The organism is Waltera sp., assembly GCF_046969025.1.
In the GTDB taxonomy this organism is placed as follows: Bacteria; Bacillota; Clostridia; order Lachnospirales; family Lachnospiraceae; genus Acetatifactor; species Acetatifactor acetigignens.
The window spans coordinates 1-57,671 of sequence record NZ_JBKVQF010000004.1; the positions used below are offsets into that span (position 1 = coordinate 1).

At 44.1% G+C, this 57,671-nt stretch carries 48 protein-coding genes (1 of these 48 running past the window's edge); 46 read left to right on the top strand and 2 right to left on the bottom strand.

The genetic code is table 11. From position 1 onward, the window contains the following. Positions 1-56 precede the first annotated feature (56 nt). Both ACLTOH_RS02750 and ACLTOH_RS02755 read right to left on the bottom strand, forming a co-directional pair. Positions 57-1,232, bottom strand: coding sequence for a DUF3048 domain-containing protein (locus ACLTOH_RS02750; protein ID WP_022311934.1), 1,176 nt, complete (start codon positions 1,230-1,232; stop codon positions 57-59). Positions 1,233-1,254: 22 nt separating this feature from the next. Beyond that, entirely contained in the window at positions 1,255-1,719 is a 465-nt protein-coding gene (locus tag ACLTOH_RS02755) for a divergent PAP2 family protein (RefSeq protein ID WP_412223281.1), read from the bottom strand. A gap of 195 nt (positions 1,720-1,914) precedes the next feature. Between ACLTOH_RS02755 and ACLTOH_RS02760 the strand changes: the two genes are divergently transcribed. The 46 genes from ACLTOH_RS02760 to ACLTOH_RS02985 all read left to right on the top strand — a co-directional run. Beyond that, the gene (locus tag ACLTOH_RS02760) at positions 1,915-2,844 is read left to right on the top strand and encodes a glycosyltransferase family 2 protein (RefSeq protein WP_022311936.1); all 930 of its coding nucleotides are present in this window, start codon (positions 1,915-1,917) and stop codon (positions 2,842-2,844) included. A 192-nt stretch (positions 2,845-3,036) separates the two neighbouring features. Beyond that, entirely contained in the window at positions 3,037-3,414 is a 378-nt protein-coding gene (locus tag ACLTOH_RS02765; RefSeq protein ID WP_022311937.1) for a sporulation initiation factor Spo0A C-terminal domain-containing protein, read from the top strand. Positions 3,415-3,541: 127 nt separating this feature from the next. Further along, entirely contained in the window at positions 3,542-4,600 is a 1,059-nt protein-coding gene (locus ACLTOH_RS02770; protein ID WP_412123196.1) for a DUF6077 domain-containing protein, read from the top strand. Beyond that, entirely contained in the window at positions 4,597-5,526 is a 930-nt protein-coding gene (locus ACLTOH_RS02775) for a hypothetical protein (protein ID WP_412223282.1), read from the top strand. The genes ACLTOH_RS02770 and ACLTOH_RS02775 overlap by 4 nt, the downstream gene beginning before the upstream one ends. 67 nt (positions 5,527-5,593) lie before the next feature. After that, complete coding sequence (locus tag ACLTOH_RS02780) at positions 5,594-6,355, top strand: glycosyltransferase family 2 protein (protein ID WP_412223283.1); 762 nt, start codon at positions 5,594-5,596, stop codon at positions 6,353-6,355. Between the two features lie 12 nt (positions 6,356-6,367). Next, complete coding sequence (locus tag ACLTOH_RS02785) at positions 6,368-7,819, top strand: exopolysaccharide biosynthesis polyprenyl glycosylphosphotransferase (RefSeq protein ID WP_412223284.1); 1,452 nt, start codon at positions 6,368-6,370, stop codon at positions 7,817-7,819. A 19-nt stretch (positions 7,820-7,838) separates the two neighbouring features. Then, a complete protein-coding gene (locus tag ACLTOH_RS02790; RefSeq protein WP_412223286.1) occupies positions 7,839-9,011 on the top strand; it encodes a hypothetical protein in 1,173 nt (390 codons plus the stop codon). Next, positions 9,008-9,796, top strand: a complete 789-nt coding sequence (locus ACLTOH_RS02795; protein ID WP_412194504.1) for a glycosyltransferase — start codon at positions 9,008-9,010, stop codon at positions 9,794-9,796. The genes ACLTOH_RS02790 and ACLTOH_RS02795 overlap by 4 nt, the downstream gene beginning before the upstream one ends. A 42-nt stretch (positions 9,797-9,838) precedes the next feature. Next, positions 9,839-10,993 carry an EpsG family protein gene (locus ACLTOH_RS02800; protein ID WP_412223288.1) on the top strand — a complete coding sequence of 385 codons (1,155 nt, stop codon included), beginning with the start codon at positions 9,839-9,841 and terminating at the stop codon, positions 10,991-10,993. Positions 10,994-11,008: 15 nt separating this feature from the next. Next, positions 11,009-12,454, top strand: a complete 1,446-nt coding sequence (locus tag ACLTOH_RS02805; RefSeq protein ID WP_412223290.1) for a glycosyltransferase family 4 protein — start codon at positions 11,009-11,011, stop codon at positions 12,452-12,454. Continuing rightward, positions 12,451-13,770: a glycosyltransferase family 4 protein gene (locus ACLTOH_RS02810; RefSeq protein ID WP_412223291.1), complete on the top strand. Its 1,320-nt coding sequence runs from the start codon at positions 12,451-12,453 to the stop codon at positions 13,768-13,770. Before ACLTOH_RS02805 ends, ACLTOH_RS02810 begins: the two co-directional genes overlap by 4 nt. Continuing rightward, on the top strand, positions 13,760-14,770 hold the full coding sequence (locus ACLTOH_RS02815; RefSeq protein ID WP_118539949.1) for a glycosyltransferase family 2 protein: 1,011 nt from the start codon (positions 13,760-13,762) through the stop codon (positions 14,768-14,770). The genes ACLTOH_RS02810 and ACLTOH_RS02815 overlap by 11 nt, the downstream gene beginning before the upstream one ends. Positions 14,771-14,838: 68 nt before the next feature. Continuing rightward, positions 14,839-16,944, top strand: a complete 2,106-nt coding sequence (locus tag ACLTOH_RS02820; protein WP_412223292.1) for a hypothetical protein — start codon at positions 14,839-14,841, stop codon at positions 16,942-16,944. Between the two features lie 30 nt (positions 16,945-16,974). Continuing rightward, positions 16,975-18,867 (top strand): hypothetical protein, encoded by a 1,893-nt coding sequence (locus ACLTOH_RS02825; RefSeq protein WP_412223293.1) that lies wholly within the window; start codon positions 16,975-16,977, stop codon positions 18,865-18,867. A 19-nt stretch (positions 18,868-18,886) separates the two neighbouring features. Then, on the top strand, positions 18,887-20,383 hold the full coding sequence (locus ACLTOH_RS02830) for a DUF6056 family protein (protein ID WP_412223294.1): 1,497 nt from the start codon (positions 18,887-18,889) through the stop codon (positions 20,381-20,383). Between the two features lie 12 nt (positions 20,384-20,395). Then, entirely contained in the window at positions 20,396-20,977 is a 582-nt protein-coding gene (locus ACLTOH_RS02835; RefSeq protein WP_227733360.1) for a hypothetical protein, read from the top strand. Between the two features lie 158 nt (positions 20,978-21,135). Beyond that, positions 21,136-22,722 (top strand): O-antigen ligase family protein, encoded by a 1,587-nt coding sequence (locus tag ACLTOH_RS02840; protein ID WP_227733361.1) that lies wholly within the window; start codon positions 21,136-21,138, stop codon positions 22,720-22,722. Then, positions 22,712-24,577: a polysaccharide biosynthesis protein gene (locus ACLTOH_RS02845; RefSeq protein ID WP_118731180.1), complete on the top strand. Its 1,866-nt coding sequence runs from the start codon at positions 22,712-22,714 to the stop codon at positions 24,575-24,577. Before ACLTOH_RS02840 ends, ACLTOH_RS02845 begins: the two co-directional genes overlap by 11 nt. Before the next feature lie 84 nt (positions 24,578-24,661). Further along, positions 24,662-25,315 carry a sugar transferase gene (locus ACLTOH_RS02850; protein WP_227733362.1) on the top strand — a complete coding sequence of 218 codons (654 nt, stop codon included), beginning with the start codon at positions 24,662-24,664 and terminating at the stop codon, positions 25,313-25,315. Continuing rightward, positions 25,312-26,904: a glycosyltransferase gene (locus tag ACLTOH_RS02855; protein WP_227733363.1), complete on the top strand. Its 1,593-nt coding sequence runs from the start codon at positions 25,312-25,314 to the stop codon at positions 26,902-26,904. Before ACLTOH_RS02850 ends, ACLTOH_RS02855 begins: the two co-directional genes overlap by 4 nt. Before the next feature lie 85 nt (positions 26,905-26,989). Further along, positions 26,990-28,087: a glycosyltransferase family 4 protein gene (locus ACLTOH_RS02860; protein WP_412223296.1), complete on the top strand. Its 1,098-nt coding sequence runs from the start codon at positions 26,990-26,992 to the stop codon at positions 28,085-28,087. Between the two features lie 3 nt (positions 28,088-28,090). After that, entirely contained in the window at positions 28,091-29,608 is a 1,518-nt protein-coding gene (locus ACLTOH_RS02865) for a lipopolysaccharide biosynthesis protein (RefSeq protein ID WP_412223297.1), read from the top strand. 21 nt (positions 29,609-29,629) lie between these two features. Continuing rightward, positions 29,630-33,043: an SIR2 family protein gene (locus ACLTOH_RS02870; protein ID WP_412223298.1), complete on the top strand. Its 3,414-nt coding sequence runs from the start codon at positions 29,630-29,632 to the stop codon at positions 33,041-33,043. A gap of 14 nt (positions 33,044-33,057) precedes the next feature. Beyond that, positions 33,058-34,158: a hypothetical protein gene (locus tag ACLTOH_RS02875; RefSeq protein WP_412223299.1), complete on the top strand. Its 1,101-nt coding sequence runs from the start codon at positions 33,058-33,060 to the stop codon at positions 34,156-34,158. Continuing rightward, the gene (locus tag ACLTOH_RS02880; RefSeq protein ID WP_412223300.1) at positions 34,151-35,572 is read left to right on the top strand and encodes a sugar transferase; all 1,422 of its coding nucleotides are present in this window, start codon (positions 34,151-34,153) and stop codon (positions 35,570-35,572) included. Before ACLTOH_RS02875 ends, ACLTOH_RS02880 begins: the two co-directional genes overlap by 8 nt. Beyond that, positions 35,553-36,332, top strand: coding sequence for a WecB/TagA/CpsF family glycosyltransferase (locus ACLTOH_RS02885; protein ID WP_412223301.1), 780 nt, complete (start codon positions 35,553-35,555; stop codon positions 36,330-36,332). The genes ACLTOH_RS02880 and ACLTOH_RS02885 overlap by 20 nt, the downstream gene beginning before the upstream one ends. Continuing rightward, positions 36,326-37,450, top strand: coding sequence for a glycosyltransferase family 4 protein (locus ACLTOH_RS02890; protein ID WP_412223302.1), 1,125 nt, complete (start codon positions 36,326-36,328; stop codon positions 37,448-37,450). The genes ACLTOH_RS02885 and ACLTOH_RS02890 overlap by 7 nt, the downstream gene beginning before the upstream one ends. Further along, positions 37,416-38,615 (top strand): O-antigen ligase family protein, encoded by a 1,200-nt coding sequence (locus ACLTOH_RS02895; protein WP_412223303.1) that lies wholly within the window; start codon positions 37,416-37,418, stop codon positions 38,613-38,615. Before ACLTOH_RS02890 ends, ACLTOH_RS02895 begins: the two co-directional genes overlap by 35 nt. Positions 38,616-38,644: 29 nt before the next feature. Beyond that, entirely contained in the window at positions 38,645-39,661 is a 1,017-nt protein-coding gene (locus tag ACLTOH_RS02900) for a glycosyltransferase family 10 domain-containing protein (protein WP_412223304.1), read from the top strand. Between the two features lie 6 nt (positions 39,662-39,667). Beyond that, complete coding sequence (locus tag ACLTOH_RS02905) at positions 39,668-41,098, top strand: flippase (protein ID WP_412223305.1); 1,431 nt, start codon at positions 39,668-39,670, stop codon at positions 41,096-41,098. Continuing rightward, complete coding sequence (locus ACLTOH_RS02910) at positions 41,085-42,071, top strand: hypothetical protein (RefSeq protein ID WP_412223306.1); 987 nt, start codon at positions 41,085-41,087, stop codon at positions 42,069-42,071. Before ACLTOH_RS02905 ends, ACLTOH_RS02910 begins: the two co-directional genes overlap by 14 nt. 31 nt (positions 42,072-42,102) lie before the next feature. Beyond that, a complete protein-coding gene (locus ACLTOH_RS02915) occupies positions 42,103-43,068 on the top strand; it encodes a glycosyltransferase family 2 protein (RefSeq protein WP_412223307.1) in 966 nt (321 codons plus the stop codon). Between the two features lie 38 nt (positions 43,069-43,106). Continuing rightward, positions 43,107-43,889, top strand: coding sequence for a glucose-1-phosphate cytidylyltransferase (gene rfbF, locus ACLTOH_RS02920; RefSeq protein WP_412223308.1), 783 nt, complete (start codon positions 43,107-43,109; stop codon positions 43,887-43,889). Positions 43,890-43,891: 2 nt separating this feature from the next. Beyond that, on the top strand, positions 43,892-44,956 hold the full coding sequence (rfbG, locus tag ACLTOH_RS02925) for a CDP-glucose 4,6-dehydratase (RefSeq protein ID WP_412223310.1): 1,065 nt from the start codon (positions 43,892-43,894) through the stop codon (positions 44,954-44,956). A 13-nt stretch (positions 44,957-44,969) separates the two neighbouring features. Beyond that, positions 44,970-46,319, top strand: a complete 1,350-nt coding sequence (gene rfbH / locus ACLTOH_RS02930) for a lipopolysaccharide biosynthesis protein RfbH (RefSeq protein WP_412223311.1) — start codon at positions 44,970-44,972, stop codon at positions 46,317-46,319. A gap of 33 nt (positions 46,320-46,352) precedes the next feature. Next, a complete protein-coding gene (locus ACLTOH_RS02935; RefSeq protein ID WP_412223312.1) occupies positions 46,353-48,194 on the top strand; it encodes a thiamine pyrophosphate-binding protein in 1,842 nt (613 codons plus the stop codon). A 37-nt stretch (positions 48,195-48,231) separates the two neighbouring features. Next, a complete protein-coding gene (locus ACLTOH_RS02940; RefSeq protein WP_412223313.1) occupies positions 48,232-49,386 on the top strand; it encodes a methyltransferase domain-containing protein in 1,155 nt (384 codons plus the stop codon). Beyond that, positions 49,377-50,297: an NAD-dependent epimerase/dehydratase family protein gene (locus tag ACLTOH_RS02945; protein WP_412223314.1), complete on the top strand. Its 921-nt coding sequence runs from the start codon at positions 49,377-49,379 to the stop codon at positions 50,295-50,297. Before ACLTOH_RS02940 ends, ACLTOH_RS02945 begins: the two co-directional genes overlap by 10 nt. Beyond that, the gene (locus tag ACLTOH_RS02950; protein WP_412223315.1) at positions 50,294-51,355 is read left to right on the top strand and encodes a zinc-binding dehydrogenase; all 1,062 of its coding nucleotides are present in this window, start codon (positions 50,294-50,296) and stop codon (positions 51,353-51,355) included. The genes ACLTOH_RS02945 and ACLTOH_RS02950 overlap by 4 nt, the downstream gene beginning before the upstream one ends. Before the next feature lie 180 nt (positions 51,356-51,535). Further along, entirely contained in the window at positions 51,536-51,715 is a 180-nt protein-coding gene (locus tag ACLTOH_RS02955) for a hypothetical protein (protein WP_412223317.1), read from the top strand. Between the two features lie 114 nt (positions 51,716-51,829). Beyond that, entirely contained in the window at positions 51,830-53,143 is a 1,314-nt protein-coding gene (locus ACLTOH_RS02960) for an IS30 family transposase (protein ID WP_262595219.1), read from the top strand. 495 nt (positions 53,144-53,638) lie between these two features. Then, complete coding sequence (locus ACLTOH_RS02965) at positions 53,639-54,307, top strand: acyltransferase family protein (RefSeq protein WP_412223320.1); 669 nt, start codon at positions 53,639-53,641, stop codon at positions 54,305-54,307. 80 nt (positions 54,308-54,387) lie between these two features. Further along, positions 54,388-55,248, top strand: coding sequence for a helix-turn-helix domain-containing protein (locus ACLTOH_RS02970; protein ID WP_412223393.1), 861 nt, complete (start codon positions 54,388-54,390; stop codon positions 55,246-55,248). 116 nt (positions 55,249-55,364) lie between these two features. After that, entirely contained in the window at positions 55,365-56,453 is a 1,089-nt protein-coding gene (gene gmd, locus ACLTOH_RS02975) for a GDP-mannose 4,6-dehydratase (RefSeq protein ID WP_412223321.1), read from the top strand. Between the two features lie 23 nt (positions 56,454-56,476). Then, the gene (locus tag ACLTOH_RS02980) at positions 56,477-57,418 is read left to right on the top strand and encodes a GDP-L-fucose synthase family protein (RefSeq protein WP_412223394.1); all 942 of its coding nucleotides are present in this window, start codon (positions 56,477-56,479) and stop codon (positions 57,416-57,418) included. Positions 57,419-57,420: 2 nt separating this feature from the next. Beyond that, positions 57,421-57,671: the 5' portion of a sugar phosphate nucleotidyltransferase gene (locus ACLTOH_RS02985; RefSeq protein WP_412223322.1), read on the top strand. It continues 1,060 nt past the right edge of the window; 251 of the gene's 1,311 nt are visible here — the first part of the coding sequence; it begins with the start codon at positions 57,421-57,423; the stop codon falls past the right edge of the window.

Consider the following 57,671-nt stretch of genomic DNA (forward strand, 5'->3'; position numbering starts at 1 on the left):
CCTTGCCAAGGGCTACGGGGATTTGATAGCATTTCTTTACTAACTTTCCATTTACATTAATGGAACGTAAAGGAATCTCCATCTTCGATAATACAGATCATGGTCTTGCCGGTATTGAGGATGATCTCGTCCCCGTTGTCATCGTAATATCTGGTGGCACTGTAATCGGAAGTCTTCTCCCAATTCACATGTATTCCTCTGCCATTGGTGAAGAACCAGCCGTCCCGGGTGGTGTCATGACACTGAAAAGCCAGATACCCCTCGCCCAGTTCCTCGTGAAACGTATTCTGTACCAGAATATTTTTGAAAGTCAGCTGCTCTCCGGTGGCGGCATCTATATGAGGGCCGTCTGTGCTGCCGGACAGATGCTGGGAACGGTAATAGAGGCCGTCATCCTCGTTAAATTCAAAATAACACCTTGTCAGCGGATAACACCCGGACATATCGATATAGGTGGCATCCTTTGCTTTGGCACCGTACTGCCCAAGGGTGTTCGGTTCCGCCTTGGTGGCAAACCTGAAATGATTCTCATCGCTGAGTCCGCGGTATCCCAGGCTGTAGCCCTTTTTCTCGATCACCTTCTGCAGACCTTCACCGGAAGCATAAGCATTGTGGGGCTTGTTACGGTCGGTAGTACGGAAAAAGGCAGCCTCATCACTGCCGGAGGTACCGTCTACATCCTGAGTATCCGGCTGCGCCAGCAGCTCATTGATGAAAAACGGACCGCCGAAATGTACGATAAAAGCATCCCATTCGAATGCCCAGTAAGCATAATAATCACGAAGACTGCGTATATTGCCGATCTTGTCCAGATTCTGCCAGTCTTCGTAGATTGCCATCATCCGGGTCATACGGTTCTCTACATTCGCCTCATAAATAATAGAAGCATCGGACAGACTGTATTGTGGGATCGCAGAGGCCTCATTAGGAATCATTACGGCAATGGGGCGTGTGGCAGCCACATCGGCATCCACCCATTCGTTCGTAAGACGGCTGCGGACCATGCCCTCAGCGGGAGGAGTGGAATCATCCTCTACAACGATCGTTACGGGATCCGGAAGCTTTTCCCCGGAAGAAACCGTGGAGGAATCCGGGCTGTTATCCGGGAGGATCGGACGGACCGGGGAATCGGAGTTACCCGTCTGTCCACATCCGGTAAGCATCATGGAGACAGTCAGCAGAAGAGGCACCGCAGTCTGCAGAAACTGCCGTCGAAATTTATATTTACACATATAATCACACCTCGATCGGTTATCAGAGTAAGAAGCTGTAAATGACCACGCCGCATAAAATGCCTAACAGCGCACCCATCAACACCTGCAGGGGAGTATGTCCCACGAATTCCTTTAATTTATCATGGGCGGAAATCTCACTGCGGCCCATATCTTCGAAGACCCTCAGCATTTCGTTCAATACCTGTGCCTGAATACCGGTCTCTCTGCGTACTCCCATAGCATCATACATTACAATGATCGCCAGGATCAGGGAAATGGCAAATTCAAAGCTTCCCGCACCGTATTCGTAGCAGACCGCTGTTACCAGGGCACATACGGTAGCAGAGTGAGAACTGGGCATACCGCCGCTGCCGACCAGACGCTCCGCAACGAATTTCTTGGAGACGATCAAATGGATCAGCGTCTTCAGAACCTGTGCCACCAGCCAGCCGAAGGCTGCAGTCAGGAAAATGGTATTGCTGAAAAACTGTTCAAAAAAAGTCATAAATAACCTCGTTTCCTATATGCTGTAGTTTGCAGAACAGACATATATAAATCCAGTATAATCCAAAAAGCGGAAAAAGTACAGTGTTGACCTTGAAATGATGCATCGAAGGATAGTATAATATAGCTGTTACCTGTCGCACAGTGGCGCAGATAAGCCTGAAAAAGCGACAGGAAAACATAAGGAGATTACAAAATGAGCTTATTGAGCGTGATCGTTCCCTGCTATAATGAAGAAGAAAGCGTTGCCCTGTTTTATCAGGAATTGACGAAAAATGATCCCTTTTTCAAGGAAAAGGAAATAGAACTGGAGCTTCTCTATATTGATGACGGTTCCAAAGACGGCACTGTGAGAGAAGTGAAAAAGCTGATCGAACAGGATTCCCGTGTGCATATTGTCTCTTTCTCCAGAAATTTCGGGAAGGAAGCGGCGATGTTTGCCGGACTGGAAAAGTCGAAGGGCGATTACGTGGTTATGATGGATGTGGATCTGCAGGATCCGCCTTCCTTGCTGCCGGAGATGTTTGAATGGATCTGGCAGGGGTATGATTCTGTAGCGACCCGCCGCGTGACCCGCAAGGGCGAACCGCCGATCCGCAGCTTTTTTGCCAGAAGATTTTACCATCTGATGAAGAAGATTTCCCAGACGGAAATGATGGACGGAGCGAGAGATTATCGCCTGATGACCAGACAGATGGTGGATGCCATCCTGTCCATGCGGGAATATAATCGTTTTACCAAAGGAATCTTCGGCTGGGTCGGCTTTAAGACCAAATGGCTGGAATATGAGAATGTAGAGCGCGCCAAGGGCGAGACCAAGTGGAATTTCTGGAAGCTCCTGGTATATTCCCTTGACGGTATCACCGCATTTTCCACGGCACCGCTTCTGATCGCTTCCTTTGTGGGCGTGCTGTTCTGCATCATTGCCTTTTTGATGATCATATTTATCATCGTGCGGAAGCTGATCTTCGGAGATCCGGTGTCCGGCTGGCCTTCTCTGGTGTGCATCATCCTGATGACCAGCGGCGTACAGTTTTTCTGTACGGGTATTCTGGGGCAGTATCTGGCAAAGGCATACATGGAAGTAAAACGCCGTCCGATTTACCTGGTAAAAGAGGAAATTTAAGAAAAACCGCATAAATATCCGTTTTTTATGTACGTAAAAATGTTACAAAATAGGGGTAAAATGTAACATTTTTAGTTTCTTAACTATATTTTAACGGAAAAATGTCTTTTCAAATATCGACAGCTATGATATGATTTCTCTATCAGTCACTGCAGAGGAGCAATACTCGACAAGTAAAAAGGGGGACTTGTTTTGGATATTGTTGCAGTAAAAGATTCAGAGTTAGAGAGATATGTAACCAAAATCATGTTGGAGATAGGGGTGCCGGCGCATTTGAAGGGTTATCACTATTTGCGTGATGCAATCATTTTGTCAGGGAAAGACATGGAGGTAGTAAGCAGCGTTACCAAGCTGTTATATCCCACCATCGCGAAACATTTCAAGACCACAGATCAGAAAGTGGAACGCGCGATCAGGAACGCCATTGAAGTGTCCTGGTCCAGAGGAAATGTGGAGACATTCGAAAAGATTTTTGGCTATTCTGTAGCCTCCGGAAGGACAAGACCTACGAACAGCGAGTACATCGCACGTATCGCCGACAACATCCGACTGGATTATAAGGCTATGTAACATATTAATTTTAATTATTTGGAACAGGGAGAGTTTGTTAATTAAGCAGATGCAGTATTCTCCTCTGCAGACTGAGAAAGACCGCGTATCGGAATGGGGAAGTTTCCGGTACGCGGTTTTTTGTTGTATGGAAATGCTGTTATATTTGTCAAGTCCATATAAATATGGTAAGATGTACAAAAGCCCGTGTAAGAAAAAGGCGGGTATGGGAGATGAAATGACTTTTCGCACATCGGATATTTTGATCGGGGGGAGCCTGATCATTATCGGGCTGACAGAGATCGCCCATTTGGCAGGCTGCCTGTTAGGGTGGTCTTTTTTGACTGTAACGGATCTACTGCTGGCAGAGGTGGGAATCGTTCTTCTGGCGGCAATATTATTGTCTGTAATATCCAGACAGACACGAAAACGGGCCACAGCCGGTAAAAATGATCCGGTTGCGGATCAAAACAGCGGGACAGACACGGCAAAGGAAAAAAGCACACAGATTCTCACAGGCATCCTGGCATTTCTGATCCTGCTGCAGATTCTGCGGATACTGACGGGGAACCGCATGTGGCTGACCGGAGATATGACGGTGGAGACCGTGAACACATTTCTCAGGGAAAATGCTGTTTATACCGTGAATCCTCTCACGGGGACGGCATATTCGATGGGGATGTCCTTACGGTTGAAAATATTGTGCCTGCCCACTCTGTACGGGGCCATCAGCCGTTTTACGGGTATGGCACCCGTAGACGTGGTGTATCGTCTGATCCCCTGCATTACGCTGCTGTTGTCTTATGTAGCTTACGGAAGCCTGGGGAAAGCACTTTTTCCGGAAAATTCTGTGAAAAGACGGACGTTTTTGCTGATCGTGGGAATACTGTTCAGTACAGGGGCCTATATGCCCGGAGTGGATGGATTTGATGTGTTTTACGGAGGATTCCGCGGTGTGACGATCCGGGCGGCGGTGTTGCTTCCGTATCTGCTGTCCTGTCTGATGGACAGAAAATATACGGGCGTGATCCTTTGTATCCTGGCGGAGGCCTGCATAGTCTGGACCCTGTATGGCGCGGGAGTCTGCCTGCTTGTTACTGTGGCATGGCTGATACTTGGAGCGTTGGTTTCCCAGTTCCGGAAACGATGGGAAAAACGGAAAATGACTGATGCACATGGCAGGTCAGGAGAGGAGGCTACAGAATGATGACACTTCTGCAGTCCGCCCTGACAGGCTGGACCGACTATACACAACATGGAAAATTTGCGGCACTTTTGCTGCTGGCGATCCTGTATCTGGGATTTGTCCTCTATGGTTCCGGAAAGGAAGCCAATGCATCCGGGGCGGAAAAAGCACGGAAACGGCTGTATCTTTACGGAGCGCTGGTGACATTTGGCTGTATCTGTCCCGTAACGGCACTGATCCTGTTAAAATACCAGACCGCCTTTTACTCTTATGTATGGATCTGGGCGGCGGTACCCCAGACAGCATTGATCGCATGGGCAGCAACGGACTTTCTGTGTAACCTATTAAAAGAGAAAAGCCTGCGAAACGGGATGGCTGTGCTGATCCTGCTGGGCATCCTGTTCCTGGGTGGAAACCCGGTGTCGGAATGGACCGTGGCACAGACAACGCAGATACCGGCACTGACGGGAATGCCCGGACAGCAACAGGGAACTCCCACCAGGGAAATTCTGGAGCAGCTTTCTGTATACAATGCGGAAAAAGGAAACTCACGGGAATACAGTCTGTGGGCGCCGAAGGAGGTCATGGAGGCTGCCAGAGCCTACAGCGCTGAGATCCACCCGGTATACGGCAGAAGCATCTGGGATGCATCGCTGGGCAGCTACTCCTATGATACCTATGAGACCTGGCAGGAAGATATGTATCTGTGGATGAGCCACCTGGAGACTACCGGGGAGACGGAATATCTGCGGACAGATGAAAATACCACGACAGAAGCCGGTGGCAGGAAAATAGATTTTGCTGCGTGCCTTGACAGCGCCGGGAAGGCCGGTATAGACTACATTTTATTGCCGGAGGACTTGTCGGAGGATGTACAGAAGGAATTGCAAGAGGCTGCGGACGGCAGACTGCGGTCCTTTGGCGGATATTTCCTGATCGTGATGTAAGTAAGCATCTTGCGGAAAGATAGGGAAAATTATAACGATTTGTAAGAATTAGGAACAGGAAAGCAAAATGGAACAGGAACTGATCAGTATTGTGGTGCCGGTGTACCGGGCAGAACGTTATATAGAAGAAACGATGGACTGCGTCCGGGCACAGACGTATCCACACTGGGAACTGCTGCTGGTGGAGGATTGCGGCCCGGATCGCAGCAGGGAGATCATAGAACAATATATTCAGAGAACCGGAGACACGAGAATCCGTCTGCTGACTCACTCTACGAATCTGGGGGCGGCGAGAGCACGTAATCTGGGAGTCAACGAAGCAAAAGGCCGGTATCTGGCCTATCTGGATGCAGATGACCTGTGGACACCGGACAAGCTGGAAAAAGAGCTGGCTTTTCTGAAAGAGAAACAGGCAGCCTTTGTGTTTACCGGCTATGAATTCGCCGATGAGAATGGCAAGGGTATCGGAAAGATTGTCCGTGTGCCGGCCACGATTACTTATAAAGAAGCTTTGAAAAATACCACAATCTTTACCAGTACCGTGATGTTCGATATGGAACAGCTGTCGAAAGAACAACTGCAGATGCCCCAGATCAAGAGTGAGGACACTGCCCTGTGGTGGAGAATACTGCGGGAGGGTTATGTAGCTTGTGGTTTGGACCAAAATTTGGTAAAATATCGGAGAGCAGGGAAATCCCTGTCATCGAATAAGCTGGAAGCTTTGCGGAGGATCTGGAATCTGTACCGTAAGGCGGAAGGCATGTCAGTGCCGAACAGTGCCTGGCATTTCTGCTTCTGGGCGGTACGCGCCGTAAAACGCAGAGTATAGGAGGAGTTTGTTTTGAATACAAACGGTAATTATTATGAAAACCGACTGCGGAAAAGGGAATCCTTTAAGCGTCTGATCAATATAGGGTTGTCGATGATCTGTCTGTTGCTGGAGATCAGCCTGTTTGCCTACATGTGGCAGTTCCATTTCCAGTTCCAGCTGGTAGATCCCCTGCAGAAGATCTGGTATCGTGGCTTTCTGCTGGAAAACGGTATCTACAGTGCAATCCTGATATTTTTCTCCGTGACCTACGGCGGCATGCGTCTGGGATACATGAAAAACACGGAGATTATTTTCTCCCAGGTGTTTGCAACCCTGATGGCGGATGTGCTGATCTATGCGGAACTGTGTATGATGGCCCGTAGCATTTTTCCGGCGGATATGTTCCTGTTGATGGTATTTTTACAGATCATAGCGGTGACCATCTATGCCAATATTGCCAACAAGATCTATCGTACAGCATTCCCGCCCAGAGAGCTTCTGCTGATCCACGGCGATCGTCCCATCGAAGACATTGTCAACAAATTTGAAAGCCGTAAGGACAAATATAAGATCACAAAATGCGAGCACATCAAAAAGGGTACAACAGAGCTGTGTCGTGAGATTCTGGATAATTACCGGAACGGTGAGATCAATGCGGTAGTAATCTGGGATATTAATGAAAAGGATCGTAATATTATTCTGAAATTCTGCTATGCTCATTCCATCCGTGTCTATGTCATGCCTAAAATATCAGATGTTATTTTAGTTGGCTCCGAGGAACTGCATGTATTTGACACGCCTATCCTGCTGACCAGAGAGTACTCCCTGAGCATGGAGCAGCGGTTCATCAAGCGATCTATCGATGTGATCTGCTCGTTGATCCTGTTGGTGGTGACTTCACCGCTGATGCTTCTGACAGCGCTTGCCATCAAGCTTTATGACGGCGGACCTGTATTGTACAAGCAGGTGCGCTGCACCACAGGACAGAGGGAATTCTATATTATGAAGTTCCGCAGTATGCGCACTGATGCCGAGAAGGACGGCGTGGCACGTCTGGCACAGAAAGGGGATAAGCGTATCACTCCCGTGGGTAAGGTGATCCGCAAATGCCGACTGGATGAACTGCCCCAGCTGATCAATATTCTGCGGGGAGATATGTCTTTCATCGGCCCCAGACCGGAGCGCCCGGAGATTATTGCACAGTACATGGAAGTCATGCCGGAGTTCGCATTCCGTATGAAGGTGAAAGCGGGACTGGCCGGTTTCGCACAGGTATACGGAAAGTACAATACTTCTCCGTATGATAAATTAAAACTGGATTTAACATATATCGAGAATTATTCTGTGTGGCTGGATCTTAAATTGATGCTTCTGACACTGAAGGTATTGTTCTGGCCGGACAGTACCGAGGGTGTGGAGAGCGAACAGGTAACGGCTTTCAAGGCAACCTACGATGGTCGTGCCGAGAAGGATGACGACTGAGAAGGCAGGAGGTAGACGCATGGAAGTAAGCTACGGAAAAGAGCCCTTCGACCTGAGACTTATGTGTCTGCGGCTATGCCGCAATCTGTGGAAAATACTGGCTGTGACAGTAGTGGGAACATTACTGTTCGGTGGCGGTTATTATGTAAAAAATGTGGTGCTGCAGCCCGATCCAGGGTATGCGGCTTCTTCCACTTATAAGGTAGAATATAAAGAGAACCCCAATGCGGCGGGTGCGTACTACATTAACGAGGCTACATGGAACACCATGATCCATACGGGAGAATTCCTGGATGGTGTGGAGAAGCATCTGCAGGAGGCTGTGGAACGGGGAGACAATGGAGCTTCGGAAGCACTGTCTCTGGGCAGAGATCAGTGGATCGCAGACCTCTCGGCAACACTTCCCTCGGATTTCAGTGTTCCGGTGACACAGGCGGCAACTCAGGATCCGGAGATGAGTATTGCTCTGGCCCATGCAGTGGAGGATACCATGTGTGACGAATTTGCAGAGAGTATCGTGGAGATCGACCGGATCAAAGTGCTGGATCACGGAGATTTTGCAGAAGTCGTGGTACCGGATGTGCGCCCGGTGCGGGCAGTCATTCTGGCGGCGGTATTGTCTCTGTTTTTTGCAGTAGTCCTCTTTTTGCTGGTGGAGATCTCGCAGGACAGCATCTGGCTGCCGGCAACACTTCGCAGACGCTACGGACTGAACAGTCTGGGAACGGTGCGCAGTGTGGGATTTGCGGAAAATCTGATGTATACGCTGGAGAAAGTGTACGATAAAAAGCAGGCAAAGGAGTCCGAAAATGCGGAAATCTGCCGTGTGGCAGTATGTGTGGCACTGCCGGAAGCGGATCCGAAGGAAGTCGTGGAGGATTTGCAGAAGCTGGCTAAGACAGGTAAGATCCGGAAGGGAATACCGGTGGAATATGTAGCGGTTCCCAGTCCGTTGTTATGCCCGGAGAGTGGAGAGACACTTCGTAAGGCAGATGCATTTCTGCTGGCGGTGCCGGCCGGAGAACGGGTAGGAAAGAGACTGGAAGCGGTATTAGAGTATCTGCATACCCAGGACTGCTCTGTGGACGGAGCCTTCCTGTGGAATGCGGATGAACAGCTGATTCGCAGCTATTATTTTCTGCCGGGAGCCATACAGACACAGAATACAGAACACGGAGGAGAGCAGGCATGAAGGTAGAAGTTCTGGCATCGGTAATGAATGCTTCTCTTCCGGAGACCGTACAACATATGAACCTGCAATCGGACGCGGTGATCATCAATCAGTGCGACCGGCTGGGGCAGGAGGAAATGCAGATATCTCCGGGGAACGGAAGAATCCGTTTCTGCAGTTTTCCCGACCGTGGCATCGGCAGAAGCCGCAATGAGGCCATTCTTCGGGCGGAAGGGGACATCTGCCTTTTTTCGGATGCAGATATTGTGTATGAAGATGGTTATGAGGCGGCTGTTCTTGCGGAGTTTGAACGGAATCCCCGGGCCGATATGATCATTTTCAATATCGAGGTGGAGGAAGAACGCCGCACCTACCATATTACGGAACGGAAACCGGTACGCTGGTATAATTGCGGGCGGTATGGAGCAGTCAGCTTTGCTGTACGCAGAGAAAGCTTGCTGCAATCTGGTATTACGTTCTCCCTGCTGTTTGGCGGTGGAGCAAAATACAGCAATGGAGAAGACAGCCTGTTTTTAACGGAGTTTATTAAAAAAGGCTGCCGGGTATATACTGCACCGGTGACCATCGGCAGAGAGGAAGCCGGGGAATCCACCTGGTTTCATGGCTATAATGAAAAATTTTTCCATGACAGAGGAGTATTGTATCATTATCTGTATGGATGGTTGGAATGGCCGCTGGCGCTGAGGTTTTTATATGCGCATAAGGGCATGTTGTGCACAGAGGTAAGCCTGCAGCAGGCCAGACAGTGGATGCGTGACGGCATCCGGGAGGCAGGAGGACGATAGCTTGCTTTTTGGAAAAAAGGCCATAAAGAAAGGAGGTTCCACATGGAGAAGAGCGCACTGGTGTATATCATATTGACAGCTGTTACCGTAGCATTCGGTTTTCTGGTAAAAAATCGTGACTATACGATAGAATATCTGTCCGGCAGACGCTCCTTTCGTGGGAATACCTCCGGGGATCTGATGGCGGCCGGGCCGGACAGACAGCAGGCGTGCAATGCTGTGGCGGAATTCGCCATCTTCTGTCTCCTGGCCGGGGTTTCTGCCTGCCGCATTGCTGTGGGCGGTGATTACTGGGTCTACTGGCTGAAATTTCAGCTGATCGATCAAGGAAGGCATGTCTCCTACGAAACCGGTTTTGTGTATCTGGTGAAATTTTTCCATCTGATTTTCGGAGAGGGATCTTATCTTCCGATCTTTGGCTTCTTTTCCCTGATTACGGTCTTCTTTTTCCTGAAGGCACTGCATGATCAGGCGGACTGGTATGTATTTTCCCTGTTCCTGTTATTGACACAGGGTTTTTACTTTAATAGTATGAATTCGGTACGTTACTATTTCGCACTGGCACTGGCCATGTATGCGCAGAAATATGTGCTGCGGGGAGAATATGGGAAGTTTCTTCTCTGGGTGCTGATGGGCTGTACGATCCACAAATCGGTACTGCTGGTCATCCCGGCATATATTGTGATAGATCTCTTGTCCCGGATCCGGCTGAAAAAGTGGCACTATGCGGTTGGCGTATTACTGATCTTATCTCTGATCTTCGGACAGGATGTGTACCGGAATATTATCTTCCGGTTCTATCCCTATTACAAGGATTCCATGTTCGACAACGGACAGTTATCCTATGTCAACATCGCCAAATGCCTGGCAGTGCTGATACTGTGCCTGATCTATTGGAAGGACAGCGCTCAGGAAAATCGCAGAAACCGTTATTACTTCTACCTGAATCTGGCGGGACTGGTGCTCTATTCCTGCGGCTCCTTTATCCCGGAAGTATCCCGAGTGGCATATTACCTGATCCAAAGCCAGATTTTCCTGATTCCGGGTGTGCTGAAGGATGCCAGAAAAGGATGGTTCCGAACCCTGTGTATTATTGGTGTTGTTGCAGCATATCTATTGTATTTCGTAATGCTGCTGCGGGGAATGTATGATGTGGAGATACGGCTGCTTCCGTATCTAAACTGGATCTTTAATTAAAAGAGGATTTAATTTATGAAAGTGCTGTGGGTCTGCAATATCATGCTTCCGGTCATAGCCGAAGCATTGCATAAAGAAGCTTCGAATAAAGAGGGCTGGCTGTCCGGTCTGTTGGAGCAGGTAGCCGCGGAGAATTCCAGTGACCTGGAGCTGGCTGTGGCATTCCCGGTGCCGGCAGATACGGAGGTGCCCTGGAGACTGCAGATAGCAATGCCATGGGAAAAAGAAGACCGGGAGCATTTACAGACAAATACAGATGCTGAAATATATAATATCACATGTTATGGATTCCACGAAGACACCGTACACCCCGACAGATATCAGCCGTTGCTGGAAGAAGAACTGCATCGGATCACGGAAGACTTTTCACCGGATGTGATCCACTGTTTCGGCACGGAATATCCACACACACTGGCAGTATGCCGGGTGTTTCCCCACAAGGAGAAGATACTGGTGGGAATTCAGGGAATCTGTACGTTGTGTGCGGAGGCATATTTTGCCGATATGCCGGAATCGGAGATCCACAAGACCACTTTCCGGGATCTGGTGAAGAAGGATACCCTGCGCAGCCAGCAGGAAAAATTTGCCCGCAGAGGTGTAATGGAGAGGGAAGCAATAGGACTTGCCGGCAATATCACCGGAAGAACCGCCTGGGACAGGGCAGTGACTACCGCGTGGAATCCCAAGGCACATTATTATACGATGAATGAGACCCTGCGGGCTTCCTTTTATGAAGGACAATGGCAGCCGGAGCACTGTGAACCCTATTCCATTTTCGTCAGTCAGGCGGATTATCCTCTGAAAGGACTGCACTATCTGCTGCAGGCCTTGCCACAGATCCGGGAGAAATATCCCCGGGTACAGGTGTATGTGGCAGGAAATGATCTGACGGCATACCGGACGCCGAAGGAAAAGCTGAAAATATCGGCATATGGCCGTTACCTGCGCAGACTGATCCGGGAAGGACAGCTGGAGGACAGGGTACACTTCCTCGGAAAACTGACCGGAGAAGAAATGAAGGAAAGATTTCTGAAAAGTCATCTGTTCCTGTGTTGTTCCTCTCTGGAAAATTCACCGAATTCCCTGGGAGAGGCCATGCTTCTGGGAGTTCCCTGCATCAGCACGGAGGTAGGGGGAATCCCCAGCCTGTTTGATGGCGGAAGGGACGGTCTGTGGTGCCGGGGACATCAGCTGTCGGAAGTGGCTGAAAATGACAAATATGCGTCAGATGCTTCTGAAAGCAAAAATAACACGCGAAATTATAAAACGACAAAAACAGAAGAATTGGAAAATATTGTAAATTCCATGGCAAATTCTATTATCGAAATGTGGAGTTCTCCGGAGAAAATACTGGAATACTCAAAAAATGCAAGAGAACATGCAAGAAAAAACCATGATAAAGAGCAGAATTTCGCAAAATTGCAGGAAATCTATGCAAACATAGCAGGGAGGAAGGAATGAAGCTGATATTTGTCTCAAACTATTTTAATCATCATCAGTTGTCCTTCTGTGATGCTCTGTATGAATTGCTGGAGGGAGATTTCTGTTTCCTGCAGACACAGCCCATGGAAGAAGAGCGGGTGAAGATGGGCTGGCAGGCCGAGGAACGTCCCTACGTGCGCTACGCTGCGAAGAATTCGTGTGCACATAAGTCTGGGGGGGAGAAAACGCCCGGCTCTGAGTCGAACAGCAACGCCGTCACAGATGCGGAAGATTTTGAGAAACTATTGTTTACCGCGGATGTGGTGATCTTCGGCGGATGCGATGACGAAAGCTATATTCAGGAGAGACTGACTGCCGGAAAACCGATCTTCCGTTATAATGAACGCTTATATAAGGAAGGGCAATGGAAGGCTGTTTCTCCGAGAGGCCTGTTGCAGAAATACAAGGATCACACCAGATACCGTAAGGCACCGGTGTATTTCCTGTGCGCAGGAGCCTATGTGCCTTGCGATTATCACCTGATCAATGCCTACCCCGGCAAAATGCTGCGCTTCGGCTATTTCCCGGAGACCAGGCATTACGAGGCAGGGCAGCCCTTCGATCACAAAGAACCGGGCAGTATTCTGTGGGCGGCCCGGATGATCGACTGGAAGCATCCGGAGCTGGTGGTGAAAACAGCATCTTATTTAAAAGAACATCTGGAAGAAAATACGTTTCATATTACCATGATCGGCGGAGGGGAACTGGAGGAAGAGACGCATCGCCTGGCAGAGGAACTCGAAGTGACCGACGTGATCACCTTTCCCGGTTTTCAAGGCCCGGAAGAAGTCCGGGCGGCCATGGAAAAGTCAGAAATCTATCTGGTCACCAGTGACCGCAAAGAAGGCTGGGGGGCAGTGGTGAATGAAGCCATGAACAGCGGCTGTGCTGTGGTGGCAGATCATATGATCGGAGCGGCTCCCTGGCTGATCCGTCAGGGAGAAAACGGCAGGATGTACCGGGACGGTGAGGAACAGGAATTATTTCGGACCGTGGAACGGCTTCTCAGGGATCCCGGAGAGTGCCGCAGACTGGGAGAAAACGCACAGCAGACCATTGTCGGGGAATGGAATGCCCGGACGGCTGCGGAAAGATTGATCGAACTGTGCCGGAAAATGAAGTTCTTGCCAGAAATGTCAGAAGAACAGGAAATGCCGGATGCCGGCCAGAATGTGATGCAGGACATCACAACACCTGCCCCGGTGATTCCACAATTATGGAATGACGGCCCCTGCTCTCCGGCCCCTGTAATCCCGGAGCGGTCTATGTATAGGAGAATAAACAGTGAACAGTAGTGTAACCAAGCAACCGCTGATCAGCGTGATCGTGCCGGTGTACAATATCATACCGTATCTGCCCCGCTGCGTGGAAAGCCTGCGGACACAGACTTACGAAAATCTGGAGATCCTGCTGATCGATGACGGTTCCACGGATGAGACACCGGCATTATGTGACCGGCTGGCAACGGAGGATGAGAGAATCCGCGTCTTCCATAAAAAGAACGGCGGGCCTTCTTCCGCCCGGAATTTCGGATTACAGCAGGCCGGGGGAGAATATGTGGGCTTTGTGGACAGCGATGACTACGTGGATGCGGATATGTATGAGCGGCTGTACGGGGCAATCGAAAAGACCGGAATGCCCGTAGCGCAGGTCGGCAGAGATGAAATCGACAAAGACGGCAATATTTTACCGAATATCTGCGAGCCGGTGGCAACGGAACAGGTGATCCCGGCAGAAGGTTTTCTGAAGGAACTTCTGATGCACCGCGGAGACTGCTCCTTCTGTACCAAGCTTTTGCGGAAGGACCTGTTTACCATAGAACAATTTCCGGTGGGGGCACTGAATGAAGATTTTCATTTATTAGTAAAAATGCTGACCCGGGAGGAAAGTGCAGTTCCGGGGATTGCATGCATTCCCGGACAGGCGTATCATGTATTTTATCGTCCGGACAGCAATACCAGAGACAAGAACCGGTTCTCCAGAGTATTCGCCGACAATATCGACAATGCGGACATGGTGCTTGCACTGGTGGATAAAAAATATCCGGAGCTGTCGGAAATTGCATTCCGGTTCGGGATCTTCCAGCGGCTGGATTATCTGCTGCACATCCCTATCGCCCAGATGACCGGGGACAACGCATTCTACCGCAGGGTGGTGCGTGACTTGCGTCACGGCTGGTGGAGAGCCATGAAAAATCCCTGGCTTACCAAAAAGAACAAGTGTTATCATACACTGTTTGCCATTGCACCGAAGGGAATCCGGGTACTGCATAAGAAACTGAAGCACATAGAGTGATGCCCGACGTAGAAGCAGGATAGAACGGGCAACACAGCAACCATAAAATAAGGAATGAGTCACGTTATATGAAGAGAAAATTGGCATTTCTGGGAGCAATTCTCCTGGCGGCATTTATATTCACCTACGAGGGCAATACCTATCAGACGCATGCATTGGATGAAGAAGATCAGGCATGGATCGAAGAAGCACGAGGGGCTTTGCAGGATATCGCAGAAGAGCGGGAAGTCATGGCACTGGTGTATCTGTGCGATGAACTTTCGATCCGTGAGGAAGCGGACGATAACAGTGCAAAAACAGTCACCGTACCCAGCGGACAGATGGTGGAGATCCTGGATGTGACAGTGGCTGAAGACTATCAGGTCTGGGAAAAGGTGTCCGCGGAGGTAAGCGGTAAGGTCTACGAGGGATATATCCCCCGGAAGTATCTGGCATGTTCCGACGAACGGTTTCTGGAATGGGAAGAACTGTACGGCATGAATCCCGGAGCGGCGGTTATGCTGGCAGAGGAAAATGCCACCGGTGTCTATGCGGACATCGAGCAGTTCCCGGAGAGCTACCGGCCGGCATTGCAGGCTTTGAAACAGAAACATCCCAACTGGACCTTTGTACGACAGAATACCGGACTGGATTTCCAGACCGCAGTCAACAACGAACTGCAGGGTGGAAAAAGTCTGGTCTATAAGAGTTACGGGGATTATTGCAAGGAAGGACAGCACAGCCCCAACTGGTATTTCGCTTCGGAAGATGTACTGAAATTATACATGGACCCCAGAAATTCCCTGCAGGAGAATGCTATTTTCCAGTTTGAACAGCTGACCTACAACGCAAGCTATCATACGGAAGAAGCGGTAAAGAATTTCCTCGAGGGAACCTTCATGAACAGCAGTCAGAACGCACCGGAGACCTCAATGAAATTCTACCATATTTTCTGGTCCATCGGTGCGGAGGAGAACCGGCAGGTCAGCCCGTTCCATCTGGCAGCCAGAGTACTGCAGGAGCAGGGAGAGGGGACATCCCCGCTGATCTCCGGCACCTATCCCGGTTATGAACATTATTACAATTATTTCAATGTGGGAGCTTCCGGCAGTACCAATGAAGAAGTGATCCGCAATGGATTGAATTATGCCAAAGATCATGACTGGCATGGAGCCTACTACTCGATCCTTGGAGGAGCGGAAGTAATCTCCGCAAGCTACATACGTAAGGGCCAGGATACCCTGTATTTACAGAAATTCAATGTATCCCCCACTGCCAGCAATCCGGTATATACCCATCAGTATATGCAGAACATCTCAGCACCCACCAGTGAGGCACTGAGCATGAAGAAACTGTATGAAAGTGCGGGAGCGCTGGAGAATACCTTTGTCTTCAAGATTCCGGTCTATGAAAATATGCCGGCCAGCCCCTGCCCGATGCCGACTTCCTCTACCAATGTGGTATTGCAGGTACCGTCGGGTTACGATGCTTCCACGATCTACGTGGACGGTATTGCCTATACACCACAGGTGCGGAATAACCGCCGTATCGTCAAACTGCCGAACGGAAATGCCCAGTCGGCGGTCGTGTACCGGTATAATGAGAACGGAGCGCCTATCGGCATGTATGTCTGGACCCTGGAATATCGTAACAATGCCTATGTGGCCACAGAACAGCCGGGACTTACGGATCTGCTGACCTACCATGGATTTTCCATCCGGATTACCGGAAAAGCGGGAATCCGCTTTAAGACCGGTATCAGTACGGACCTCAGAGCACAACTGCTGGGAAATGGTGTGAACGGCTATCATCTCAAGGAATACGGAACACTGGTCATGAACAATGCCAACCGGACAAGCTATCCCATGATCAAAGGCGGCGAAAAAGTCATCAGCGGACTGGCTTACGGTACGAATGCCAACGGCACCCATCAGGATAGTATTTATGAGACCGTGAGTGGCAGATACCGGTTCACTTCCGTACTGGTCGGCCTTCCGGCAAACCAGTATAAGGTGGAATATGCATTCCGCGGATACATCATCCTGAACAAGGATGGCAAGGACATTACCATTTACGGTCCGGTGCAGGCCCGCAGCATCTATGCTCTGGCACAACAGGTACTGAATATGGGAACCTATGCACAGGGATCGGAGGCGGATACTTTCCTGCGAAAACTGATCAGTGATGCACAATAGTTAAGAATGAAAAACAGATAGGACAAAAAGATGAAAAGAAAAGCAACAAGATTTCTGGCACTGGCCATGAGCACTGTTCTGGTAACATCCCTGACGGCCTGCGGAGATGGCAGTGATGAAAATGCGAAGGATGCCGTGACTCCCGTAGAGGCACAGCCGATGCTCTCAGAGCTGGAGCTGGAGATTCTCAATCTGGAGACAAAATATAATAAAGGAGAGTTTACCCAGGAGGATTATCTGTCATTGGCCGATGCCTACAACAGAGCGGGATACATCCGCAAACAGCGGGATATGCTGGAACAGGATTACCGGCTCTATGCGGATGAGGAAGCATTTGCTGCTCTACAGGAGATCAGCGTGAATCTGGAGGAAGAGACAGAGGGGATCCGCAGCCGTGCACAGGAAATGCAAAATGATCTGGAGCTGACCGAGTATCTGAGTGAGAGCGTGAATCTCATCGACAGCGAGGACTGGTTCACCACCATGATGCCCAAACTGAAAGAAGGACAGCGAAACTACTATCTGGAAAGAGACAGTCAGCCTCTGCTCTATGTACAGACCGGCTATACGGAAGAGGGACAATGCTTCTCCAGGGTGTGGTATACCGGAAACGACACGAAACGATTCCTGAGCCAGGAGGGTGCAACGATCCGGCTGGTAACAGTGACAGCGGCCGGTGCGGACGAGAACATCGCGGATCCGGCAGAAACTGAGAATCCCGATGCCACACAGGAAACGGGAACCACAGAAGCCAGAGCCCGGGAAAATACAACGACAGAGATTTCGGATACAACAGCGCCTCTGGCAGATACACCGGAAACCATGAAGGACTGGAACGGTACCTTCGAAGCCTGGAGCGTGGACAGCGCTACCGGAAGCATTACCCATGAACAGGGAACCATGCAGGGCGGTGTGCTCGCCGGAGACTATACCTGCGATGTCCATACCGGAGAAGGTGCGTTGGATGTCTATTCCCTCTGGAGCAACCGGGAGGGCATGGAGTATATCACTTACACGGGAAGCTTTGATTCCGAAGGAAAGATTCTGACAGAGCAGCCTTCCGAAGAAATCAAGAAAAAACTGCTGGAGGGAACAGATTATACGGATCTGGTTCTCTATGCCTATGATGCTACCGGTGAGAACTGCCTGTGGCAGGGAATCGGCGGGGATATTACCGCAGAGGAGTATCGTTTTGGCGGGGAAATGATCGGACTGGAGACCCGTCCGGAATACACGTCCTATGAGGTGACAGAGGATATGACAGCAGAGAACAATGCAAATACAGCAGAGGGAACCGGTGCCGCCACTGATGGCGGAGAGAACGGCAACGCAGCGGACAACACCACGGGTGCCATAGACAGTGATACCCCGCAGATCCGTATTTTTGACGGAGAAGTACAATGGTTTGACGGAAAATACTGGGTCAGCGCCGGTGCGGTCAGAGAAATGGCAAAACAGGATCCTTTTGCGGCTTATGAAGAAAACCATGATACCACTGCATCCGGAAGCGTCACGGGAAGCATTACCGGCAAAATCACCGGCAGTGCAGATGGCAACAGTACAGCCGGTAACGATGGGCAGACGATCACCGGCAGCGGAACCGTGTCGGGAGACAAGACCGGTGGAAGTATTCAGAAACCTGCAGCCACCCAGAATCCCGGCACCACGCCAAAGCCCACGACCAAACCTGCTGCGACAAAGCCTGCAGTCACTCCGACCCCTGCGCCCACACCGGCTCCGACCCCGGAACCTGCACAGGATGATGACGATGACGACGATGACGACGATGATGACGGCGGCAGCAGTGATTCCGGCAGTAGTGATTCCGGCAGCAACGATAGCGGAAGCAGTGACAGCGGCAGTTCCGGTGGAGACAGCGGCGGAAGTGATGTAGATATGGACTGGACACCGGATCTATTGTAAGAAAGGATATTTTATACCAATGAAACTGACAGAACGAAAGAAAATGGTATTGATCCACATCGCGTGGATCCTGGCACTGGCGGTGATCCTGTGGCCGCTGTTTACGATCGCAAAATACGATTATCCCTCTGCGGATGACTGGTCTTTCGGAAAATATATGTACCGGGCAATGCAGGCCGGAGAAGGAATCACCGGTGTATTTCATGCGATATACCAGACATTGGCACAAAATGTGTGGGAAGCCAGATTTTCCATACTGATTCTGTCGGCTTTGCAGCCTGCGGCATTTGGAGAACATTTTTACCGGATCACCCCCTATCTGATGATCGGTTCCGTGATCCTGTCCCAGTTCCTGCTGCTCAGAGAATGCATTGCGGGCCAGGCAAAGGAGAACCGCTGGCTGATCCTGCCCATCGGTATTCCCATGGCAATTCTCCAGGTGCTTTACTGCCCCTATCCGGAGGAAAGCTTTTATTGGTATAACGGTTCGGTGAATTACACTTTTGTGTATAGCTTGTCACTGGTCCTGCTGACACTGTATCTGGAAATTGCGCTTCGCGAGACCGGCAAGGCAAAGCGGGTTGTGCTTACCGTGCTGGCCTGCCTGCTGGCGATTCTGGTGGGTGGTAACAATTTTTCCACCAGCGTATCCACCATGTGCCTGTTGATCTGTCTGCAGATCTTATTCCTGATCTGCCGTAAAGATGCATTTCGCCGGACCTGGATCGTGACTCTGTTAGAGACACTCAGCGTATTGATGTGTGTGACTTCTCCGCTGACAGCCACCAGACTCAACGGCAATTTTGGCGGCAGCACAGCCACTTCCCCGCTGATGGCCATCTGGCTGTCCCTGGAGAGAACTTTTCTGAATATTATCAGCTGGACGAATCTGAAGGTCCTGCTGCTACTGGTTCTGCTGATCCCTTTCTTCTGGAAAGCGGTCAGAAAAATGAACTATGAGTTTCGCTTCCCCGGCCTGTTTACTGCGCTGACCTTCGGAGTATATGCCTCCCAGGCTACTGCAACGATCTACGTGGACGGCACCATGGGCGGCGGCAGGCAGGGAGCTATCCTGTGGTATTTCTATGTGTTGTGGATGGTGGCCAATGTACTGTACTGGTGTGGCTGGATCGCAAAGCGGGTTCTGAAAGCGGAAAAGAGCGAAAAGGCAGACCTGTTGGCACAGAAATACCTCCTGCGTTATTTTGCAGTGACGGGGGCACTTCTGGCAGCAGTCGTTCTGTTCGGCAATGTCCAGAGCACCACCAGTTACCGTGCCTACCGCATGTGGAGAAACGGCTGGGCACAGGCCTACGGCGCCGGCTGGGAAGAGCGGATCACGGTGCTGAAGGATGATTCCGTGAAAAATCCGGTGTTCCGACCGCTGAATTATGTGGAACTGCTCATGTATACCGATCTGCAGCCCGAGAATGGCTATGTGTGGGTAAATACGGCCTGCGCGGAGTATTATGGGAAGGAATCTGTGACGGTGGTAGCCGGGATGACGGGAGAATAATTACAGGATATTATGGAAAGCTGCTTCGCTTCCAGACAACAGGTGAATAATTATCTGATCTGGGCAATCCGGATGATCAACAGTCCGGTAAGTACAATAGCAAAGACACTTCTTGAAGATGAGGGACTTCGAAATATAGTAGAAGAGAAAAGCAAAAACACTCAGGACTTTTACACGCGTTTTTTCTCCGGGGTGCGAAAAAATAAGGAATCCGGAGACAACCTTGGGGAAGAAATGCTTGCGGTATGCCTGCATGTTCTTGTGAAATTGCCGGAAGAAGAGGAAAAATTTTGCGTAATTACAGATGATAAAGGCGCCGCAGGTAAAATAGATGCCTCTTTCAGACGGGTGAACCGGAGATACCGGGGAAAATGCGTTATTCTGTTCAGCACCCCTAAACCGGTGCAGGCATTATACAATGAAGGGATCGCAGCAGAAGCAGAGGAATTACTGCCAATATTGCATGCCGGCAACAATGGAATCATCAAAATCCTTGGAGCTGAAATCTACGATATAGACAATCGGGAGATTACATTGGACTGTGCAGAGGCGGCCCGGAAAATAGTGGAGAAGAAGATACATATTGCGTTGTAGGGAAGGCATCGGTGGAATATCGGTGCCTTTCAGATTTGGAAATACTTTAATGAAAATGAGAATTTATGGACCGATAAAGAAAAGCTTGTACTTATACCGTAAATTGTTTAAAATATAGAAGAGTATGCAATGACAGCAAAGAAAATGAGGATAGCAAAATGGACTTTACAATAAAGGGCAAGACGTTTCATATATGGTCATGGAAGAGGATAGTATATACCCTCTGCTTTTTCATGTTCTGCCTGATCGATCAGCGAACCAAGACCGGTTCCGGCAGAGAGGGCTATATTGAGACTTTCCGCAATATGACCGGCAGCATTATGGCAGTGATACTGCTGTCCCACTGCAAATGGGGAGAGATCAGGGCACATAAGCTTCCTTATCTGCTCTGGACGATTCTGGGTGGAGCTGTGGGGATTGCCTATGTAGTGGGAGTAACTTCGTTTGATCCTTTTGTGAACGGTCGAGTGTCGGCAGCGCTGGCAGTGTTCCTGACCGGTTATGCCCTGATCCATACGGTGATCCGTGTGGCCGTTGAGAAAAAATATCCTGTCCTTGAGAAGAAATTTCTGGCAGTGTGGGGAGTGATGATGTTTCTGATGATCTTCTCCAGAAGCGATTACATCTGGCCGCTCTGCTATCTGGTGATGTTCGGCTGTTTCTATCTGACAGATTATACCGCCGAGGAAAGAGAAGATCTGTTTCAGGGATGCCTGAACGGTATCATACTGGGATTTTTCGTGTTTCAGGGATTCTGTTGTGTGTTCCGGCCTTATGACAGCGTAAGATATCAGGGAATGTATAACAACCCGAACCTGAATGCCCTGTTTTACCTGGAAGTACTGGCAGCAGTCTTTGCCAAAATCCTGTATGTGACGAAAAACCGGTGCAGCAAATGGATCTGCCTGTACTACTGGCTGGGGGCCGGTGTGGTGTTAACGTTCGAACTGCTGACCATAGGGCGCACCGGATGGGTGGTGGCGGTTCTGATGATCGGTGGCTTCCTGTGGATGATCTGTAAACTGAAAAGTTATAAAAAATGGTTCAAGAATCTGATGGCACTGTCATTGTGCGTGATTTTGACATTCCCCATCTGCTTCAGCGCTACCAGATATCTGCCGCCGGTGTTCCATCATCCGGTATGGTTCTGGGGAGAGTGGAGCGAGGGAAAGGTTCATTCCTGGGATCCCTGGAACTCGGAAAAATTCGTAGATATCGATGAATATCTGGATGCCGCTCTGGGCAGAATTTTCGAAACTTTTGAGAATGCATTGGAGCATTCTCCGTTTGCCATGAAGGCAGAAGCTGCAGAAGCACAGACCGAGATTCCGGCGAACAAGATTCCGGTATTGCGGTCGGATCAGGATACGGATACTCTGTTGGTGCGAAGCACCATTTACAAATATTATATCAGCCAGTTGAATCTGACGGGACATCCCTATTCCGAACAGGGATTCCAATTGCACGAGCACTACTGGGTGGGACATGCACACAACATTTTCCTGCAATACGGTACGGACTTCGGCGTTCCGATGATGATCGTATTTGCAGTTCTGGCGCTGTGGTCTCTGATAAGGCTGGGCAAGACCTACGCGGAAAAGAAAGATCCTGCGGCAGCAGCGGCACAGTTATTCGTGCTGATTCCGGTGGCATTCGGCCTACTGGAGTATTCCTGGGGAGTATCCAGTCTGACGATCACCCTGTTGTTCATCGCTTGGAGAAAGGCAATCTGTGATGGAGAATAAATACAATTCAAAAGTTCCTCTTCAAAGGATCATTGCATTGGTGATCATGGATATTATGTCCATATTGCTGGTATCCTTTGCAGCATTGTATATCCGGTATGATTTTTCTTTTCAGGATATTGATCCTCTATTTTTTAAACATTGTGAAAACCTCCTGATCCCGAATATTATAGGAACTCTGATATTTTTCGTAATATGGAAACTGTACCGCAGCGTATGGCGTTATGCCAGTGCCAATGAACTGGTCAATATCGTGGGGGCAACTGCCTGCGCGTCACTGGCGCAGTTCGTCTATTGCAAATTTACAGACAACCGGATGCCCAGAAGCTATTCAGTATTGTACTTTTTCCTGCTGACACTGGCCATCTGCTGTATCCGTTTCGGCTATCGTATCTTACGTCTGATCAATAACAAACGTATGAATCTATTGGGCAAGGAACATTGTGTCAATGTCATGATCATCGGCGCCGGAGCCGGCGGCGATATGATCCTCAAGGAGATCGAGAACAGCCGTTACTTAAGTATGCGGGCCAAATGTATTATCGATGATCAGCCCGGATGCCACGGCAAACTGATGCGTGGCGTGCCGATCGTTGGCGGCAGAGAGAGTATTCTGGATGCTGTGGGACGATACAGTATTGATGAGATCATCTTCGCAATTCCTTCTGCCAGCGTGCAGACGAGAAAAGAGATTCTGGATATCTGCAAGGAGTCCGGCTGTAAACTGCGGACCATTCCCGGAACTTATCAGCTGATCAATGGGGATGTCTCCGTATCCAGCCTGAAAGAAGTGGAGATCGAGGATCTGCTGGGCAGAGAGCCGATTCGTATCAATACGGAGGAAGTGCTGGGACATGTCGGCGGTAAGGTCGTACTGGTGACCGGAGGCGGCGGTTCTATCGGAAGCGAGCTATGCAGACAGCTGGCAGCCCATCATCCGAAGCAGCTGATCATCCTGGATATCTATGAAAATAATGCTTATGACATCCAACAGGAGCTGATCCGCAAGTATCCGGAGCTGGATCTGGTGGTACTGATCGCATCTGTGCGTAACAAAGAGCGTATTGACAGCATTTTCGAGACATATCGACCGAATATCGTGTATCATGCAGCTGCACATAAACATGTGCCGCTCATGGAGGACAGCCCACACGAGGCTATTAAAAATAATGTATTCGGTACCTATAAGGTAGCACAGGCAGCAGACCGGTACGGAGTGGATAAATTCGTACTTATCTCCACGGATAAGGCGGTAAACCCCACGAATATCATGGGTGCTTCCAAACGGCTCTGTGAGATGCTGATCCAGTCCATGAACCGCAACTCCCGGACCAATTATGTGGCGGTCCGGTTCGGTAATGTACTGGGGAGCAACGGCAGCGTGATCCCGCTGTTCAAGAAACAGATCGTCGAGGGTGGTCCCGTGACTGTGACCCACCCGGATATTATCCGGTATTTTATGACGATTCCGGAAGCAGTATCTCTGGTACTTCAGGCGGGAGCCTATGCGAGGGGCGGAGAGATCTTCGTGTTGGATATGGGAGAACCGGTGAAAATTCTGGATCTGGCCACGAATCTGATCAAACTGTCCGGCTATCGTGTCGGGGAGGATATTCAGATCGTATTTACGGGCTTACGTCCCGGTGAAAAAATGTATGAGGAACTGCTGATGAATGAAGAAGGACTGAAGGAAACAGCCAATAAGATGATCTTCATCGGCAAACCCATTGAATTCGATGAGGAAGTGTTCCGCAGCCAGCTGGTGGAACTGGAACGGGAGGCTATGGATGAGACCAGTGACATCCGGGCAGCAGTGGAAAAAATTGTAACCACCTATCATCCGGCAGAAGAGTAGCCGATGGCCCCATCCTGATAAGAGTAGTACGAATGGTTTCCGGGCAGGGAAACAGGGCAAGAGCAACACGAAGGGAGAAGATACATGACGACAGCAACGCAGAAGCGGATCCGTACTTATACACCGATAAAGAGAACCATTGACGTCCTGTTAAGCGGCATTGGTATTCTTGTGTTGTCACCGATTCTCCTGATCCTGTGTGTTGCCATCAAGCTGGACTCTCCGGGACCAATCCTTTTCACACAGAAACGGGTAGGCATCCATAAAAGCTATTTTCAGATTTATAAGTTTCGCACCATGCGGACAGACACACCGAAGGACATGCCGACCCATATGCTGAGCAACCCGGAGCAGTATATTACCAGAACCGGAAAATTTCTGCGTCGCACCAGTCTGGATGAGCTCCCGCAGATCTTCAATATCTTCAAAGGGGACATGAGCATCGTGGGACCGAGACCGGCGCTCTGGAACCAGTATGATCTGATCGCGGAACGGGATAAATACGGTGCCAATGATGTGCTTCCCGGACTCACCGGATGGGCGCAGATCAATGGCAGAGATGAACTGGAGATTCCCGTCAAGGCAAAACTCGACGGTGATTATGTGAAAAAATATGGTCCGGGTATGGATCTTCGCTGCTTTTTCGGTACCTTTGTAAGTGTACTCAGGCAGGATGGTGTCGTGGAAGGTGGCACCGGGAGCATGAAAATGCATAAGGAGAATTCCGATAAAAAATGAAAAAAATACTGATTCTGGGTGCCAATAGCTATATTGGCACTTCTTTTCATAATTACCTTACAACAAAATATCCCGGACAATATCAGACAGATATTGTCAGTCTGAAGGGAACCGACTGGAAAAACAGGGACTGGTCCGGGTACGACAGTGTGCTGAATGTCACCGGAAAAGCTCATGCGGATATCAGTAGTCTCACAGAGGAGCAGAAAAAGGAATACTATGCTGTCAACTGTGATCTGGCCGTGGAAGCAGCCAGGAAAGCTATTGCAGACGGGGTTGCACAGTATATCTACTTCAGCAGTATCATTGTCTACGGAGACAGCAGTAACAGCCGGAAGCCGGTACGGATCGCCGCGGATACGAAACCGGCACCTTCGAACTTCTACGGAGACAGCAAGTGGCAGGCGGAGAAGAAACTTCAGGGGCTGTTTGTGGGGGAAAAGTCTGCAGGTACCCGCCTGGCAATTCTGCGACTTCCCATGATCTACGGCTCCGGCTGCAAGGGAAATTATAAGACACTGGTCAAAATGGCACAGAAACTGCCTCTGTTTCCTACTTATCACAATGAACGCAGCGTGCTTCGAATCGACCATTTATGCGAGTATCTGAGAACTCTTGCGGAATCCGGAGAGGGAGGACTCTTTTGGCCACAGGAGGATACTTACCGCAGTACCCCGGATATGGTCTTTGAACTGGCACAGACTTCCGGTCACCATATGCTTCACGCAGGATGGATGAATCCTTTCGTTAAAATGGCGTTTTATCTTCCGGGAAAGCTGGGAAAACTGGCAAGGAAGGCTTTCGGAACATTAACCATTGCCCGGAATGCCGGTAAGAAAGAGAAAAAAGAGCCACTGGTCAGCATTATTACCGTGTCCTACAACAGTGAGCAGACGCTGGCTCATACGATAGAATCCGTACTGGCACAGACCTATACGAACATCGAATACTGGATCATAGACGGTGCCAGCAGGGACCGGACCGTGGAAATCGCAGAATCCTACCGTTCCAGGCTAGAGGCGAAGGGTATCCGTTATCACGTTCTCAGCGAACCGGACGGCGGGATCTACGATGCCATGAATAAAGGAATCCGCAATGCTACCGGAGACATTATCGGCATTATCAACAGTGATGACTGGTACGAGCCGGAGGCGGTCCAGACAGCGGTAGAGACATTCCGGAAGACGGGATGTGATCTTATGTATGCCGATATACGAATGCATAAGGCAGACGGCAGTACCTTTGTCAAGAGAGCAAGAACCAGAAAGTTCCAGACCTCCAGAGACTGGAATCATCCTACGACCTTTGTACGGGCGGAATGTTACAAAAAATATCCCTTCCGCCAGCTGGGCATTCATGATGACTATGGATTCTTCCTCCAGATGCGGAAACTGGGAAAACAGATCGTCACCGTAGATAAAGTATTGGCGAATTTCCACATGGGAGGTGCCAGCAACCATAAAGACCTGAAGGCGGCGAGGAAGCGGATCCGGGACAGATATCTGTACTGCTATCGAATCAATGGATACAGCAGATGGTATCTGATCGAATGCGTAGTGATCGAGGCGGCGAAGCTGATCCTGGGATAGAATACCAGGCCGGTCATGCCGGTATAAAAGTGAGGAACCTGCGGAATCGCAAAAAAGAAAATTTCGGGAGGCAAAGCGGACAGGCATGTATATAGGAGTGGATCTTTTATGGGTCAGACCCGGTATCTGCGGTGGCACGGAATCATTTATCCGCAATCTGTTAAACGGTCTGGCAAAATATGATACGGAAAACCATTATATATTATTTGTGGCGCAGGACAACGCAGATACGTTTCAACATTATGAGAAATGTTCACACATGCATCTGGAGAGATGCCCGGTAAACTGCGCCAGACAGCCGAAGCGCATTCTGTGGGAGAATCTCCATCTGGATACCTATGCGAAAAAGGCAGGAGTAGATGTCATGTTTATTCCGGTATACAGTAAGCCGAGAACTCGTGGAAGTATTCCCTATGCGGCTGTAATCCATGATCTGCAGGCATTGCACTATCCGCAGTATTTCTCCAAGGCGAGACGCATGTTCCTGCACTATGCCTGGAAGTACACCTGCCGGAGTGCCCGGAAAGTTGTAACGATCTCCGATTATTGCAAAGAAGATCTGATCCGGCATTATCCGAAGGTCAGAGAAAAAGTGAAGACCATATATAATCCGATCATTACGGAAGGAAAGACCTGCGATTTCGCCCCTTTGGCGGAAAAGTATGGCATCCGGACGGATGAATATTTTTACTGTGTGAGTTCCCTACTCCCTCATAAAAATATAGAAACGGTGCTGAAGGTCCTCAGTGTATGGGCAGGCAATGAAAAACTGGTGCTCAGCGGTGTGGGACAGAACAGTGGGGAAATGAACACGATCCTGCAAAAATACGGGATAGAGGACCGTGTAGTATTGACGGGATTCGTATCCGATGCCGAGCGAGACAGCCTGTATGAGAACTGTCGCCTGTTCCTGTTCCCCAGTGTATTTGAGGGCTTTGGCATGCCACCTATCGAAGCCATGCGGAAGGGCAAGCGGGTCGTAATGACCCGGGAATCCTGCCTGGAGGAAGTGACGCAGGGGAAGGCTGTCTATGTACAGGATCCCTATTCGGTAGTGGATTGGGTAAAACAGATGAATTATGCCCTGACACAACCGGAGACGATGGAAGAATTCCCGGAATATTCTCTGGGAAATATTACAAGACAATACATTGCATTATGGAAAGCCTGTAAAGAAGGGTAACCGATGAAGAGAACACAGAAATCATTTATCAATGTCATGACTTCCTTTCTGACAAATGCCGTATTTCTGATCACTGCATTTGTGGTACAGAAGACATTGATCGCCACCAAAGGGGCGGAATATAACAGCATCAACGGACTGTTCAGCAGTATCATTTCCATGATGTCACTGGCAGACCTGGGAATCGGTACGGCCATTATCTACCATATGTATCGTCCGGTAGCGGAACGGGATGAGGAGAAGATCAATTCCCTGTTAATGTTCTACAAACGCTGCTATCTGGTGATCTCCGGTGTGGTACTGCTCATTGGTATTCCGGTGGGACTGCTGCTTCCCCGGCTAGTGGGAGATACACAGATCCCTGACAGCATTTACCTGATTTATGCTTTATTTCTGGCGGATTGTATCAGCTCCTATTTTCTGGCATACAAAAAGTCCCTGCTCTATGCAGACCTGAAAAATTACATACCGGATGCTATTTATTTTGTGACATATGTGATACAGAACGCCCTGCAGATCGGAGCATTGTTATTCTGCAACAGCTATATTCTGTTCCTGATCATTAAGACACTAGGTAAGATCATTCCCAATCTGCTGACTTCCCTGTATATCCGGCAGAAATATCCTTTCACGAAAGAAAAAAATGTGAAACCGGTGGAAAAAGAGGTCCGGCAGGATATCATTGTCAAGGTAAAGGGACTGTTCTGTCATAAGATCGGAAAAATGCTGGTCACCGGCAGTGACAGTATCGTGATCACCGGTGTCCTTGGGTTGCAGGTGATGAACCTCTACACGAACTATTATCTGGTGATATCCGGAGTACGGGCACTTCTGGTGCGGATCTTCGAGATCCTGACCAACAGTGTGGGTAACTTCCTGTTAGACAGCAATCCGGAGAAAAACAGAGATATTTACCGCAAAATTGATTTTATCAATTTCTGGTGCTTCGGATGCGTGACCGTCGGAATGTATGCCGTGATGCAGCCACTGATCGTACTGTGGCTGGGTGAGGAGTTCCTCTTCGATAAAAACGTATTATTTGTACTGACCGTGAGCTTCTATCTGGATGGCATGCGGGCCTCCGTGAATACTTTCAAGGAGGCGGCCGGCATCTTCCATGAAGACCGGAGAATTCCCCTGCTGGAGGCGGGGATCAATCTGGTGGTATCCATTGTGCTGGCGAAGCTGATGGGGGCAGCAGGTGTCTTCCTCGGAACGATCATCAGCATGGGAATCGTCTACCTGTACAGTTACCCGAAATACGTGTGTAAACCACTGTTTGATATGTCGTATGGACAGTATGTGGGGAAAACCGTGGAACACCTGCTGGTACTGCTGGGAAGCCTTGGGATGACGGAACTTTGCATCCGCCCGATGGTCGGATGGAGCTCGATTCCAAATTTGCTGGCCTCGGGAACCGTGGCTGTGATCCTGTTTCATGCGATATTTTTCCTGTTGTATGGCAGAAGTGAGGAAATGAAATATTATTGGATGCTGGTGAAAAATAAAGTGAGAGAATAATGAGACAAGAGGGTGCATGGGATGTCCGCAATATCTGTAATAAATTATCCGCAGTTGATGTCCGCGGTGACAGAAAGCCCGAAAATCGTATATTTATGTGGTGCCGGGGCATCCATGTCCCTTGGAGCACATCAGTTGAGCTGGACGAGGTGGATCCTGGAGGGGAAAAAGTACCTGACAGTACTGGAGCAGACGCAGCTGGAGCAAAAGATAGGCGCATGGAGCACCGGTGAACTGATCGATGCAGCCACATATCTGTTGGCAGGACTGAAAGCCGCAGGATGTTACACAGAATTTATGGATCAGACCATGGGAGCCCTGCATCCTGTGGACAGAACCTTTCAGGATGCATTGCAAAAAATCTGGCGGGCAGGAGACCTGATCGCCACGACAAATTACGACCTGCAGTTAGAAGAGACCGTGGGAAGTACCGGCATCTCCTATACGACACCGGCAGATATCCTGTCTGTGATCCGCGGGAAAACCGGAAATAAAGTGATCCATCTCCATGGAAGATATGACAGAGAAAACGGGATAGATGACATCATTGCGGACGGACCCCAGTACCAGAGCATTCTGGACAATAGTGGCGCACAATTTATACAGAATCTTCTCAGTACCTACCCCATCGTCATCGTAGGCTGTGGAGGGACCGTAGAAGACCCCAATCTGGCAGGGTTTCTGTCATTTGCAATGGAAAAACTGGGAACTTCGGACATTCCCTACTTTTACCTGATGAAAAAGGGGGATACTGCACCACAGCTGCCGGGAAATGCAGTGATGATCTATTACGGAGAAGACTATGGGGATCTTCCGCAATTTCTGAAAGAACTCTCCTTGCTTCGGCTGCAGCGAAGAGTGGGACTGCCTGCACTGATCTCTGTGAATCCGTATCAGGAGCGCAGAACTGCCACCTCTGCTTTCGGAAGAATGCACTTCGCCAATGGATTCCTGAAATTCACCGGAAGAGAGGAGGAACAGGAGACCCTTACGCAGTTTCTGGAAGAGGATGAGAAATTTTCCTGGTGGATGATCCTGGGAGAAGGCGGCATGGGCAAAAGCCGTCTGGCTTTGGAATGGCTGAAGAAAATGCCGACACACTGGTTTGGGTATTTTGCCAGGAAAAATGCTGATGCAGTACGTGAATTTTCCCCTTTTACAGATACTGTTGTAATCTTTGATTATGTACTGGGACAGGAACAGCTCTGCGCGGAGACCATTACCGCATATCTGGAACGGTTTTATGATTCCCCTTATAAGCTCAGGATTCTCCTGTTGGAGCGCCACAGACGTACTACGGACGATGACTGGATGCTTGGCATGAAACGGGGGATGGGTTCTGAAGCGAGACTGGAATTCGAAGCAGGGAGCTACAGGGAACAGGCATTGAATCTGGAAAAACTGGGGGAAGAGGATGAACTGGTCTATACAGAGAACTATCTGGAAGGATATCTTCCCCTCTTGGAAAAAACGGAATTTATCCTTAACTGCATCGGACACAGAAAGAAAACGGCAGAAGAGATACAAAAAAGCTATCACAATTCCGTGGCAGCAGACTGTGACCGTCCACTGTATCTGAGCATGTATATCGAAGTATGGCTCAGCAAAGAAGGACATATGAAGCTGAATTCCACGGAAGAACTGCTGTCAGAATATTTGAACAAAGAAAAGAACCGCTGGAGTCTCCTGCTGGGACGGGAGGATCTGGTGGATTCCTATCTGCGTGTGCTGGCGGTGGCCTGCGCTATCGGCAGATTCAATCTTACGGACAGGCGCGGTGATAATTATCTGTGCGAAGATTGCGAAAATATGATACAATACTTTAATGAAAAAAGTGCACGCCCCGGAGCAGAGAATCTGTTCCTCGACCTGTATGCGCAGATGGACACCCTGGTAGAAACAGAAAAAGAAGACTCGGTGCTGGAACTTTTAAGTAATCCCGACAGGCTGGAACAAAACGGCCACGGGGAAGCAGCGGAACTGCTTCGCAGTCTGGATGATGATGACCGGTTCGGCTATATGGTAAGCTATGCTAAACTGGATGTCAATCCGGAGGAAATGTACCTCTGGATGCGTGTCAATGCCGGTATTGCGACTCCCGAAGAAGAGAAAAGAGCCTGGGAGCTTCATGAAGCCGAAGAAAAAAGATATGCAGCAATGCCTCAGACAGCCTGGATCATAGAACCGGTCTTTCCGGATATCATCAAAGAATACATTGTATCTTATGCTATTAATGAAAGAGATATCGAGCGTTTTGCCAGACTGGCAAGGGCAAATTCAGTCATGGAATTGTCTCATTTCATTGCACTGGCATTAGAAGACTGGCCGGATAACAGGAAGCTCCAGAAGCTGGCAGTCACACCACCTGCCGAGGCGTTAAATTATTTTGAATATTACGTGGGACTACTACCGAATCTGCGGGCAGTGGAGGATCTCCGGGCAGTGGAGGACGTTTTGCTGCGGAGTGAACCGATTTTTCTGAAGTATGAACTGGAATTATGGAGAAGAATCGCTATCACACAGACAGAACGTGGGGACAGCAGATATTTATTCGAGAGTGGCGAACGCTTTTTAACCTACTTACAGAAGTCTGCGGAAAAAATGCCCTTACGAAAGGAAACCGTAGATGTACTGGAGGCATATTGTGTGGGACTGCATAATGCAGAAGATGCGCAAAACTATGGTGCATTTCTGGAAAAGTGCTGCGATATGACAAAAGGAATGCGAGAACTTCCGGAACTGGGTGAGTTCTACTGTAACAATTATGCCAGATTGCAACATCTGAAGCTGTACAAAGACCGGAAAGCAGACCTGCAACCGGAATGGGACAAGATAGAGAAACTCCTCGCACAGTGGGACTATCCGGTGAATATGTGTAGGATATCCATGGAAGCAGCAGGGGAAGCAATCCGGTATCTGACAAGGAAAAATGATATCTCCGGATTACAACAATTGGAGAGCCTGGCACATATCATCTGCCAGAAGAGAACTATCTGCGAGGCAGCGGAAGTGGAAAGCCTATGCATCGCAAACACTGCGGCAAGCCGTAAAAGAGTGGAAATACAACCCTATGAGACGATACAGCAATATCTGAAGGCTTTCCCACAGTCGAAAAGTATCCGCATGTCCTATATCAGTGTAAGTAATGCTTTTTATGCACAGAGTGCAGACTACCGGAAAATACCGGATGCCGTGATGCGCCGTGCCAAAGAGTGGGCAGAGCTGTATCCGGAGGATATAGAATTCCCGGAAGGATATTTTGGACTGCTGGTATCCGGACTGTTCTATGCACAGTCACATGACCTGCGAAATGAGCAGAAGAGAATGTTCCGGGAAATGAAACGGATTGCCGATAACACAGATTATTCGGAATACGAAGAGACTAATCAAATGCAGGAAACCATACGGATGCTGCAGAGAATATATGGATATTGATGAGGAAAATAAACATGCTGGAATTACGTAAAAAATTAGCAAACTATCAGGAAATCTTCTATATGTTGTTCCTGCTCCCTATGACGGGCATGACCTCTATGGGACTGAACTCCGAAGACAGAATCTACCTCTACGTGTTCGCTGTGGCAACACTGTTCCTGCTCCTGAAAATGGCAGTGACGGATTTTACCTGGCGGGAAATCGTGATCATGGGGATATTCACACTATTGTTAGGCGCAAATTTCCTCAGAAATGGGGAGAAGACCCTGATCCTCACGGCTATGGGAATCTTCGGCGCTAAGAATGTGAATCTCGATAAGGTCATGAAATATGCACTGTGGGAAAAGGCAGTGCTGACGGTGGGGACGCTGACGCTGGTCATGGCGGGAGTGATAGAAAATGTAGGAATATGGCTGATTAAGGGAGATGATTATCTTGAAATTAAAAGCTATGGGTATCATACTCCCAATATGGCATATGCTAATATTTTTGTAATACTTCTGTTGGCAATTGTTGTATATAGGGAGAAAATTAAATGGTATGTATACGTGGTGGCAACAATTGTTTTGTATGGTGCTTATAAAATTCTAATATGTAGAACGGGATTTCTGCTATGGGGAGTATTATGCGTTGCAATTCTGGTATATCGGATAGCAAAACGTTTTCAATGGCAAAAATTATACGCAATGTTTTTTATCCCAATTCCCGCGGTACTTGCTGTTGTAACTATGATAATTCCTGTCATAGCTCAAAAAAATGAAGAGTTTTCAATATGGATCAACAGATTGCTGACGGGAAGAATTACCCTTGTAAATTTTGTGTACGATGAAGTATGGACTTTAGTATTGGGGCATATGCCTCAAGAGTCATACGATAGTATATATTTCCATACCTTATTCAATTATGGGTGGATAATATTGATTCTGTGTTTGGTTGCGTATACTGCCGGAATGTGGTATTGTAATGTGAAAGGACAATATTATATAACAATTGCTTTGGGTGTTATGGCTGTGTATGGATATGTGGAGCTGTTACCTCTCAGTGTGTTATGGAATCTGCCGATGCTATATCTGGCTCAGATTTTGTTTAAGGAGAGAACGGTAGTACATGAATAATTATAATAAAAAATATCAGATTATAGAAAGTTATGGTTTGTTTCTATTAGATATTATCTGCATTACAGTGTCGTATGCTTTGGCCTATCTGATTCGTTTCCATGGGACGGAATCACCGTTGGGAAACAGGGAGATAGCCCAGATTTATGTTCCATTTTTACTGATCTGTATGCTGAATAATTTTTTCACAAATGAATATAAACATTTTTTCCAAAGAGGATATTATTATGAACTGTTAAGAGTAGTGCGTTATAATATTATTCTTTTTCTGGCAACAAGTGCTTACATTTACGCTTTTCGGTTGGAACTGGAATTCTCCAGACTGTTGTTAGGCTATTTTGTCGTACTCAACACTATTATAACTTATGTGGTTCGTATTGCGTTTAAGAGTTATATGCGCCGTTATTATAGCAAGAGCCGTAGCAGTGATAAGGTCATGGTGGTGACTTCAGAGGCAGAGGCAGAGCATGTCATGCAGCAGATTGAGAAAGATGCTGCATGGAGTTATGAAGTCGGTGCTATGGCGATGATGGATGTAAATCATATAGGGGAGAAGATTCATGGAGTTCCTGTGGTGGCAACAGAAGAAAATGTTATTGATGTAGCCAGACAAAGCGCTGTGGATGTTGTACTATTATATTGTCCTCATATGAACAATCAGGAATTAGAACTTCTGGTACAATCTTTTCTGGCTATGGGTGTAGTATGTCATAATTGTGTGGAACAGTTTGGGTTTGAAATACCTTGCAGCAGTGTTGGAAAATTTGCCGGTATGCCTGTAATGACCTATGTCATGACGGAAATGGATTATCGCCGTATGCTGATCAAACGGTTAATGGATATTGTAGGAGGAAGTGTGGGGGCATTAATTACTTTGTTACTGACTCCTTTTGTTGCATTGGCAATCAAGTTGGAATCCAAGGGGCCTGTATTCTTCTCTCAAGTCAGAATTGGAAAAAACGGAAGAAGATTCAAGATGTACAAGTTCCGATCTATGTATATTGATGCGGAAGAACGCAAGAAAGAACTAATGTCTCAAAACGAGGTAAAAGGATTGATGTTCAAAATGGATAATGATCCGAGAATTACGAAGGTGGGGCAATTTATCCGGAAAACCAGTATTGATGAATTACCTCAGTTTTTTAATGTCCTGAAGGGCGATATGAGCCTCGTAGGAACCAGACCGCCGACAGTGGATGAATTTGAGCAATATAACATTTATTATCGCAGAAGACTGAGTATTACTCCGGGACTAACAGGAATGTGGCAGGTTAGCGGAAGAAGCGATATCAAGGATTTTGATGATGTAGTGAAGCTTGATCTAAAATACATAGATGAGTGGTCACTAAAACAGGATGTAAAGATATTACTACAAACAGTAGGAGTAGTATTGCTTGGAAGAGGATCAAGGTAAAAATATGGCAAGAATGCAGTTTATGAATACAGAGATAGACAATTTGACTATGGGAGAGACCTTAGATGCTATAGACAAGTTAATAGCTGAAAATAAAAATTCATATGTTGTTACGCCAAATGTGGATCATATTATTCAACTTGAGCGAGGGGGAGAACTGAAAGAGGCGTACAAGAATGCCGATTTGATTCTCTGTGACGGGAAGCCTCTTCTGTGGATTGCTAAATGGTATGGGACTCCTATAAAGGAAAAGATTTCAGGATCCGATTTGTTCCCTCTTTTGTGTGAGAGAGCTGCAGAAAGAGGATATCGAATGTTCTTTTTGGGAGCAGGAGAAGGTGTGGCTGCGAAGGCAGCAGAAAACCTTATTGGAAAATATAAAGGTTTGAAAATAGTAGGAACTTATTCTCCAGCCAAAGGCTTTGAAAGCGATTTGGCAGAGATGGAAAAAATTGAAAAAACGATTAAGCAGGCAAGTCCACATATATTAATTGTAGCTTTGGGATGTCCGAAACAAGAGCTTTTTATCTTGCATAACCGAGAGCGACTGGGGGTGCCCATTAGCTTAGGGCTAGGAGCAAGCCTTGATTTTGAAGCTGGAAATATTAAGAGGGCACCTAAATGGATGGCAAATCATGGATTTGAATGGCTTTATAGGATTACACAAGATCCCAAAAGGCTGGCAAAAAGGTATTTGATTGATGACAGAAAGATTTTATCATTGGCAATAAAGTATAAAAAGGATAGTAAAAAATGTTAAAAATACTTATTGTAAGTGTGGGAAAGCTCTCTGGAGGTGTTGAAAGTTATACACTTACACTGGGAAAATTATTAGAAAATAAAGGTTATGAAGTACACTATGTATTAAGAGCAAATAGTTGGTTAGACACGAAAATAAACACTGATAAGAAATTACGTGTTTATATGGGTAGACATATCATTTCGGATATGATTGCTCTGAAAAAATATGTCAATGAGTGTAATATATCTATAGTACATTGCAATAGTAATAATGGTCTATTTGTAAGTTTGCTGGTTAAAGAAAATAACAGTTGTAAAAAAATAGGCGTTATCCATGGTGACGTACTTGTAGATCAGATGTCTAAGGGAAAATTTATAGCCAACAGCTATTGTAAATTGGAAAAATGGTTAATAAATAGGCATTGCAGTTGTTGTATTGCCGTATCTGAGTCTATTAGGCACATCCTTGTGGAGCGTGGGGTAGATAATAACAAATTGGAAGTTGTATATACAGGAATTGAATTAAAAAAATATGATGTGCTTCCGGATTATTATTCTGATACATTGAAAATATGTTCAATAGGTTATCTTAGACCTGTTAAAAATCATATGAAACTCTTGGAGGCTTTAAATATATTGAAGCAAGAGCATCCGGAAGTAAAAGTACATTGTGATATATATGGAGAAGGACCGGAAAGAGAAAAGTTAAAAAGTTATATAGATGAAAGAAACTTGAAAAATATAACACTAAAAGGGTATAGCAATAAGGTTAGAGAAGTCTTAAATTGTTATGCGGTGTATGTTCAGCCGTCCCAATATGAATCTTTCGGAATTGCTGTTCTTGAAGCAATGAATGCAGGATGTTGTGTTATTGTTAATCCTGTAGGCGGAATGATTGAAATAGTAAAGGATGACGGTGGATATTTGACAGATTGTAATAACCCTGGTAAGTTGGCAGAACAATTATATAGGTGTTACACAAATAGAACGGAATTGGAAGAAAAAGCATTTTCAGGGAGAAAAAAATGTGAAGATAATTTTTCCACAACTTCTATGACACAAAATATTACTAATCTATATAAAAAATGTTTGGTGAAAAAAAGTGAAAAAAATTGTAGTAAAGAGATTGAGGTTTAATGTATATACAATTTTATTGGCCTTATTACTGATAATGCCAATAGTAGATACTATAAGTGGAGCATTACATGACATGGTACCTGTTGGGCAGGTATATAGATTTTTTTTGTTAATATTAATGTTGGTTATTTTGGCGCAAAATTCTCAAAAAAAATTTGCAATAGTGAGTACTATGCTACTTCTTTTTACAATCTTGCAAACAGTGGTAAGTGGTGTAGATATATTTAATGGTGTGAAAGACATTATAAAATTATTTACACCGATAATTATGATAGTTTTAATGGAACTATTAATAATAGAAAAAAAAATAAAAGATGCTTATATATTTAGAATAATGGATGCATGGTCTGTGATATACCCCATACTTATTATAACTCCTGGATTATTTGGATATGGAATAAATGCTTATGACGGAAATGTAGGATGGAAAGGCTTTTTTTATGCTGTAAATGAAATTTCATTTATAATGTCTGGATTGGTTATGTATCTATTTTGGAAGCTTCATAAAGAAATCAATATTGGGACATTAGTTCTTTTGGCTATTAATTGTATATGCATTGCTTTGATGGGAACAAAAACAGGATATGCTACAATTATTTTATTTGCAGGGATATTTTTTATAGATAGTATATTTGAAAAAAAATACACTAAAAAGATAAGAGTGTGCATGTTAATTATCCTTGTGATATTTATGTGCGCATTGGGATATACTAAGATACAAAATGTGACAGCTAGTATATTTGAAAGATGGCAGTATCAAAAAGGGTTGAGCCATTCTACTGTGGATTTCTTGTTCAGCATGAGATTAAGAAGATTGGAGGATGCTATATCTATTTTTGTTAATGGATTTTATTTGCTATTGGGATGGGGATTCGCAGGAGAAGCGAATGGATTTCCCAATATGGAAATGGATTTTCTCGACCTGCTTTTTAGAACAGGGTTAGTGGGTTTCTGCATAGTTTGTATGTTTTATGTGAGAAAATTTTGTGATGTATCTAAAAAAAGTTTATGGGGAGCGTTAATTATAATATGGTCAATAGCTTTGAGCTTTGGAGCAGGGCATGTATTATTTTATGGACAGAGTGGAATGATGCTTGCTTTTAATTATATATATACTTTAAATATTGGCGAAGCAAGGGATAAGAGAGCGCTTTATACTTTATAATAATATGCATATAGCATTGGAAAGGCAAAATGATGAATATTGCAATAGTAAATATATATGGAGATGTATATAGTAAAGATAGATTATTTGATCCTGCTGCTTGTAAGATTGGACAAAATTTATTGCTCCCTGGGATATTATTGAAGAAAAAATTAGAAGAAGAAGGTCATTTTTTGCATACTGCAGATATGTACGACTTTGAAGAGATTGATGTGATTATTTTCCAAGACTTAAACAAGAATTCTATACGGTTATTGTCGTCACCTATTGATTATATCAAATATTATTTGAAGAGAAAATGGAAAAAAGACTATCTTGAAAAAGCAATAAAAAGTTCAAAACCATTAAAAAAAATATTAATAATGCAAGAGCCTGAGACAGTATGCCCTCAGTCTTATGATATTCGCTATCACCAATATTTTGATGACATTCTTACCTGGGATGATGATTTGGTAGATAATAAAAAATATTACAAATTTCAATACCCACAGATACCAGCAAAGATATCTTATAATGTACCTTTTAAAGAAAAAAAATTATATACTATTATTGCTGGTAATAAAAAAGGTGTTGGAAAAAATGAATTATATTCAAAACGCTATGAAATGATTAAGTATCTAGAGCAAAATAAGTATAATTTAGATTTGTATGGTTATGGGTGGGAAAAGGAAAATTTTAAATCATATAGAGGACCGATAGATGATAAATTAGGAATATTATCTCAATATAAATACTCTATATGCTATGAAAATATGTGTGGTAAAAAAGGATATATTACAGAGAAAATATTTGATTGCTTCTTTGCAGGAGTAGTCCCGATTTATTGGGGAGCGGAAAATATTACTGATTATGTTCCCAAAGAAGCCTTTATAGATAGAAGAAAATTTCAGACTATCAAAGAACTATGTCAATATGTAGATGAAATAACGGAAGAAAGATATGAAGAATATTTGAAGGCGGCAGACGAATTTATTACATCTGAAACATTTCAGAAAGAATTTTCAATTAATGCTTACATTAAAAGAATAACTGATTTAATAAAATGAGGAAAAATGAAAGAAAAGAAAATATCATATAATATTATTTACAGTGTCTTGATGCAGACGGCAAGTGTAATAGCTCCTTTGATTATTTCACCTTATATAGCAAGAGTTCTTTCGGCTGAATTGATAGGGAACTATAGTTATACATTGGCAAATAGTTCGTATTTTGTACTGATAGAATGCTTGGGGTTATCATTATATGGAACTATTAAGATAGCTATGATTCGGGATGACAAAAGAGAGTTAAGCAAGTTTTTTTGGGAAATATTTTGGCTAAAGTTCATCTTAATGATAATTTGTTCCGGGGCATATATGATATGGATTAGCACATATGAAGCAGGCACGTTAAAAAATTTGTATTATGCTATGCTACTCAATGTTATTAGTGGTGGGGTGGATGTGTCATGGTTCCTCAATGGTATAGAGGAGTTTAAGGTTAATGCAATAAGGACAATACTAGTTCGCTTGATAAATATTATTATGATTCTTGCTCTTATTAAAAGCGAGAAGGATTTAGTTTTATATGCGATAATCATGCAATTATCTACTTTAATTGGTTATGTAGTAGTATACCCTGCGGTATTAAAAAGGATACAATGGATTAAATTTAGTGAGCTTAATCTTAAAAGACATTTAAAACCATCTATGGTGTATTTTGTGCCTGGATTGATTAATACAATATTTGCATCAACAGATAAAACGATTTTAGGAGCAGTTGGGAAAAATGCATATGAAATAGGAGTATATGAACAGGCTAATAAGATATGCCAGTTAAGTATGAGTATGTTAAATGCTGTAAGCAATGCAATACTTCCAAGAGTAGCATATTTATATTCGAATAGTGATAACAGAAAAACAAAAGATTTTTTGATGGTATCAATAAGTGGAGCGGCACTCATTGCTTTTCCAATGACATTTGGAGTAAGCGCTATAGCAAATGATTTTGTACCAGCTTTTTTTGGAAGAGGTTATGATAAAAGCGCGGAATTGCTAAAGATTTTATGCTTAAATGTTCTTTTTGTTGTATTAAGCAATTTTATTGCACAACAATGTTTGATTGCAAGGGCAAAACAAAAAGAATATAATATTGCTATAAGTACTAGTGCAATATTAAATGTGGCACTAAACCTAATATTGGTTAGAAATATGAAATCAGTAGGGGTGGCACTAGCATCGGTGATAGCCAGCTTGGCAATATTACTCATGGTTGCAAATTATTCGAAAGACCTAATTAATTTAAAAGAAATAGTAAACATATCGTGGCGCTATTTTGTGGCATCAGTGGTAATGTATATTAGTATTTTTAAAATAAATCTGCATGATCACTGGATGACCATAATAGGACAAGTGATTGTTGGCATAATAATATATTTTGTGGTATTAATTATATTGAAGGACACCACAATTAGAAAGGTTTTGAAACAAGGTGAGAAAAAGTAATTTCTATAAAATAAAAAATTATATTAAATATATTGTAAAAAAATCATACAGAGATGAATTAGATAGAATACAAAGGGAAAGCACAATTGAAAAATTGAATGATATACAGGGAAAGGCTAAAGAGGATATTCTTATATTACGAAGATTAAATAAAAAAGTAGGTACCTTTTCGGATTATATTGTTTTTCTTAAATCCATTGAATATGCGATAGAAACAGGAAAACTTCCAATTATAGACAGGATGACAATAAAAAATGATTTTATGCCAGCACCAGAAAATATAAATACTTGGGAACTCTTTTTTGAACAACCGAAAGGGTATGGCCTAGATGATATTGATTATACATCAATGAACGTATCGGTTTGCAACAATGGTGGAGGAATGTATCCCGTAAGTATTATGAGGTGCAACGATGAAAAAGTAATTTCCTATTGGAGGGGAATAGCTAGAGAGTACATTCGTTTAAATGAAAACATGAAAAAATATGTGGAAGAAAAATACAAAGAATTACTAGCTCAAAAAAAGGTGTTGGGGGTATCAATTAGAGAAGGATATCAAAAACTTGCAGAAATAAAGCCGCAAGGTATCTGGGGACACTCTATCCAGACACCTGTCACGCAGTTAATAAATGATGTGAAAAAATATATGGAGGAGTGGGATGTAAATACAGTTTTTTTTACATGCCAAACGAATGAAACAGTAAAGGCTTTTTTTGATAGTTTTGGTGAAAAGGCATGTTGCTTAGATAGAGATAGAGTGGATTATAAAGACATGCTAGATGGAGAAGAAAGAATAAGTAAACTGCCGTATGAAAAGGCCTTCGCTAATGAAAAAGATTATATTACAGAAATTTATTTATTATCTAAATGCAATTGCTTCATTTGTTCTGAAAACTCAGGAAGTGAGGCGGCATTTATAATGAGTGCAGGTTTTGAACATTTTTTATGCTATGAAAATGGAATATATAGGTAGAAATAATATATTGATATGGGATTGATGAAAGATGAATGATTTGTGTATATATATAACGACCTATAATAGGGTTCAATATTTGAAACGTGCAATTGACAGCATTATAAGGCAATCATATAGTGATTTTACTTTGATAGTGCTTGATAATTGCTCTTCAGATGATACAGAGAAGTATGTATTATCATTGAATGATTCTAGAATAAAATATATAAGACATACACAAAATATTGGCGGAGGTGCCAATATTAATTATGGTTTCAAAAACTGTGAAGCAAAATATTTTTGTGTTTTTCATGATGACGATATTTTACACGAAAATCTTATAGAAAAAGAAATTGAGTATATGGAATATGACAGGAATTGTATGGCTGTTTCATGTTTGGCAAACATAATAAACGAGAAAGATGAGGTGACAAAAGAAAATAATCATAAGACAGGTGAGATAAAAACTTGGAGAAACACGGAGTTCTTTGCGTATTATATTGGAAAACAAAAAAATATTGTATTTCCGGCAACTATGTATAGAACTGATTTTATAAAAGATAACAATTTATATTTAAGAGTGGAAGCGGGACCATGCGCAGATGTAGTCCTATACATGGATATAGAAAAAATGGGAGGGAAAATTGCTGAAATCCAATATCCGCTAATAAATTATAGAATATATGCAAACCAAGATAGCTCGAGTAACTTAGAAAAAATGCTAATTTCACTTATTTCTTTTTTGAATAAGGACAACTATTATTCTGAACTTCTAAAAAATATGAGTAGGGAAACAAAAAAATATTATCATTGGTATTCAAGAAGGCTATTGGCAAGAATTGCTTCTAAAAAAATTACGCCACAAATGGCTAGTGAATATATGCTAACAATGAAAAAAGAAATAAATGGGTCTAAAGCATATTGTATTATGATGATTAGATTGATTAAGCTACAAGAAAAAATGCCAAGAATTTTCTCATATTGGTACAATATAGTCAAAAAGTATAAGCAATGAACGATTTAAAGTATAAATATAGGAAGGCAGAGAGAAAAATGAAAGTAGTATTATTAGCAGGAGGACTGGGAACTCGTATTTCAGAAGAGTCACAATTTAAACCCAAACCAATGATAGAAATAGGAGGAAAACCTATCCTCTGGCATATAATGAAAGAATATTCGTATTATGGATTTAATGATTTTGTGATATGTGCCGGATACAAGCAATATGTTATCAAAGAATGGTTTGATGATTATTTTTTACATAATAGCGATGTTACATTTGATTTCAAGGATGGAACCAAAAAGGTTATAATCCACAGCCAGCATTGCGAACCATGGAGAGTAACGGTAGTGGATACAGGGCTGAATACTATGACAGGCGGTCGTATTAAGAGGATTCAACCGTATATTGGGAATGAGCCATTTATGATGACATATGGTGATGGGGTTTGTGATGTTAACATTCGGGATCTGTTGAAATTTCATCAGACACATGGTAAGATTGCTACCCTTACTGCGGTCATCCAGGAGCAGCAGAAAGGTGTTCTAGACATTGGAGGAGACAATGCAGTTCGTTCCTTTCGTGAGAAGAAGGCTACCGATGGAGCTATGATCAATGCGGGTTACATGGTACTAAATCCGGAAATCTTTGATTATCTGGATGGAGATAGTTGTGTATTGGAACAGTCTCCTTTACAAAGACTCGCAGAGCAGGGGCAGTTGATGTCCTATACGCACAAGGGTTTTTGGCAGTGCATGGATAATAAGCGAGAAATGGATATTCTGGAGAAAATGCTTGCAAAAGGGAATGCTCCTTGGAAAAAGTGGGAGGACTAAATATGCCTGATACATTTGATTTATCATTCTATAAAGGAAAAAGAGTATTTGTGACTGGGCACACAGGCTTTAAGGGATCATGGCTTTGCCACATGCTGGTGAATGCCGGAGCAGAAGTAACCGGTTATTCACTGATGCCACCTACAGAACCGTCTTTGTTTAAGATTGCGGAGATTGAAAAAGATATTCATTCGATAATTGGAGATATACGTGATTATGAACGATTAAAGGAGGCATTTACGCAGGCGAACCCTGAAATTGTGCTTCATTTGGCAGCACAACCAATTGTCAGAGACAGTTATAAGGATCCAAGGTATACTTATGAGACTAATGTCATGGGAACTGTTAATATTTTGGAGTGTGTAAGGAACAGCAATACGGTTCGATCTTTCCTAAATGTTACGACAGATAAAGTGTATCTGAATAAGGAATGGACATGGGGCTACCGGGAAAATGAGGAACTGGATGGATATGATCCATATTCGAATTCTAAATCCTGTTCAGAACTGGTGACACATTCCTATAAAAATAGTTTCTTTTCAGATGGAAATGTTGCTATTTCTACGGCAAGAGCGGGTAATGTAATTGGTGGCGGAGATTTTGCCAACGATAGAATTATACCGGATTGTATTCGTGCAGCACAGAAGCAGGAAGACATCATTGTAAGAAATCCTTTTTCTACCAGACCATACCAACATGTATTGGAACCTTTATATGCATACCTTATGATTGCAGCGAAACAATATGAAGATGGTAAGTATGCTGGGTATTATAATGTTGGACCGGATGATGTGGATTGTTTTCAGACGGGAGCGTTGGTGGATCTATTTGTAAGTAAGTGGGGAGAAGGGCTTAAATGGATTAACCGGTATGATGGAGGACCGCACGAGGCCAATTTCTTAAAACTGGATTGCTCTAAACTGAAGGCAACTTTTGGATGGAAACCACATTGGAATCTGGATACTGCTATTGAAAAAGTAGTAGAATGGAGTAAATGCTGGATGCAGGGTGAAGATGTCAAAGCTTGCATGAATAGAGAGATAGAAGAATTTTTAAATTCAAAATAAGAGAGGAAAAACAATGACAAAATGGAAGAATGAAGCAGAAGCCAGAGAACAGATTAAATCTTTGGTTGCGGAATATTATAATGATTTTAAAAAACCGGAGCAGGACAAGCCCTTTCATCCGGGAGACAGACTTTCCTATGCAAGCAGGGTGTATGATGAGAAGGAAATGTGTTCACTTGTAGATGCAGCGCTGGATTTCTGGCTGACTACAGGACGCTTCTCTGATGAATTTGAAAAGAAATTTGCAGAATGGATTGGCGTAAAATTTGCTAATCTTGTTAACAGCGGATCTTCTGCAAATCTGATTGCCTTCATGACACTGACTGCACCCGAATTGGGAGATCGTCAGATTAAGAAGGGTGATGAAATTATTACGGTTGCAGCTGGATTCCCGACTACGATTACACCGGCACTTCAGTATGGTGCTATACCGGTATTTGTAGATGTAACGGTCCCACAGTACAACATTGATGTCACACAGTTAGAGGCGGCATTGAGCCCTAAAACAAAAGCAGTAATGATTGCACATACTTTGGGAAATCCGTTTGACTTAAAGCATGTAAAAGAATTTTGTGATAAGCATAATCTCTGGTTGGTAGAGGACAATTGTGATGCTTTAGGAACAAAATATACGATTGATGGCGAGACGAGATTCTCCGGCACATGGGGAGATATAGGAACATCTAGCTTTTATCCGCCTCATCATATGACAATGGGGGAAGGCGGCTGTGTATATACCAACAACCCGTCGTTAAATCGTCTTATCAAGAGTTTCCGTGATTGGGGACGGGACTGTGTTTGCCCTTCCGGACGTGACAACTTATGTGGTCATCGTTTTGATGGTCAGTTTGGAGAACTTCCTCAAGGCTATGACCATAAGTATGTATATAGTCATTTTGGTTATAACTTGAAAGTAACGGATATGCAGGCGGCTGTCGGTGTCGAACAGTTAAAGAAGTTCCCGGCTTTTATTGAAGCCAGACGTCATAACTGGGACAGATTGCACAAAGAACTGGAATCGATAGCAGACAAACTGATTCTGCCGGAGCCTGCTGAAAATAGTGAGCCTTCCTGGTTTGGATTTATTGTCAGTGTGCGCCCGGAATCCGGACTTACCAGAAATCAGGTTACAAAATATGTAGAGGATCATAATATTCAGACCCGTCTTTTATTTAGTGGTAATATTATCAAGCACCCTTGCTTTGATCAGATTCGTGGAACGGATGCTTATCGCATTATTGGAGATTTGAAGCAGACGGATTATATTATGAATAATTCTTTCTGGGTAGGTGTTTATCCTGGAATGACAGACGAAAAGATTGATTATATGGCACAGATTATCAAAGAAGCAGTAACAAAATAAAGAAAACAGTGAATTCTTTCATAGGGGGAACGAATGAAGCAGAGATTAGCAGATTATGTGGCGGATTTTCTTATAAATCACGGTGTAACAGATTGTTTTAGTGTAGTCGGAGGAGGCGCAATGCATCTTAACGATGCATTGGGACATAAAGAAGGCTTAAAAGTAACATATAATCATCATGAACAGGCCTGTGCTATTGCAGCAGAGGCCTATGCGCGTTTAGATAATAGAATTGCAGCTGTTTGTGTGACTACGGGGCCGGGAGGTACGAATGCATTGACTGGAGTAGTGGGTGGATGGCTAGACTCTATTCCAATGTTTATTATCAGTGGACAAGTAAGATATGACACAACTGCAAGATATGCAATGAAATTTACAGATGGTATGCCGCTACGAGCTATGGGTGACCAAGAGTATGATATCGTTAAATCTGTAACACCTATGACAAAGTATGCCGTAATGATAGAGGATCCCAAGCAAATTCGTTACGCATTGGAGAAAGCATGGCATCTGGCAACTACCGGAAGGCCGGGACCGGTATGGATTGATATTCCAGTAAACTTCCAAGGAGGGTATATTGAAACAGAGGAGTTGGAAGGCTATGATCCTTCAGAGGATGATGCATTACTTCCGCCTAAAGTGAGTGAACAGACAATCCAGACGGTATTGGAGAAAATTCGGATGGCAAAACGCCCGGTATTTCATGCGGGGTATGGCATTAGACTATCCGGAGGCTATGAAGTGTTTCGAAAAGTCGCTGAAAAATTAAATATTCCTGTTGTGACATACTGGAATGCAGTAGACCTCATAGAAGATGATAATGAATTATATTGTGGTCGTGCGGGCAATATGGGGGATCGACCAGGCAACTGGGCAATTCAGAATGCAGATTTAATCCTTGCAATTGGAACAAGAATATCTATTCGACAAGTAGGGTATAATTGGAAAACTTGGGCGAGAGCAGCAGAAGTAATCATGGTAGATATTGACCAGGCAGAAATGAAAAAGCCAACACTTCATGTTGAAATGCCAATATGGGCAGATGCAAAAGACTTTTTAAATAGGATGAATGAAAGCATTGGCCAAGAGTATCCTGTGAATAGAAGCAAGGAATGGCTCGCTACCTGCCAGAGATGGAAAAAGGAATATCCGGCAGTTCTATCCAGACAATGGGAAGAGAATGGAGAGACTGCAAATGTATATGCATTTGTGAGATATTTAAGCAGCAGATTACCGGAAAATAGTTTGACTGCAGTTTCCAATGGGGCTTGCTGTGTTGTGGGAAATCAGGCTTATGTAATTCAAAAGGGCAGTCGTATGGCTAATAATAGTGCAGTTGCTAGTATGGGATATGGCTTGCCAGCAGCAATTGGCACTTGTATCGGAGGAGGAAGACGTACAACTATTTGCTTGGAAGGTGATGGGAGTATTATGATGAACCTTCAGGAATTGCAGACGGTATTGACGAATCGATTACCAATTAAGCTGTTCCTGATTAATAACAATGGCTATCATTCCATTCGAATTACCCAAAATAATTTGTTCAAGGAGCACAGCAAGATTGGAATCGGACCTGAGTCAGGAGATCTTTCTTTCCCGGAATTTAAGAAAATTGCGGAAGCTTTTGGATATTCATATTATTGTGCTTCCAGCAATAAGGAAATGAAAGAAGTTGTTGACAAGGTATTGGCAGAAAATGGACCGGTATTTTGTGAAATATTTACAGATACGACACAGGTTTGGGAACCCAAAAGTAGCACAAAACGACTTTCTGATGGTACTTTGGTAAGCCCTCCGTTGGAGGATCTAGCACCGTTCTTACCCAGAGAAGAATTAGAGAAAAATATGTTTATTCCATTAATGTCGGAAAATTAAATAATTTGGAAACATAAAGACGGAAAGGATTACTATTATGAAAAAATGCTTAGTTTGTGGGAGACAATTAGATATTAATCCGTTGTTGAAATTTGATGATATGCCGGCATCTGCACAAGATATTCCTGATGGTACGCAGGTAGAGCAGGATCGAGGAATCACGCTTGAATTGTTTCAATGTCCTAGATGTGGATTGGTTCAATTTGACTGTAGTCCTGTTAAATATTACAAAGATGTGATCCGCTCAGGAGGCTTTTCTACAACGATGATTAATCTTCGAAAAAGACAATATGCTCATCTTATAGAGAAGTATAACCTAACAGGAAAGAAATTTATAGAAGTTGGATGCGGTAGAGGAGAATTTCTTGGTGTACTCAAAGAGTTCCCTGTTCAAGCATTTGGAATAGAACATAAGCATGATTTGGTAGAGAGTGCTCAGAAAGAGGGAATAAATGTACGGGAAGAGTTTTTAGGGACAGCGGATAATATAATAGAAGAGGGACCTTTTGATGTCTTTTTGTCTTTTAATTTTTTTGAACATCAACCGGATCCGAACGGAATGCTACAGGGGATTTATAATAACCTGTCAGAGGATGGAATGGGATTAATAACTGTTCCCAGCTTAGAATACATTTTGGAAAATAACGGTTATTATGAATTTATTCGAGATCATTTAGTCTATTATACTTTTGAAACATTAGAATTTGTTTTAAATAAAAATGGATTTGAAGTGTTGGAAAAGGAAATTGTAAATAGGGATACCTTATCTGTTATTGTTCGTAAAACGAAGAAAATAAATGTTTCTCAAATAGCAGAAAGTTATAGAAAAATTTGTAAAGAGATAAATGGATATATTGATAATTTAAAAATGCAAGGAAAAACAGTTGCCATATGGGGGGCGAGCCATCAGGGATTTACGCTCGCTTCCACGGCCCATTTAGAAGAGAAAATTAGTTATATAATTGATTCGGCTCCTTTTAAGCAGGGGAAATACGCACCAGCATCACATATACCAATTGTATCGCCTGCATACGCAGTGAATAATCCGGTAGATGCCATTATTATAATGGCCCCTGGATATACAGAAGAGATAGCATCTATTATATATGAAAAATTTGGAAAAAATATAGAAATAGCAGTAATGATGGCAAAAGATTTACAAATGTATGAGGATATTAAAAAATGCCAGTAGTAATATTTACAGGGGCGACTAGTTTTCTGGGAAGAAATTTAGTGAAAAAGTTGTTAGAGAGCGGATATAGAGTATATGCGCTAGTACGAGAAGACTCAGCCAATATAAATAAGCTTCCGAATGAGAAAAGCTTTATCAAAATATATGGAACATTACAAAACTTGGATATTATAAAAGATACGGTTGACAAGGCAGATATTTTTATACACTTTGCATGGGATGGCTCAGGCAATGAAGGAAGAGCTAATACGGAGATACAGCAAAGAAATGTTGAATATGCCAAGAAAGCTATGGATATTGCTCAATACTTAAAATGTAAGATGTTTATTTTTCCAGGATCACAAGCAGAGTATGGCCCTAAATTTGATGAAATACATGAGGATGATCAATGTATGCCATTGTCTCCATATGGAAAAGCAAAATTGGATTTTTCAAGATGGGCAATAGTGGAAGCTGCAAAAAGACAATTGCAATTTATTCACCTTCGGATTTTTAGTGTATATGGATATGGAGATAGAGAGGGAACACTGATTGATAGCTGTGTTCATAAAATGAATCAGGGCGGGATAATTCATCTGGGACCGTGCACGCAGCAATGGAATTATTTATATATTAATGATTTTGTGGAGATAGTCCTAAAGTTACTAGAAAAGAACTGTATTACGGGAACCTATAATATAGCAAGTAAGGATACACGTGTACTTCGTGAGTTTGTGGAAGAAATATATGAATGTTCTGGCAAAAAAGGAAAATATGTATTTGGTGAAGTGGCAACAAACCCAGAAGGATCTCCCAATTTGGTACCCAATATAGATAAAGTGTTGAAAATAATAGGCGAGATGCACTTTACAGAATTTGGAGATGGGATTATAGAAACAATGAGTAGGATATCTAGGGAGGCAGGATTATGAAGGCGTTTGTTTTGGCAGAACCAGGAAAAGTTCAATGGTATAATGCTCCGGAGCCAGAGTTAACACCGTATGGAGCAATACTAGAACCTATTGCGGTGACTCCTTGTTCATCGGACGTACATACAGTGTTTGGAGGGGGCTCACCCAAACAACCTAATTTGGTTTTGGGACATGAATCAATTGGACGCATTGTTGCAGTCGGAGAATACGTTAAAGACTTCAAAATAGGAGATAAAGTTGCGGTACCGGCAATAACACCAGATTGGAGAGAGAAAAGCATTCAGGAGGGAAATGATAGACATGCATCAGCACCGTTTTCTGGACATCAATTAGGGCGAACTCAACCAGGAGTTTTTTCAGAACGGTATTTAATTAAAGATGCAGACACTACATTGGCACATATTCCTGAGGGAATAACAGATGAACAGGCATTAATGAGTGTGGATGTTGTTACAACAGGATTTACAGGAGCAGAGTATGCGGATATAAAATTTGGTGATACAGTATGTGTTATAGGAATCGGACCGATTGGTCTTATGGCTGTAGCTGGGGCTAGGTTACGTGGAGCAGGAAAGATTATTGCAATAGGAACACGGCCGGTTTGCGTAGAACTTGCAAAGCAATATGGAGCAAATCAAGTATTAAGCTATAAGGAAGGAGATATCGTTGAACAGATAAAGGAAATTACGCATGGAGTAGGTGTAGATTCCACTATAATTGCAGGAGGCACAGTTGAAGTGTTGGAACAGGCATATGACATGACCAGATATGGCATTGGGACTATTTCAAATATTAATTATTTTGGTGGTAAGGGATATTTGCCATTACCTATATTTTCCGGAGGAAGAGGAATGTGTGGGAAAACTTTGCATATGGAATTAGCAAAGGGTGGAAGAACTCGAATAGAACGAATTATGTCTATGATAGAGAATGGAAGAGTTGATCCATCTCCATTAATTACGCATCATATGTATGGATTAGAGAGAGTTGAAGATGCGCTTTATCTTATGAGAGACAAACCAGATAATTTGGTAAAAGTAATGGTACATTGCAAATAGAGGAAAGATATATCAAAAATTAGTATAATGGTTCCCTAGCTACAATGAAGAAAAATGACAGAGTAATAAGTTATTATGAAGTATATACCATACGGTTTCTATAAGGTTGATATTTTAAGTATTGATTCGTTGCACCATAATATTCACCAGTGGATAGAAATAAAGCGAGAGATTTGATAAATGACAAATGAAAAAGCATGTATAGCAAGTAAAAATATGTCTTTAGATATATTAAGAATTATTGCTGCACTAATGGTCTTAATGGTGCATGTAGGTCAATGGACGGGGCTGAATAAATGGACGGATGTTGGAGCTAAAGGGGTTCCATTATTTTTTATTTTACCTAACTTTTTTATTTAAATTCCACCGCCCGCTTAGGCGGTGGAATTTACTCCCGCACAGTTGATATTTACTCTTTCATATAAAAGTGATAGACTTATCTTTCCTTCTGACAGCAGTTGGAGGAATAAGACTATGAGTAAATATATACCCGGTAATCAGAAACACTTAACTCTGGATGATCGTATTTACATCCAGAATGAGCTTTCCAAAGGTACTTCTTTTAAGGATATCGCACGCTTCCTCTGTAAGGATCCCACTACCATCTCCAAAGAGGTGAAGGCACACCGCCTGTCCGACTGGTATCACAAAGGCACTTTTTACAATGCCAAAAACTTTTGTGTGCACCGTTACCATTGCAAAAAGACAAACGCCTGTGGGAAGATCCTTCTTTGTGGTATCAAGTGTACTTCCTGTCCTACCTGCAACCAGACCTGTCCCGATTTTGAAAAGGAACGCTGCAGCAGGCTCGATAAAGCTCCTTATGTCTGCAATGGCTGTGACAAGCAGATTTCCCACTGTACCATCGCACATAAGTACACTTACAATGCCAGATTTGCTGACCGCAAATATCGGGAATGCCTTAAAGAGTCCCGTTCCGGTATCAGTATGACCAAGCATGAACTTCACCGGAAAGACAGGATCATCAGTCCTCTGATCGAGCAGGGACAGTCTCCTTACCAGATCATTACAAACCATCCGGAACTGGAGCTGTCTGTCCGCAGCGTTTACACCTATCTCGACATGGGAATCCTGACCGCAAGAAACATTGACCTGAAGCGTAAAGTGAAGTTCAAACCACGCAAGATACACAAAACACAGATCTCTGACCGCCGTGTTTTCCAGGGCAGGACTTACACCGATTTCCAGCAGTTGGGACTGTCTTCCTTTGTGGAAATGGATACCGTGCATTCCGCCTCCGGATCGTCAAAAACACTGCTTACTTTCTTTTTTACAAGGGAAAAGCTGTTTCTTGCTTTCCTGATGAACCGTAACACAGAGGGTGCTGTAAGGCTTGTCTTTGACCGGTTGGAAAAGCGCTTTGGTACTTATGATTTTCAGACATTGTTTGAATACATTCTTACCGACAGGGGCTCGGAGTTTGGTAATCCCGAATCTCTGGAAACCGGGTTTACAGGGATCCAGCGTACCAGTATCTATTACTGCGACCCTATGCGCAGCGGGCAGAAAGGCGGTCTGGAGCAGGCGCATACCATGCTCCGGATGATTCTGCCGAAAAAGACAAATTTTGAGTTCCTTACCCAGTGGGATGTCAACCTGATCGTGAGCCATATCAATTCCACACCGAGAGAAAGCCTTCAGGGCAGAACACCTTACGATGTGGCACTGGAAACTCTGGGAGAAGAAACCCTGAAAGCATTTCAGCTCAGGCGGATTGCCCCTGATGAGGTCAATCTGACGCCCAAGCTGATACGCTTCAACCAATAATTCATTGAAAAACCTGCTGTCAGACTGGAAGTAAACTTTTCACATTTTTCGAATGTGGCCGGTGGAATTTAGTCTGACACACTACCTTCCAGTGGCTTGTTTGCCATACAGAAAAACAGAGAATTTCGCCATGAATTACTATGATTATAACAGAAATCCAATATTTTTTCTCTAAAATTATTCGATTTCAAGCAATTTTTAAAGACACGGTGGAATTTACCTGTGCACTGGAATTTAAAATTTCAAGTCAGCATTTTTTATTTTAAGCGGTTATTTAGCTATGGTATCGTGCCATAGAATTTTTAGCATGGATGGCACCGTAAAAGATTACTATATAGGACGTGCAAAGCGTATTTTGCCAATGTATTATTGGGCATTATTTCTTGACTATATTTACAGTATATATATGTATCATAGTCAAGGATTGAGTATACCCGAAATTTTTAATTTCTTTAAAGGCCCTTGTGGAATCAGATATATTAGGTATGTTTTTTTTTGCAATATGTATTACCATCAGATAATTTTGCATGGTGGAATAATAGATTTGCACTATGGTCAATGAGTGCATTTGCTTTTTTTTATATATGTGCGCCTCTGATTTATAAAATATTTAATAAATTTTGGAAAATTTTTGGCGTTACAATTTTTCTTATGTTAGTAAACTCATATATGATTAATATAACTTTTAATATGTTTTCGAAGATAGGAAATGTGAGTGGAGCCGATATGTTGGCAGGCGGGGAGCCAATAAACCAGCTATACATTTTCTTGTTAGGATGTATGGTTTATTTTGTTAAAGATGAGAAGAACAGGTTCGCATTGGGAATGGCATGTTTGGTAGTAGCCGTGCTGACCTCCATGCAATTTTTTGGATATGAATTGATTTTTACTGCATGTTTAATATTTGCATTGGCTTTTCCGATAATAAATATAAATGCAATAGCAAAAAAGATTTTGACATATTTGAGCAAATTTACATTTTGTTTATATTTAGTGCATCCTATTATTATAGAAAATGTTTCAAATTTTGTGATTGGAAAAATGGGATTGCTTTCGTGGAGAGCTTTTTTATTGATTTATATTGTTTGCATTATTTTTTGTGCGATTACATTTGAAATTTATACATATTTACATAAAAATTTATTAAGAAGAAACAATGACTGACTAGTCCGGATGGATATATTAGACTGGTGGCTACGTTATACTGTTATACAGCAATATTAACATTGGTAGATAATGATACTATGAATTATTTTACAGATACAGATTCACCTTCGGTTTCATCCGATCGTGTCATATACACTGCATCTAATTTTGCACGTTCCACGTTGTTATTTTTACAGGAAACAGGAACTCTTTCTGCACTAAGGCCTCATACGTCTTCCCGATCAAATCTGGAGTCTTACTTGTATTTTACGGTAGTATCCGGTAGAGGGAGACTAATCTACGGTGGCATGGAGTACGAACTACGAGCAGGAGACTCTGTCTTTCTGGATTGCGCATTGCCATATGCACATACAACAGACAAGGATTTGTGGACGTTGTCCTGGTGCCATTTTAATGGACCGGAGATGGTACGCATCTATGAAAAGTATAAAGCACGTGGCGGCAGAACTATATTCCGGTCACAAAATAGGGAAACATATATGGAGATATTGCGGAAGCTGAAAACCATTGCCTCTTCGGATTCTTATGTTCGTGATATGGAAATCAATGCATTGCTGTCACAGCTGCTGGTATTACTGATGGAAGACAGCTGGAATCCGGAAGATGATACAGTGAAGGGAAAGCGTGTCCAGGTAATGGATGTGCGGGAGTACATTGACAGTAACTATGCAACGGACATTACGTTGGACGGATTGTCGGCACAATTCTTTATTAACAAAACATACCTGTCAGAGATGTTTAAGGAACAATATGGTGTAAACCTAAAGGATTATCTCGTTTCTGTGAGAATTACGGAAGCAAAAAAATTGTTGCGGTTTACAGATAAGACAACAGAAGAAATTGCAACAATGGTGGGAATAAACGGCGCAGCATATTTTAGCAGAATGTTTAAACGTGTGGAAGGTGTCACACCTACAGAATATAGAGCAATGTGGTGAAAATCCGAAAAAAGTACAAGAGAAACCGAAGAAAATGACTTCGGTTTCTTTTTTTATTATATTATAATCTCTTATATGAACATAAATCGTGAAGTATAGTTTTGGAGGTAGCGTAAATGAAGAGAGCATTAATTACAGGAGTTACAGGGCAGGATGGTTCTTATCTGGCTGAATTATTGTTGGAAAAGGGATATGAAGTATATGGTATGATCCGTCGATCTTCCGTGGATTATAGAGAACGTATTGCGCATTTGGAAGGAACCCCTAATTTCCATTTGAAATTTGGCGATCTGGGAGACTCGATTAGCCTGGTAAAATTAATTGGTGAAGTAAGACCGGATGAAATCTATAATCTGGCAGCACAGTCTCATGTGCAGGTAAGCTTTGATGTGCCGGAATTTACAGCAGATATTGATGCTACGGGCGTATTGAGAGTATTGGAAGCAGTAAGAGTATGTGGACTGGAGAAGACGTGCCGTATTTATCAGGCATCTACTTCAGAACTTTATGGAAAGGTAGAAGAAGTTCCGCAGAGAGAGACGACTCCTTTTCATCCTTACAGTCCGTATGCAGTTGCCAAGCAGTATGGTTATTGGATTGTAAAGGAATACAGAGAAGCTTATAATATGTTCTGTTGTTCCGGTATTTTGTTTAATCATGAGAGTGAGAGGAGAGGCGAGACCTTCGTTACGAGAAAGATAACACTGGCGGCTGCAAGAATCGCACAGGGTAAGCAGGATAAGTTGTACCTGGGCAATCTGGATTCTCTCCGTGACTGGGGATATGCGAAGGACTATGTAGAGTGTATGTGGCTGATCCTTCAGAATGAAAAGCCGGAGGACTTTGTAATCGCCACCGGAGTACAGCATTCTGTTCGTGAATTTGCAACACTTGCATTCCATTATGCAGGCATCGAAGTGGAATGGCAGGGAGAAGGACTGAACGAGAAAGGAATAAATAAGGCCAATGGACGGATTATCGTGGAAGTAAGTCCTGATTTTTACCGTCCGACAGACGTAGTCAATCTTTGGGGAGATCCTACCAAGGCTAAGACCGAATTAGGCTGGAATCCTATGAAGACAAGTTTTGAAGAACTTGTAGAGCTTATGACAAAACACGATATGGAAAAGGTTGCTGTAGAGAGAGCGGAGGAGCATATCCGTACCAATCTGGAAGAATACTTGGAAAAAGGCGTAGTAAAGTAAATTAAGAAGGTAAAAGAAAAATGATGGAAAAAAATGCTAAGATTTATGTTGCTGGTCACAGAGGAATGGTAGGGTCAGCGATTGTACGCGAATTGAATCGTCAGGGATATACGAATATTATTACCCGCACACATCAGGAACTGGATCTGACCCGCCAGGCTGACGTGGAAGAGTTCTTTGCGGCGGAGAAGCCGGAATATGTATTTCTGGCAGCTGCCAAAGTAGGTGGAATTATTGCAAACCAGAATGCACTGGCTGATTTTATGTGGTTTAATATGACATTGGAAATGAATGTTATCAACTCAGCATGGAAGAATGGTTGCAAAAAGCTGGAATTCCTTGGCAGCTCCTGTATCTATCCCCGCATGGCACCACAGCCTATGAAAGAAGATTGCCTGTTGACCTCTGAACTTGAGAAGACAAACGAAGCATATGCGCTGGCTAAGATTTCAGGATTGAAATATTGTGAATTTTTGAATAAACAGTATGGAACCGACTATATCTCTGTTATGCCGACTAACCTGTATGGACCTAATGATAATTATCATCCGACGCATTCTCATGTGTTACCGGCGCTGATCCGCCGTTTCCATGAGGCTAAGGTGGAGGGCAAGACAGAAGTAACCTGTTGGGGAGACGGATCACCGCTTCGTGAATTCTTATATGTAGACGACCTTGCAAATCTGTGCGTCTTTTTGATGAATAACTACAGTGGTAATGAGACGGTGAATGCCGGTACAGGCAAGGAACTGACTATTAAGGAATTAACAGAGCTGGTTGCAAAAGTTGTGGGCTACACCGGAGAAATCAAATGGGATACCACAAAACCGAACGGAACTCCGAGAAAACTGTTAGATGTCAGCAAGGCAGAGAAATTGGGCTGGCATTATATGACAGAACTGGAGGATGGTATCCGGTTGGCTTATGAAGATTTTTTGAATAATCCTATGAGAGCGGAGAGATAAGTATGAACATTGTGTTATTATCCGGCGGATCAGGGAAACGTCTTTGGCCGCTGTCCAATGATATTAGAAGCAAGCAGTTTATCAAGATTTTTAAACAGGAAGATGGATCTTATGAATCCATGGTGCAGAGAGTTTATCATCAGATTAAGAAGGTAGATGCCGAGGCAACGGTTACGATTGCTACAAGCAAGACCCAGGTCTCTGCAATTCATAATCAGTTGGGAGAAGATGTAGGAATTTCTGTAGAGCCTTG

Bases quoted from the DNA above. Each gene is read 5' to 3' on its own strand.
- ACLTOH_RS02750 (WP_022311934.1), bottom strand. From the start codon at position 1,232: ATGTGTAAATATAAATTTCGACGGCAGTTTCTGCAGACTGCGGTGCCT.
- ACLTOH_RS02755 (WP_412223281.1), bottom strand. From the start codon at position 1,719: ATGACTTTTTTTGAACAGTTTTTCAGCAATACCATTTTCCTGACTGCA.
- ACLTOH_RS02760 (WP_022311936.1), top strand. From the start codon at position 1,915: ATGAGCTTATTGAGCGTGATCGTTCCCTGCTATAATGAAGAAGAAAGC.
- ACLTOH_RS02770 (WP_412123196.1), top strand. From the start codon at position 3,542: ATGGAAATGCTGTTATATTTGTCAAGTCCATATAAATATGGTAAGATG.
- ACLTOH_RS02775 (WP_412223282.1), top strand. From the start codon at position 4,597: ATGATGACACTTCTGCAGTCCGCCCTGACAGGCTGGACCGACTATACA.
- ACLTOH_RS02780 (WP_412223283.1), top strand. From the start codon at position 5,594: ATGGAACAGGAACTGATCAGTATTGTGGTGCCGGTGTACCGGGCAGAA.
- ACLTOH_RS02790 (WP_412223286.1), top strand. From the start codon at position 7,839: ATGGAAGTAAGCTACGGAAAAGAGCCCTTCGACCTGAGACTTATGTGT.
- ACLTOH_RS02795 (WP_412194504.1), top strand. From the start codon at position 9,008: ATGAAGGTAGAAGTTCTGGCATCGGTAATGAATGCTTCTCTTCCGGAG.
- ACLTOH_RS02800 (WP_412223288.1), top strand. From the start codon at position 9,839: ATGGAGAAGAGCGCACTGGTGTATATCATATTGACAGCTGTTACCGTA.
- ACLTOH_RS02805 (WP_412223290.1), top strand. From the start codon at position 11,009: ATGAAAGTGCTGTGGGTCTGCAATATCATGCTTCCGGTCATAGCCGAA.
- ACLTOH_RS02810 (WP_412223291.1), top strand. From the start codon at position 12,451: ATGAAGCTGATATTTGTCTCAAACTATTTTAATCATCATCAGTTGTCC.
- ACLTOH_RS02820 (WP_412223292.1), top strand. From the start codon at position 14,839: ATGAAGAGAAAATTGGCATTTCTGGGAGCAATTCTCCTGGCGGCATTT.
- ACLTOH_RS02825 (WP_412223293.1), top strand. From the start codon at position 16,975: ATGAAAAGAAAAGCAACAAGATTTCTGGCACTGGCCATGAGCACTGTT.
- ACLTOH_RS02830 (WP_412223294.1), top strand. From the start codon at position 18,887: ATGAAACTGACAGAACGAAAGAAAATGGTATTGATCCACATCGCGTGG.
- ACLTOH_RS02835 (WP_227733360.1), top strand. From the start codon at position 20,396: ATGGAAAGCTGCTTCGCTTCCAGACAACAGGTGAATAATTATCTGATC.
- ACLTOH_RS02840 (WP_227733361.1), top strand. From the start codon at position 21,136: ATGGACTTTACAATAAAGGGCAAGACGTTTCATATATGGTCATGGAAG.
- ACLTOH_RS02845 (WP_118731180.1), top strand. From the start codon at position 22,712: ATGGAGAATAAATACAATTCAAAAGTTCCTCTTCAAAGGATCATTGCA.
- ACLTOH_RS02850 (WP_227733362.1), top strand. From the start codon at position 24,662: ATGACGACAGCAACGCAGAAGCGGATCCGTACTTATACACCGATAAAG.
- ACLTOH_RS02855 (WP_227733363.1), top strand. From the start codon at position 25,312: ATGAAAAAAATACTGATTCTGGGTGCCAATAGCTATATTGGCACTTCT.
- ACLTOH_RS02860 (WP_412223296.1), top strand. From the start codon at position 26,990: ATGTATATAGGAGTGGATCTTTTATGGGTCAGACCCGGTATCTGCGGT.
- ACLTOH_RS02865 (WP_412223297.1), top strand. From the start codon at position 28,091: ATGAAGAGAACACAGAAATCATTTATCAATGTCATGACTTCCTTTCTG.
- ACLTOH_RS02870 (WP_412223298.1), top strand. From the start codon at position 29,630: ATGTCCGCAATATCTGTAATAAATTATCCGCAGTTGATGTCCGCGGTG.
- ACLTOH_RS02875 (WP_412223299.1), top strand. From the start codon at position 33,058: ATGCTGGAATTACGTAAAAAATTAGCAAACTATCAGGAAATCTTCTAT.
- ACLTOH_RS02880 (WP_412223300.1), top strand. From the start codon at position 34,151: ATGAATAATTATAATAAAAAATATCAGATTATAGAAAGTTATGGTTTG.
- ACLTOH_RS02890 (WP_412223302.1), top strand. From the start codon at position 36,326: ATGTTAAAAATACTTATTGTAAGTGTGGGAAAGCTCTCTGGAGGTGTT.
- ACLTOH_RS02900 (WP_412223304.1), top strand. From the start codon at position 38,645: ATGATGAATATTGCAATAGTAAATATATATGGAGATGTATATAGTAAA.
- ACLTOH_RS02905 (WP_412223305.1), top strand. From the start codon at position 39,668: ATGAAAGAAAAGAAAATATCATATAATATTATTTACAGTGTCTTGATG.
- ACLTOH_RS02915 (WP_412223307.1), top strand. From the start codon at position 42,103: ATGAATGATTTGTGTATATATATAACGACCTATAATAGGGTTCAATAT.
- rfbF (WP_412223308.1), top strand. From the start codon at position 43,107: ATGAAAGTAGTATTATTAGCAGGAGGACTGGGAACTCGTATTTCAGAA.
- rfbG (WP_412223310.1), top strand. From the start codon at position 43,892: ATGCCTGATACATTTGATTTATCATTCTATAAAGGAAAAAGAGTATTT.
- rfbH (WP_412223311.1), top strand. From the start codon at position 44,970: ATGACAAAATGGAAGAATGAAGCAGAAGCCAGAGAACAGATTAAATCT.
- ACLTOH_RS02935 (WP_412223312.1), top strand. From the start codon at position 46,353: ATGAAGCAGAGATTAGCAGATTATGTGGCGGATTTTCTTATAAATCAC.
- ACLTOH_RS02940 (WP_412223313.1), top strand. From the start codon at position 48,232: ATGAAAAAATGCTTAGTTTGTGGGAGACAATTAGATATTAATCCGTTG.
- ACLTOH_RS02945 (WP_412223314.1), top strand. From the start codon at position 49,377: ATGCCAGTAGTAATATTTACAGGGGCGACTAGTTTTCTGGGAAGAAAT.
- ACLTOH_RS02950 (WP_412223315.1), top strand. From the start codon at position 50,294: ATGAAGGCGTTTGTTTTGGCAGAACCAGGAAAAGTTCAATGGTATAAT.
- ACLTOH_RS02955 (WP_412223317.1), top strand. From the start codon at position 51,536: ATGACAAATGAAAAAGCATGTATAGCAAGTAAAAATATGTCTTTAGAT.
- ACLTOH_RS02960 (WP_262595219.1), top strand. From the start codon at position 51,830: ATGAGTAAATATATACCCGGTAATCAGAAACACTTAACTCTGGATGAT.
- ACLTOH_RS02970 (WP_412223393.1), top strand. From the start codon at position 54,388: ATGAATTATTTTACAGATACAGATTCACCTTCGGTTTCATCCGATCGT.
- gmd (WP_412223321.1), top strand. From the start codon at position 55,365: ATGAAGAGAGCATTAATTACAGGAGTTACAGGGCAGGATGGTTCTTAT.
- ACLTOH_RS02980 (WP_412223394.1), top strand. From the start codon at position 56,477: ATGGAAAAAAATGCTAAGATTTATGTTGCTGGTCACAGAGGAATGGTA.